Below are 55,923 nucleotides of genomic sequence, written 5' to 3'. Positions count from 1 at the left end.
GTCTCGCCGGAGTTCGACAGGGCGATCACTACGTCGTCGCGGGTGATCATGCCGAGATCGCCGTGGCTGGCCTCGCCCGGATGCACGAAGAACGCCGGCGTGCCGGTGGAGGCGAGGGTGGCCGCCAGCTTGCTGCCGATGTGGCCGGACTTGCCCATGCCGGTAACCACCACCCGCCCGCGACAGGCGAGGATGTGCCGGCAGGCCGCGAGGAAGGCGTCGTCGATGCGCGCGGTGAGGCCGCGCACCGCGTCGGCCTCATTTTCGAGGACGGCCAGTGCAAGCTTGCGGGTTGTGTCGGGGTTCAGATCCATGCCGGTGCCGTGATTGCGAGAGTCACAAGGTAGCCGCTGAAGGCCAGAAGGAGAAGGGCTCCGTGCCAGCGGGTGATGCGTCCCGGGCCGAAGCGGGCGGCCAGCAGCACCGCCACGGTCAGGGCCAGCATCACCGGATAGTCACGGGTCAGCACTGCGGGTTCCACCGCCAGCGGCGCGATCAGGGCGGGTACCGCCAGCACCGCCAGCAGGTTGAACAGATTGGAACCGACGACGTTGCCGAGGGCCATGCCGGTTTCGCGGCGCAGCGCGCTGGCCACGGTGGTGGCCAGTTCCGGCAGACTGGTGCCGATCGCGACCAGGGTCAGGCCGATCAGCAGTTCGCCGGCTCCCAGGGCGGTGGCGATCTCGACTGCCCCCCAGATCAGCGCCTGGCTGCTCGCCAGCAGCACCACCAGACCGCCGGCGAGCCACCCCAGGGCGGTCGGGAAACCGCCGGGCGTGGCCGCCGGCGGGGGCGGGGCCAGCCCGGGGTCGGACTCCGGGGGCGTGCCGGGGTGGCGGGCCGCGCGGATCATCCAGACCACGACCGCGATCAGGCCGGCCAGCATGATCACCCCTTCCGCCCGCGCCAGCCGGCCGTCCAGCAGCAGCAACAGCACACCGAGCGTGGCCAGCAGCAACAGTGGCAGTTCGCGTCGTACCAGCCCGTGACCGGCGATGATCGGGGCGATCAGGGCGGCCAGCCCGAGTACCAGTCCCAGGTTGGCGATGTTCGAGCCGATCGCGTTGCCCACCGCCAGCCCCGGTGCTCCCTGCAGGCTGGCCAGCAGCGAGACGATGATCTCCGGGGCCGAAGTGCCGAAGGCGACTACGGTAAGGCCGATCAGCACCGGCGAGACCCCGAGCCCGCGCGCCAGGCCGGCGGCGCCGAACACGAAGCGATCGGCACTGGCGGCGAGCAGCACGAGACCACCGACGACGGCGAGCAGCGGCAGCAGCATGCGCGGTCCGGTCGCCCCCTATCGATTGCCGACCCGCAGGCGCTCGAGGCACTCCGGGGTCGTGACCCGGGGTTGCCAGTCGAGTTCCCGGCGTGCGCGCGTGCAGTCCAGGACCAGCGGGCCGTCGAGCCCGCGCACCCAGCCCGGATCACCGGCCCGTGCGCTCAGGCGCCAGGCCAGCGGGTGCAGTCTGCGAATGAGGCCGGCGGGTACCGGCAGGGTCAGGCGCCGACCGTAACGGGCCATGGCACGCAGCGACCACACCGGTTCGGTGCCCAGGTTGAAGCAGCCCGGGGCGCGGCGGGTGACCGCGGCGGCGATTGCCCGCGCGGCGTCTTCTTCCCACAGGATCTGCACCGGCGCGTCGATCCCGGCCGGGTGAAGGCGGCTGCGGGCGATCCGCTGCAGCAGCGGGTGGGCATGCGGCCCGACTACCGCGGGCGGCCGCAGGACGGTGGAGACCAGATCGGGATAGTCGCGCCCCGTGGCCTCCAGGGCCTGTTCGGTGGCGACCTTGTCCTCGGCGTAGGGGAAGCGCGGGCGCAGCGGCTGGTCCTCGTCCAGGGGGGCGGGCGAGTCCGGCCACGGGCCGTAGACCGCGGCGCTGGAGAGGAACACTACATGGCGCACACCGGCCTGTGCGGCGGTCGCGAAGACCGACCGCGACAGTTCCACGTTCTGTCGGCGCACCCATTCGCGATCGTGGCGGCGGCGCCCGCCGTGGCCGCCCATCAGCTGGAAGGCCAGATGCACCAGGGTATCGGCACCGGTGAGGTCTTCGGGCGTCAGTTGCGTCAGATCCTTCTGGCGCAGGTCGTAGCGGTCCGCCGGCAGGGTGGCGGCGCCGGGAAAGTCCGCCGGTTCGCGATCCAGGGCAATGATCCGCTCGACCTCCGGGGTGTGCAGCAGTTCGGGCAGCAGGACCCGGCCGATACGACCCGCCGCACCGGTGACGGCAACGCGCATGCGGTTATCGGGCCGGATCGGGGCCATCGAGGAATTCCGGCATGACCTCTTCGGCGAAGCAGCGCATGGACTCCTCCGCCAGTTCGCGCGGCACGGCCCCGGCGCCGAAAGCCAGCAGCAGGTGATCCACGCCCGCCTCGCGCAGGGCCTCGATGCGCTCGCGGCATTCCTCGGGGGTGCCGACCAGCGTCATGCCCAGCATGTCGAGGATCTTCAGGTTGATCCCGGCCTTGACCAGGTGGCGGAAGCGGCCCAGCGAGCGGTAGTAGTCGTAGCCCTCGATCAGGCGTTCCAGCACCGGCAGGGTCTGCCGGAACATGTTGCGGTAGAACCATTCGAACGCGGGCTTGGCCTCACGCCGGGCGCGCTTGCCGTCCGGCAGGCACAGCACGCCGAGGGTCATGCCCACGCGCGGCGGGTGCGGGGTGTCGCCGCCGGCATGGGTCCAGCCCTCGCGGTACAGGCGGATGTCCTCGCGGATCATCTGCCACGGCTTGAACGGGCCGGCCAGCGCACCGATGCCCTGTTCCGCCGCCCAGGTGAACGACTCGGGACTGACCGCGGCGGTCCACAGCGGCGGGTGCGGGTCCTGCAGCGGTGCCGGCATCACCGGGACGTCGTCGAGGTGGTGGAAGGGCCCGTGCTGAGTGATGCGGCCGGTGGCGAAGGCCTGGCGCAGGGCATCCAGTCCGGCATCCACCCGGGCGCGGCCCTCGCTCATCTCGGCGCCGAATGTGGCATATTCCGGCGGCGAGAAGCCGCGGCCGATGCCCAGCTCCAGGCGGCCGCCGGAGAGCTGGTCGAGCATGCCGACGCGTTGCGCGACCCGCAGCGGGTGGTGATAGGGCAGGGGCACGACCCCCAGGCCCAGGCGCAGGTTCCGGGTGCGCTGGCTGGCTGCGGCGAGCACGAGATCCGGCGCGGTGGAATGCGAGAATTCCGGCATCAGGTGGTGTTCCACCAGCCACGCGGTGTTGAATCCGAGGGTGTCGGCGAGGTCCCACAGTGCAAGGGTGTCCTCGATCGCGCGGTGTTCGTCGATATCGAGGAATTCGGGGACCGAGATCTCGTGGAAGAGGTCGAAGTACATCGGGAAACTGTGCCGCGCCACCGGGGTGCTGGCAAGTCGCAACGGGGGGAATATGACGGCAGGAGATCCATCGGACGCGGCCACCGAAGGGATGCGCGTACAGGTTCAGCCGGCCGCGGTCGCCCGGCCGGGTACGCCGGCCTGGGACGGGTATTTCCCGGCCAGTCTGCCGCTGGACTGGCAACTGGCCTATCTCGGCCATTTCCGCTCGCGGGTGTTCGTGCCCGGGGTGCTGGGGGCCGACGGGGCGCTCTCCGCCCCGTTCGGGGACTGGGACGACGCGGTGCCGCCCAATCTGCGCGTCACCGTGAGCTGGCCGCCGGAGACCGAGGCCACGGCCGGAGTCGCCGGCCTGACGGGCCTGGCACGGGTCCTCGGAGAGCGCCTTGAGGGGGTGGCGTTCGAACCAGGGGTGGCCGTCGAGGCGGCGGTTGCCGGGCTGCGGGGTGCGGGCCTGGAGCGCCTGCAGGTGGCAGGGCCGGGCGAATCCGTGGGGTTGCCCGGGGTCGACGAAGCGGTGTGGTACCCGCAGCTCCATGCCGGAGAGGGGCCGGGGTTCTGGCGTCTGCGTCCTGCGGGCGAGCCGGATCCCGCCGACTGGCGCGTGCTGGTGGAGGCCGTGGCCGGATGCAGCCCCGCAGGGGCGCTGCCGGTGTTCCTCGAGGCCTCGCCGGGCGTGCTCGACGGTGTGCGCACCATCGCGAAACTGTTGGGGAAACACTGATCAATGTACACGGTGGTTTGACGCACCGTGCGGCCGGGGCCAGACTCCGGCGTCCATGCATGCGCCGCGCTGCGAGGGACGCCGCGTCCGCATCCCGGGAGACTCGAATGTGAGCCAGTCCGCATCCGCCGAAACGCCGCACATCGTGGTGGAGGACCTGCATTTCCGTCGTGGCCGGAAGCCCATCTTCGATGGTCTTTCGCTGGAGGTGCCGCGCGGGCGCGTGACGACCGTGATGGGCCCCAGCGGCAGCGGCAAGACCACGCTGCTGCGGCTGATCGGCGGCCAGCTGCGACCGGATGCGGGACGCATCCTGGTCGATGGCGAGGAGATCGGGCGGCTTTCCACACGCCGGCTGTACGCGGTGCGCAAGCGCATGGGGCTGCTGTTCCAGACCGGGGCCCTGCTGACCGATCTGTCGGTGTTCGAGAATGTGGCCTTCCCGCTCCGCGAACACACCGAGCTGCCCGAGGATATCCTGCGGACCCTGGTGCTGATGAAGCTGGAGGCGGTCGGTCTGCGCGCGGCGCGCGACATGGACCCGGCCGAGCTGTCCGGCGGCATGGCCCGGCGCGTGGCGCTGGCACGGGCACTGGCGCTGGATCCGGAACTGATCATGTACGACGAGCCGTTCACCGGCCTGGATCCCATCACCATGGGCCAGATCGTGACCCTGATCCGGCGCACCAACCACAGTCTCGGGCTCACCAGCGTGCTGGTGTCGCACGACGTGAATGAGGCCATGAGCATCTCCGATCACGTGGTGCTGATCGCCGAGGGGCGCGCGGTGGATGCCGGGCCGCCGGATGCGCTGCAGGCGCGGGCCTCCGACTGGTCCGCCCAGTTCCTGGAAGGCCGGCCGGATGGTCCGGTGCCGTTCCATTACCCCGGGGCCTCGTATCAGGACGATCTGCTGGACGCGGGAGGGCGCAACCATGATTGACGCGATCGCGTCGGTCGGGCGCTTCAGCCTGGATGCGCTGGCGGTGCTGGGGCGGGCCTCGATGTTCCTGCTGCGGATCTTCGCCGCGCTGGATGCCGTGGTGCGGCGCTTCGGCCTGACCGTGTGGCAGGTCTACTCGGTGGGTGTGCGCTCGGTGCTTATCGTGGTGGTTGCCGGGCTGTTCGTGGGCATGGTGCTGGCGTATCAGGGCTACATCACCCTGGTGGACTTCGGTGCCGCCGAGGCCCTGGGCGGCGTGGTCGCGCTGTCACTGGTGCGCGAGCTGGGCCCGGTGGTGACCGCGCTGTTGTTCGCCGGACGCGCCGGCTCCGCGCTGACCGCCGAACTCGGCCTGATGAAGACCACCGAGCAGCTCTCGGCGATGGAGATGATGGCGGTGAACCCCTACCGCCGGGTGTTTGCGCCGCGCTTCGTCGCCGGGTTCCTCTCCATGCCGCTGCTCGCCGCGATGTTCAGCGCGGTGGGCGTCATGGGCGGTTACATCGTCGGGGTGGGTCTGCTGGGCGTGGACAGCGGTGCGTACTTCTCGCAGATGCAGGCGGTGACCGACTGGAACGAGGACGTCATGTCGGGGGTCATCAAGAGCATCGTGTTCGGCTTCGTGGTCAGCTGGATCGCGGTGTTCCAGGGCATGGATGCCACGCCGACCTCGGAAGGCATCTCGCGCGCGACCACGCAGACCGTGGTGGTCTCCTCGCTGGCGGTACTGGGGCTCGATTTCATCCTGACCGGGCTGATGTTCGGCGGGAACTGAGGAGTGGAGAAGCAACCATGAAGATGCGTTTCGTCGAGCTGGCCGTCGGGGTGTTCGTGCTCCTGGGCGTGGCGGCGCTGTTCTATCTGGCGGTGCAGGTCAGCAACATTACCGATTACCGCGACGGCGACACCTACGAGGTGACCGCCTACTTCTCCAACGTGGGCGGGCTGAAGGTGCGCGCGCCGGTCAACATCTCCGGGGTGCGGGTCGGGCGCGTGGCCGACATCCGCTACGACCCCGAGGCCTTCGAGGCGAAGGTGACCCTGGCCATCCGTTCGGAACACGACTATTTGCCGGCGGACACCCAGGCGAGTATCCATACCGCAGGACTGCTGGGCGAACAGTACGTCGCGCTGGAGCCGGGTGGCGACTACGATACCCTGCAGGACGGTGACCGGATCCTGTTCACCCAGTCGGCCGTGGTCCTCGAGAACCTGATCGGCCGGTTCATGACCAACATGGGGGATGACTGAGTCATCCCGGCCACCCAATACCGAGGGAGTGTGCCATGCGTTTGTTGCCGAATTTCGTTCGTTCCCCGCGTACCGCGCCGGCATGGCTGGCCGCGACGGCCCTGCTGCTGGCGACGCTGGCCCCGGCCGCCCAGGCCGAAAGCCCGGCGCAGATGATGGAGCGCTCGGTGGACGAGGTTTACAAGGTCCTGCGCGAGAATGAAGATCGCGCGCAGGAGGAGCCCGAGTTCGTGATCGAGGTGCTGCGCGAGTACGTGCTGCCGCATGTCGACGTGGACGGGATGGCGCGGCTGGTGCTGGCGCGCCACTGGCGTGATGCGTCCGACGAGCAGCGTGAGCGTTTCACCGAGGCGTTCACGACCACCCTGCTGCAGGTCTACGGGGTGCAGCTGGCGGATCACCTGGACAAGGAGGTGCGCATCATCGAACGGCGCTCGCGCGAGGACGACCGCATGGCGGTGGTGGCCAGCGAGATCGTGATGGGCTCCGGGCAGTCCAATCTGCAGGTCAATTACCGCCTGCGCCCGGTCAACGGCGAATGGAAGGTGTTCGATGTGGAGGCCGAGGGGCTGTCCTTCGTCGGCAATTTCCGCAGCCGCTTCGGGGACGAGATCGCCAACAACGGGCTCGAGGAGCTGATCGCACGCCTGGAGGATGGTGACGAGGAGCTGATCGAGGAGGCGGTGGACGACGTGGCCGAGGAGACCGACGCCGCGGAGGACCGGTGAGCGACGCCCGGATTACCGCCGATGACGCGGGCCTGGTCCTGCGCGGTCATCTGACCTTCGTGACCGTGCCGGGGCTGGAGCGCCAGGTGCGCCCGTTGTGGCAGGGCCTGCCCGAACATGCCCGGGTGGCGCTGGGCGACACCGGGCGCATCGACAGTGCCGGTCTGGCATTTCTGGTGACTCTGTGGCGCCAGGCCCGGCACAGGGGGCATTTCCTGGTGTTCGAGCCGGTGCCCGCACGGCTGGAGCCCCTGCTGGAACTGTACGACCTGCGGGGCGTGATCAGCGAATCCGCGGCGAAGGCGGCGGATCCGCCCGGCTGCCACTGACTGGCCCGGGGCGGGGCGCCGCGCGCCGGCGACGCAGTTTCGTTATCATTGCGGGTTTTGCCGGTCCGCTCCTGGCCCGGCTTGCGAACCGGGCAATACATGGACAAGCTCATCATCACCGGCGGCGAGCCCCTGGACGGTCAGGTCTGGGTCTCCGGCGCCAAGAACGCGGTACTCCCCATCCTGTCGGCGACGCTGCTGGCCGACAGCCCCATGGTGATCGGCAACGTGCCGCACCTGCAGGACGTGACCACCACCATGGAGCTGCTGGGGCGCATGGGCGTGAGCCTCACGGTGAACGAGCGCATGCGCATCGAGGTGGATCCCACCACCCTGACCCAGTGTGTTGCGCCCTACGATCTGGTCAAGACGATGCGTGCGTCCATCCTGGTGCTGGGGCCGCTGCTGGCGCGCTTCGGCGAGGCCGAGGTGTCCCTGCCCGGCGGCTGCGCGATCGGCTCGCGGCCGGTGAATCTGCATCTGCGCGGGCTGGAGGCGCTGGGTGCCGAGATCGACGTCGATGGTGGCTACATCCATGCGCGGGCCGGACGCCTGCAGGGCGCGCGGGTGGTGTTCGACCAGGTCACCGTCACCGGCACCGAGAACCTGCTGATGGCGGCGACCCTGGCCGAGGGGGAGACGCTGATCGAAAACGCCGCCCGCGAGCCCGAGGTGGTGGACCTGGCGGACTGCCTCACCGCGATGGGGGCGAAAATCCGCGGTGCCGGGACCGACACCATCCGGGTCGAAGGCGTGGAACGCCTGCATGGCTGCGATTACGACGTGATGCCCGATCGCATCGAGACCGGGACCTTCCTGGTCGGGGCCGCCATGACCCGTGGGCATGTGCGCACCCGCAACACCCGGCCGTCGCTGCTCGACGCGGTACTGGCCAAGCTGGACGAGGCGGGCGCCCGGGTGGAGACCGGTTCGGACTGGATCGATCTGGACATGCGGGGGCGTCGCCCGCGGGCGGTGAATCTGCGGACTGCGCCGTTTCCCGCGTTCCCGACCGATATGCAGGCGCAGATGATGGCCATGAACACAGTGGCCGAGGGGACCGGTTCGGTGGTGGAGACGGTGTTCGAGAACCGCTTCATGCACGCGCTGGAACTGCAGCGTATGGGCGCCCGGATCACCATCGAGGGGAACACCGCGATCGTCGAGGGCGTGGAGCAGCTGGTCGGTGCGCCGGTGATGGCCACCGACCTGCGCGCCTCGGCCAGCCTGATCCTCGCCGGTCTGGTCGCCGAGGGGGAGACCGCCGTGGAGCGCATCTACCATATCGATCGCGGTTATGAATGCATCGAGGAAAAACTGAGCCAGATCGGCGCAACGATTCGCCGGGAGCCTGCCTGACATGATGGACGCCAATACCCTGACCATTGCCCTGTCCAAGGGGCGCATCCTCGAGGATACCCTGCCGCTGCTGGCACAGGCGGGGATCGAGCCGCTGGAGGATCCGGACAAGACGCGCAAGCTGATCCTCGACACCACGCGCGAGGACGTGAAGATCGTGGTGGTGCGGACCACCGACGTGCCGACCTACGTACAGCACGGTGCCGCCGCGGTGGGAGTGGCGGGAAAGGACGTGCTGATGGAGCACGGGGCCGCCGGGCTGTACGAGCCGCTCGACCTGGGCATCGCGCGCTGCCGCATGATGCTGGCCGGCCACCCGGGGCAGCAGCCGGACCCGGGCACGCGCCTGCGGATCGCGACCAAGTTCGTGAACATCGCGCGTAATTATTTCGCCAGCCAGGGACGCCAGGTGGAGATCGTCAAGCTCTACGGCTCGATGGAGCTGGCGCCGCTGGTGGGTCTGGCCGACTACATCGTGGATCTGGTGGATACCGGCAATACGCTGCGCGCCAACGGCCTGGAGCCGCTGGAGGAGATTGCCCCCATCAGTTCCCGGTTGATCGTGAATCAGGCAGCCATGAAGATGAGACATGGACTGATTCAAAATCTCATTGAGAACCTGCGCGAGGCCGTGACGCCCGCGACGACGTAACCGAGACTGCCATGACCGCCGATACCGACGACCTCAGGATCCGTGACATCCAGGAGGTGTCCGCTCCGGACACCGTGCGCGACGAACTGCCGATCACCGATGCGGCATCCGACACGGTGTACGAGGCCCGCCAGGCCTGCCATCGGATCCTGCATGGCGAGGACGACCGCCTGCAGGTGATCGTGGGCCCCTGCTCGATCCACGACGTGGATGCCGCGCTGGACTATGCCGACCGCCTCAAGCCCCTGCGCGACGAACTCTCCGATGCGCTGAACATCGTGATGCGGGTGTATTTCGAGAAACCGCGTACCACGGTGGGATGGAAGGGCCTGATCAACGATCCGGATCTGGACGGCAGCTTCCACATCAACAAGGGGCTGCGCGTGGCACGCGGGCTGCTGCGCGATCTGGCGGTCAAGGGCATGCCGGCGGCCACCGAGTACCTCGACCTGATCAGCCCGCAGTACATTGCCGACCTGGTCGCCTGGGGCGCGATCGGCGCCCGTACCACCGAGAGCCAGGTGCATCGCGAGCTGGCCTCCGGGTTGTCGTGCCCGGTGGGCTTCAAGAATTCCACCGACGGCAGTCTGCGGGTGGCGATCGACGCGATCCGTTCGGCGTCGCGGCCGCACCACTTCCTGTCGGTCACCAAGGCCGGGCGTTCGGCGATCTTCTCCACCGCCGGTAACGACGATTGCCACATCATCCTGCGCGGTGGCAGGCAGCCCAATTACGATGCCGAAAGCATCGACCAGGCGTGCCGGGAGCTGCAGATGGCCGAGCTGCCCGAACAGGTGATGGTGGACTGCAGCCACGCCAACTCGCGCAAGGACCCGGCGCAGCAGATGGAGGTCGCGCGGGTGCTGGGCGAGCAGATCGCCGGGGGGGATCGCCGGATCATCGGGGTGATGCTGGAAAGCCATCTCCTCGGCGGGCGCCAGGATATCCTCCCGGGGCAGCCGTTGAACTACGGCCAGAGCATCACCGACGCCTGCATGGGCTGGGATGACTCCGAGGCCACCTTGCGCGGGCTGGCGGAAGCCGTGCGCGCGCGCCGCAAGCACAACACCCCGGCCTGACGCCCGGGCACGAGGACACGCCATGCCTTCGATCAAGCGACTCGACACGCGGGACACCGGATTCGCAACCGAACTGGAGCGCCTGCTCGCCTGGGAGTCCGGCGAGGAGGCCGGGGTGCGCGACGCGGTGCGCGAGATCCTCGATGCGGTGAAGGCCGAGGGGGACGCCGCGGTGCTGCGCTATACCGAGCGCTTCGACCGCCTGGAGCGCGACTCGGTCGCCGGGCTGGAAGTCCCGCAGCAACGCCTGCAGGCGGCGCTGGAGGCGATACCCGCGGCGCAGCGCGAGGCGCTGGAGACCGCCGCCGAACGCATCGGCGAATACGCCCGACACCAGTCGATGCAGGACTGGCAGTTCACCGACGCCGACGGCACGGTGCTGGGGCAGCGGGTGACCCCGCTGGACTCGGTAGGCCTTTACGTGCCGGGCGGCAAGGCCGCCTATCCATCCTCGGTGCTGATGAATGCGGTGCCCGCCCGGGTGGCCGGTGTCGGCCAGCTGATCATGGTGGTGCCGGCGCCGGACGGCGAGCTGAACGACCTGGTCCTGGCAGCCGCGGCGGTCGCCGGTGTCGACCGGGTGTTCACCGTGGGCGGTGCCCAGGCGGTAGGGGCGCTGGCCTACGGGACCGCGACCATCCCGGCGGTGGACAAGATCGTCGGCCCCGGCAACATCTTTGTCGCCGCGGCCAAGCGCGAGGTCTTCGGTACCGTCGGGATCGACATGATCGCCGGTCCGTCGGAGATCCTGGTGGTCTGCGACGGCGAGACCGATCCCGAGTGGATCGCGGCCGACCTGTTCTCCCAGGCGGAGCACGACGAGCAGGCCCAGTCGATCCTGGTGTCCTGGGACCATGCCTTTCTCGATCGGGTGAACGAGGCCATGGACCGCCTGCTGGAGGAAATGCCGCGTGCCGACATCATTCGCACGAGTCTGCAGAATCGGGGCGCGTTGATCGCCGCGCGCGACCTCGACGATGCGGTTGCGGTGGCCAATCGGGTCGCCCCCGAACACCTGGAGCTCTCGCTGGCTGACCCGCAGGCGGCGCTGGACGCCGGGCTGCGGCACGCCGGCGCGGTGTTCATGGGCCGTCATACCTCCGAAGCCCTGGGCGACTACTGCGCCGGGCCCAACCACGTTCTGCCGACCTCGCGCACCGCGCGTTTCTCGTCACCGCTGGGGGTCTACGACTTCCAGAAACGCTCCAGCATCATCCAGTGTTCGCCCGAAGGCGCGGCGCGGCTGGGGCGCACCGCTGCGGAACTGGCCCATGGCGAGGGGCTGACCGCGCACGCACGTTCCGCGGAACTGCGGCGGGAATCGTGAGCGCGGGCCGCCACGACCGGCCGGAAGACCTGATGCGCCCGGAGGTTCTGGCGCAGCCGGCCTACGCGGTGGCGGATGCCACGGGGCTGCTCAAGCTGGACGCGATGGAAAATCCGTGGCCCTGGCCGGGCGAGCTGGAGGCCGCCTGGCTGGAAGCCCTGCGCGAGCCCGAGCTCAATCGCTACCCGGATGCCGCGGCGCGCGATCTGGCGGCGCGCGTGCGTGCGGTTGAGGCGGTGCCCGAGGGCGCCGGGCTGATGTTCGGCAACGGCTCCGACGAGCTGATCCAGATTCTGATCCAGGCAGTGGCCGGCAGCGGACGGCCGGTGATTGCGCCCGAGCCCGGATTCGTGATGTACGGCGTGCTGGCGCGCGCGCTGGGTGTGCCCTTCCGCGGCGTGTCCCTGCGGCCCGACTTTGCCCTCGACCTGGATGCCCTGCTGGCGGCGATCCGCGAGGAGCAGCCGGCGATCGTGTTCCTGGCCCATCCCAATAATCCGACCGGTCGTCTGGAAGACCCCGCGACGGTGCAGGCGGTGATCGAAGCCAATCCCGGCATCACCGTGGTGGACGAGGCCTACGCGCCGTTCGCCGGACACAGCTTCATGCCACAGGCCGGGGGTACCGCAGGCCTGCTGGTGATGCGGACGGTGTCCAAGCTCGGCCTGGCGGGTACCCGGCTGGGCTACCTGGCGGCGGAGTCTGCCTGGATCGACGCGCTGGACCGGCTGCGCCTGCCCTACAATATCAACACCCTGACTCAGCGCAGCGTCCGCTTTGCCCTGGATCATCGTGACGTACTGGACGGTCAGGCGCGCGCGATCGTGGCCGAGCGCGAGCGCCTGCTGCAGGCCCTGGAGGCGCTGGCCGGCGTCACCTCGGTGGTTCCGTCGCAGGCCAATTTTGTCCTCTTCCGGGTCGGGGAGGGGCAGGGTGCGGCGGTGTTCGCCGGGCTGCGCGAGCGGGGCGTGCTGATCAAGGACGTGGGCCGTGCGCATCCGTTGCTGGCCGACCACCTGCGGGTCACCGTGGGCCGTCCGGAAGACAACGACCGTTTTCTCGAGGCGCTGGAGGCCGCGCTGGCGCGGAGCTGAGACTGCGTTTTCCGGGGCGGCGTGCGCCTGGCGTCAGATGGGGCGCTGGGCGACTTCTGCTGCCAGGTCGTGGCGGTCGCCGGCGCGCTCGATGCGGATGTCCAGTGATTCGCCCGGCGCCGTGCGGGCGATGATGTCGAGGGCATCGCGCGGGGATTCCACCCGGTCACCGTTGAGGTGAGTAATCACGTCCCCGGGCTCGATGCCAGCTTCGGCCGCCGGTCCGTCGCGTAGCACACCGGCAACCAGTACCCCCAGGGCATCCTCGACACCGAACGAGCGGGCGAGGTCCGGGCTCAGGGACTGGACTTCGATCCCCAGCCAGCCGCGCGTTACATAGCCCTGTTCAATGATCTGGGTCATCACGTCACGGGCCAGATCCGCCGGGATCGCAAAGCCGATCCCGTGGGAGCCGCCGGAGCGGGAAAAGATCGCGGTGTTGATCCCCACCAGCTCGCCGTGCGCATTGATCAGCGCCCCGCCCGAATTGCCGGGATTGATGGCGGCATCGGTCTGGATGAAATCCTCGAAGGTGTTGATGCCCAGACGGTTGCGGCCGGTGGCCGACACGATGCCCTGGGTCACGGTCTGGCCCACCCCGAAGGGATTGCCGATGGCGAGGACCACATCGCCCACCCGCAGATCGCTGGACCGGCCGAGGGGGGCGACCGGCGGCTCCTCGGTCTCCACCCGCAGCACCGCCAGGTCGGTGTCCGGATCGATCCCGATGATCTCCGCGGGCAGCGCCCGATCATCGGGCAGGACCACCGCGATCGCCTCGGCTTCTTCGATCACGTGATGGTTGGTCAGTATGTGCCCCTGCCCGGTCATGATCACGCCCGAGCCCAGGCTGGACTCCTCGCGTTCGCCGGGCGGCGGGACCCGGCGGCCGAAGAATTCCTCCAGCAGCATGCCCGGGTCTGGCTCCACGGTGCGCGAGGCCATGATGTTCACCACGGCCGGGGCCGAGCGTTCCACGGCCGGCGCATAGGAAGCGGGCGCGGCTGTGGCATCCTCGGCCGGCGTTGCCACCCGGTCCACGGTCGTGCCGTCCTCGCCCGTACCGAGCCAGTCCGGGAAGAACACCGCGATCGCCACCGCGATCAGCACGCCGGTCGCCGCGGCTTGCAGGAAGAAGCGAGAAAAATTCACCATATGCGTGAGCTTAAGGAAACACGGGTCCATGTGCACGCCCGCCCGCGCGGATCATGTGATCCTGACACCCCCAGTCCCAACCCCTTGCCCGGGTCGTCGGCCCGGCCGGAACCGGAGTCCCTCCCATGCATCGTGACGAGCTGCTTGCGGGCCTCGACGCCAAACTCGAGCCTGCCCGGTTTACCGATTACTGTCCCAATGGCCTGCAGGTCGAGGGCCGCACCGAGGTGCGCCACGTGGTCAGTGCCGTGACCGCCTCCGCTGCCACCATCGAGGCCGCCGCCGAGCGCGGCGCCGATGTCCTGCTGGTGCATCACGGCTATTTCTGGAAAGGCGAGCCGCAGGTCATCACCGGCATGAAGCAGCGCCGGATCCGCCGTCTGCTGGAGAGCGGGATGAACCTCGTCGCCTACCATCTACCCCTGGACGCCCATCCGGAGGTAGGAAACAACGCCTCCCTGGCACGCGACCTGGGGCTGGTGGCCGACGGTACGCTGCGCGACGACGGCGTGGGCCTGGTCGGCGCGCCGGACGAGCCGCTCTCGGCCCCGGGGCTTGCCAGTCGCATCGCTACTGCCCTCGGGCGCGAGCCCCTGCTCGTCACCGCTGGCGAACACCCCGTCCGTCGCGTGGCCTGGTGCAGCGGGGGCGCCCAGTCGTTGCTGCCCCGCGCCGCCGAGCTGGGCGCCGATGCCTACATCAGCGGCGAGATCTCCGAGCAGACCACGCACGAGGCGCGCGAGCTGGGCGTGCACTACCTGGCCGCCGGCCACCACGCGACGGAGCGGGGCGGACCGCGGGCACTGGGTGAATGGTGCGCGCGGACGTTCGACCTGACCCACGAATTCCTCGATCTCGACAACCCGGCCTGATACCCTGCGCCGCGGGCCGCAGCCGTCTGCTGCCGGCGGGCGCCCCGGATCCTGCGACGCCGCGACGATCCGCGTCGTACTTGACCTTATTAGCGTGTTCGGGAATTCTATTACGATTTTCCTGCCCGCCCGTCGGGTCCGAACAAGAGAGCCAAAAGGCTCCTTCGAGCAGGCTGCGCCCGGCGGGTGCATCCTCGCATCACGCTTTCAACACGTTGTTTGGAGAGACAAACATGGCAAACCAAGGCGTAAATCGAGGCCGTCGCCGGTTCCTCGTCGCCGCGACTTCGGTCGTGGGCGGGGCCGGTGTGGCTGCAGTAGCCGCACCGATGCTGGCGTCCCTGCAGCCGAGTGCGCGCGCCCAGGCGGCCGGGGCTCCGGTCGAGGTCGCCCTCGGCGAGATCGAACCGGGCCAGCGCATCTCCGTCGAGTGGCGCGGCCAGCCCATCTGGGTGGTTCGGCGCACGGACGAGATGATCGAAGGGCTGTCCAGGATCACGGACCGTCTGCGCGACCCGAACTCCGAAGTCGAGGAGCAGCAGCCTCCTTACGCCCAGAACGAACACCGTTCGATCGATCCCGAGTTCCTCGTCGTGATCGGCATCTGTACCCATCTGGGCTGCTCGCCGAGCTATCGTCCGGAAATCGGTGATCCCGAGATGGGGGCCGCCTGGCAGGGCGGCTGGCTGTGCGGCTGCCACGGTTCCCGCTTCGACATGGCCGGACGCGTCTACTCCAACATGCCGGCGGCCACCAATCTCGTGATCCCGCCGTACAAGTACCTCACGGACGACGTGATCCTGGTGGGCGAAGACGACGAAGAAGGAGGGACCGTCTGATGGCCAGTAATCCGGACGAAAAGATCCAGGGCGGCTTCCTGGGCTGGGTGGATGCACGCTTCCCCCTGTCCCAGATGTGGAACGACCACCTGGCCAAGTATTACGCGCCGAAGAACTTCAACTTCTGGTATTTCTTCGGCTCGCTGGCCCTGCTGGTGCTGGTCATTCAGATCGTCACCGGCATCTTCCTGACCATGTTCTACAAGCCGGACGCGGAGCTCGCCTTCTCGTCCGTCGAGTACATTATGCGTGACGTGGAATGGGGCTGGCTCATCCGCTACATGCATTCCACCGGCGCCTCGATGTTCTTCGTCGTGGTCTATCTGCACATGTTCCGGGCGCTCCTGTACGGCTCCTACAAGAAGCCACGCGAGCTGATCTGGATCTTCGGCATGCTGATCTATGTCGTGCTGATGGCCGAGGCCTTCGCCGGCTATCTGCTGCCGTGGGGCCAGATGTCCTACTGGGGCGCGCAGGTGATCGTGAACCTGTTCCAGACCATCCCGTACATCGGGCCGGAACTGGTGACCTGGATCCGCGGTGACTTCCTGCTGTCCGACGCGACGCTGAACCGCTTCTTCGCGCTGCACGTGGTGGCCCTTCCGCTGGTGCTGATCCTGCTGGTGGCCGCGCACATCATCGCGCTGCACGAGGTGGGCTCGAACAATCCCGACGGCGTCGAGATCAAGGCCCACAAGGACGAGAACGGCATTCCGAAGGACGGCATCCCGTTCCACCCGTACTACACCGTGAAGGACATCGTCGGAGTGGGCGTGTTCCTGATCGTGTTCTTCGCGATCGTGTTCTTCGCCCCCGAGGGTGGCGGCTACTTCCTGAAGCCGGACAACTTCATCCCGTCCGATCCGCTGGTGACCCCCGACCTGATCCCGCCGGTCTGGTACTTCACGTCGATGTACTCGGTGCTGCGCTCCGTGCCGGATCCGTTCCTGGGCGTGGTGGCCATGGGGGCCGCGGTGGTGATCCTGTTCGTCATCCCGTGGCTGGACCGCAACCCCGTGAAGTCGATGCGCTATCGCTCGTTCGCGGCCAAGTTCAACCTGGCGGTGTTCGTGGTGGCGTTCGTGATCCTCGGCTGGCTGGGCCTGCAGCAGGCCACCACCGCGGTGAGCGACATGAGCCTGCGCTTCGCTCAGGTGTACTTCCTGTTCTTCTTCCTGCTGTGGTTCCTGTCGCGGGAGCGTTCGGCCGGCTTCAGCATCCTGGCATTCCTGGTGCTGGTCGCGATCTACACGTTCTACGACGTGGTCCGCTTCGATCCGGACGAAGCCTCCCTGATCATGTGGGGCTGGCTCATCCCGACCGTTTATCTGTTCGTGACCATGGTGGCCCCCGTGTTCGCACGTGGTCTGGGCCGTGACCGTGCCGTTCCGCAAAGGGTGACTTCGTGATGAAAAAGCTGATTGCTGCAACCTTCGTGGGCCTTGCGGCCCTGTTCATGGGGCCGGCGGGTACCGCCGGCGCCAGCGAGCTGATGTCGGCCAACGTGGACATCTCCAACCAGAACGCGCTGCAGCGGGGTGCCCGCCTGTTCGCGGACAACTGCATGGGATGCCACTCGACCAAGTACGAGCGTTACAACCGGGTCGGCAAGGGTATCGGCCTGACCGAAGAGCACATGGAAGAGCACTTCATCTTCGTCACCGACGAAGAGGGTGAGCCGGTAGGTGTCGGTTCGCTTATGGAGATCGCCATGGAAGACGACTATGCCGAAGAGGCCTTCGGTGTTGTCCCGCCGGATCTGACCCTGACCGCCCGCATCCACGGCGAGGACTGGCTGTATACCTTCCTCAAGTCGTTCTACCGCGACGAGTCCCGTCCGCTGGGCGCCAACAACACCATCTTCAGTAATGTCGGCATGCCGCATGTCCTGTGGCACAAGCAGGGCTGGCAGGAGCTGGTCGAGGACGAGGATGGCAACGAACGCCTGGAACTGGTCGAGAGCGGCAGCATGAGTCCGACCGAATACGATCGAGCGGTGCGCGACATCGTCACCTACCTGTCGTACATCGGCGAACCCGTGCAGCTGGAGCGCCAGCGGATCGGGGTCTTCGTGATGATCTTCCTCGCCTTCTTTACCGTGCTGGCGTACTTCTTGAAAAAGGAATACTGGAAGGACGTACACTAGGCGGGACGAGCCGTAGTCGGCGTGCCCCGGAGGACCGGGGTGCGCCGGCATCCTGTACCGTCGACCCGGCGGAACCCCATGCCGGGCTAGGGAGAATGCCATGGCGCTGGTCGCCAACCGCCGTTCCGTTATGACGCTGTTTTCTGCACACGACTGCGTGCGCTGTCACCGGGTGCGCATCATCCTCGCCGAGAAGGACATCGCGGTGGACGTGATCAATCTCGGGCCCGACGACATGCCCGAAGATCTCTCCGACCTGAACCCGTACAACGAGGTCCCCACCCTGGTGGACCGGGATCTGGCCCTGTACGGGACCCATGTCATCACCGAGTATCTCGACGAACGCTTCCCGCATCCGCCCCTGATGCCGGTGGATCCGGTCTCCCGCGCGGCCGCGCGTCTGGCGCTCTATCGCGTCGAGCGCGACTGGTACGAGGGACTGGACAACCTCGCGAAGGCTTCGGGTTCCGGGGTCAGCAAGGCCCGCAAGGTGCTCAAGGAGAGCTTCATCGCCTCCGGCGAGATCTTTGAACTCAAGCCGTACTTCCTGAGTGACGAGTTCAGTATCGTGGATGCGGCCATCGCCCCGGTCATCTGGCGGCTGCCGGCCGTGGGCATCGAACTGGAAAGCCTGCCGCAGGCGATCCAGGACTATGCCGAACGGGTGTGCCGGCGCGAATCCTTCTCCATCAGCCTCACCGAAGCCGAACGGGAGCTGCGTCTTTGACTTCTTCCCGCCCCTATCTGCTGCGTGCCCTGTGGGACTGGATCACCGACAACGGCATGACACCGCACCTGCTGGTGGATGCCACGGTGGACGGCACGGCCGTGCCGGACGCCTTCGTCGAGCAGGGCAAGATCACCCTGAATGTCGGCCCCACGGCCGTCCAGGGTCTGGAGCTGGGCGACGAGTACGTGTCGTTCTCGGCCCGGTTCGCCGGCAGTCCGATGGATGTCTTCGTGCCGCAGACCGCGGTGATGGCCATCTACGCGCGCGAGAACGGCCAGGGGATGATGTTCGGCAGCGAGCCCGGGCCGGATCCGGACCCCGGTCCCGGAGACGGGCCGCCGGATGACGGTGATGACACGGGTGATGGCGGCGAGGGTGGCGACGAGGCGCCCCGGCGCAAGGGCGGCCCGTCTCTGACCGTGGTCAAGTAAGGGCGGTCGTCAGGGCGCGGGCGGCGCCTTCCCCGGATTGAGAATCCCGTCCGGATCGAACACCGCCCGCACCCCTTCCATCAGCGTCAGTGCGGCCGGATCCAGTTCGCGATCCACGAACGGTCGTTTGACCAGTCCCACACCATGTTCCCCCGACAGGCTGCCGTCGAGCGACAGGACGAGGCGGAACGCTTCATCCAGACACACTTCGGCCCGGTGCATCTCTTCCGGGTCGTCCGGATTGACCAGCAGGTTCACGTGGATGTTGCCGTTGCCGGCGTGGCCGAAATTGACGATGCGGATGGCATGCCGCTCGGCCAGTTCCTCGAGGCCGCCGATGAGGGCGGGGATCCGCGATACCGGCACCACGACATCTTCGTTGATCTTCTTCGGGGCAATGGTCCGCAGCGCCGGTGACAGGGCCTTGCGTACCTGCCAGAGACGGTCCATCGCCTCCGGTGTGTCGGCGACATCCACGCTCAGGGCCCCTTCGGCGGCCGTCCGGCGGATCCCGTCGATCCGGGTCTCGATGATCTCGGCAGGACCGTCGGACTCGATCATCAGGATGGCTCCGGCGGCTTCCGGCAGTTCCACCCCGCCATAACCGCGGATCATCCCGATAGCCGAGCGATCCATGAACTCCAGCGCCGAAGGCGACTCCGCGCGCGCCATCAGTCTTGCGACTGCCCGGGCCGCCGCATCGATGGTCGGGTAGACCGCCTGCAGCAGGCGGGTGCACTCCGGACGGGGTGTCAGCTTGAGGGTCGCCTGGGTGATGATCCCCAGAGTTCCCTCCGAGCCGATCAGCAGGCGGGTGAGGTCGTAGCCGACCACGCCCTTGGTGGTGCGTACGCCGGTGCGAAAGTGCTCCCCGGTGCCTGCGACGGCCTCCAGACCCAGCGTATTGTCGCGCGGTGTACCGTACTTCACCGCGTGCGGCCCGGCCGAGTTGTAGGCAAGATTCCCTCCCAGGGTGCAATACGCGGCACTGGTCGGATCGGGGGGCCAGAAGAACCCGTGTTCGCCTGCCGCGGCCTGAATCTCGGCGTTGGTGACCCCGGGTTCGGCAATCAGCCACCGATTCGCGGGATCCACATCCACGATGCGGTTCATGCGCTCCAGTGACAGCACCAGTCCGCCGCGGTCGGGAACCGCCGCGCCGGTTGTGCCCGTGCCCCGGCCGCGCGCCACCAGCGGCACCCGGAGGCGCCGGCACAGGCGTACAAGTTCGACGACGGTCTGACTGTCGCGGGCGAACGCCACGGCTTCGGGCGCGGCGTGCAGGCGCGAATTGTCGGCGCCATAGGCCCAGCAGTCCGCCGGGTCCAGCAGGCGGTCCTCCGGCGGCAGCAGACGTTCGATCTCGCGCGCCAGATCGCTCATGAGTCGTCCGCCCGGATCGCGTCCACGATCCATTCCACCCCGCCATCACCGTCCAGCGCCACCACGTCGAAGCGCGCCGGGCCGTTCCAGTCTTCCTCCAGCATCCAGGTTTCCGCCATGCGCACCAGCTTGCGGCGCTTGCGCCGGTCGACGCTCTCCAGTCCGCCTCCGTAATCCTGATTGCTGCGCATGCGGACCTCGACGAAGACCACGGTGTCCCCCTCACGCAGAACCAGGTCCAGCTCGCCCCAGGGCCGCCGGACATTGCTGGCCACCAGGCGCAGCCCGCGATCCTGGAGATAGCGCGCGGCGCGTTGTTCGGCCTGCTGGCCGGATTCTCCCGGACGGAACATCAGTCCGAGGGAGTCGCGGCGTCCAGCCGCCGGGGTTCACCACGAACGAACCGCGCCCAGGCCGGCGTCCGCTGCCAGTCACCGGTCAACGGGTTGAGTTGCCACTCGCCGGCGGTACCGACGAGCGTCGTATGCGGGGCCGCGTAGCTAGTGTCGGCGCGTACGGCCAGGCGCCGGGCGTCCATGCCCAGGGCATAGAAGCGCGGCAGCCCGGATTGTTCCCGCAGCGGCTCGGCTCCGGTGTTCCCGAGCGCGGCGATTTCACTGAACAGACCCGGTGCATCCGGGAACGCGATCCCGTTGAGATCGCGGTCGCGCGAGGCGTCGGGGCGGCTCGGATAGACATGTGGCGTGGACATCATCGGCAGGCGCGACGCCTGGTGGAAGTGCAGATGCGGTGCGATGCGGCGTACGTCGGCAGCGCTGCCCGCGACGAAGATGTAACCGACATCGGCGCGAATCTGCGGGTCGCCTTCAAGACCGAGTCCGAGGCGCCGGGACACCGACGCAATGCGCTCGCGACTGCGATCAATCCCGACGTGGGCGGCGATGCGGTCGTTGAGGTCCCCGGCACGGGTGTCTACTCGCGCCACCTCCCGTGGGGGTGCCCCGTGTTCCTCGGCGGCCAGTGACCATGCGGATGCCAGGCGATCACCGAAGGCCCCCTCGGCGATGATGCCGAGGCCGGCGCCCCAGCCGGTGCGAGCCGCGCGGTCGGCAACGGCGCGGGCGTCGGCCTCGGGATCCAGCGCCAGTGTGGTTATGCCGCGCGGCAGGGCGTTGGCGGTGCGGTTGAGGAGCACCCCGGGCCGATGTTCCTCGAGGTCGGCGACCGCGGCGACGGCATCGCGCTGCAGCGGGCCGATAATGTGATCGGCACCTTCGAGTACTGCATCCCGGTAAAGCGCAACGGCCTGGCGTGGATCGCCCCGGGTGTCGCGCACCCGGAGCTGCCCCTGGCCGTCGGCATAATGTGCCCGGGTGATGCCGTCGAGAACCGCCTCTCCCAGGCCGGCCAGATTGCCCGACAATGGCAGCAGGACCACCGTATCTCCGGCCGGATCCGCGCTGGCGGGTGACGCGGCGAGCAGTTCCGGGAGATGGCTGTTCGCGGGATGCCGGGGGAAGGCTTGCTGCCAGCGTCGGGCGAACGTTTCCGCCGCAGCGGCATCGTCCGCCCGGCCCAGTCCCCGGAACAGATCGTGCCAGCCATCGGCCCCGACGATGTTCTCGCGCCCGAGTCGTTCCCGCTGGGTCGGGCGCAGGGCGGCCATCAGGCCCCAGATCCGCTCATGGTTGGCGGTCTGCAGATCGGGTTCCAGGGTCAGCAGCGAATCCAGCCGAAATCGCACATTCAGGGCCTGATACCATTGCTGTTCCCATTCCAGCAGCCGGGCATGCAGCTCCATGCCGCGCCGATGGAATTCCGGGGTGCGTGTCGGATCATCCGGATCGTCGGCCCCCAGGCGCTCGGCCGCGAGGTCGGCCTCCCCGCGGTGCCAGGCCAGCCAGCCGCCGCGCACGCGGTCGGCAAGCGGGCGCGGTTCCGCGTCGGGCAAGCGGTTCCAGGCCGCCTCCGCGCGTTCCAGCAGCGGTTCCGGGACCGGGTCCAGCGCCAGCACCGCGTCGATTGCGGCCCGCAATTCCTCCGGCTCGGCCTGCTCGTCCGGCAACGCCTCGATCCGCTCGAGCCGATGCTCGGCCAGCGGCTCGGGGGCCAGCTCGATCTCGGCCGGGATTTCGGGGTCCGGGTCCGGTGTCGCCGCGGGATCCGGTTGCGGCGCAGCGCAGGCGGCCATCAGGCCGGCCGCCAGCAGTACCATGAGCGGGCGCGTCAGGCCCGGGCCCGGCACGGAGCGGTGTAACGGGCGGAGGGGGAGCGGGAGTCGGTTCACGGCAGACATCGGATTGGCGATAAGGAGTCAGTATTGGAAGCGCGCGAAACAGTGTCAACGCAGGGCGGAACCCTGTGGGTGGTGGCCACCCCGATCGGCAACCGGGCCGATCTGGGGCAGCGCGCCCGGGATGTATTGTCGCATGTCTCGCGCATCGCGGCGGAGGATACGCGTCACAGCCGCGCGCTGCTGGCGCCGCTGGGCATCGACACGCCGCTGGTCAGTCTGCACGAACACAACGAAGAACAGCGCGTCGCGGGCCTGCTCGCGCAGCTGGCCGCGGGCGAAGATGTGGCGCTGATCTCGGATGCGGGCACCCCGCTGGTGTCGGATCCCGGGTTCCGCCTGGTCCGCGGGGCCCGCGAAGCCGGCCATGCCCTGCGCGCGGTGCCCGGCCCGAGCGCCCCCCTGGCCGCGCTGGCGGTCTCGGGGATGCCGAGCGACCGGTTCTGTTTTGACGGTTTCCTGCCGCACGCCGCCGGCGCGCGCGAAAGACGCCTGGCCGAACTGCTGGCGCGTCCGCAGACCGGCATCGTGTTCGAGTCCGCGCATCGCATCCTTGCGGCGGCCCGGGAGCTGGCGGCGCAGGCCCCGGACCGCTCCGTGTTCCTGGGGCGCGAGCTGACCAAGCAATACGAGGAACATTATTACGGTCCGGCCGGCCGCCTGCCCGAATGGCTGGAGGCGGATGCCTGGCGTACGCGCGGCGAATTCGTGCTGGTGCTGGCCCCGGCGCCGGCCGTCGACGAAGACGGCGACGCGCTGTCGGGTGAACAGGAACGGCTGCTGGCCGGCCTGGTCGCCGAGCTTCCGGTCAAGCGGGCCGCGCGCCTGCTGGCGGACGCCACCGGGCTGCCGCGCAATCGGCTCTACGCCCGCGCGCTGGAACTGCAGCAGGCGGACCGCGAAGAGGGCGATGATCCCGCCTGACTGCCCCGGATATCCTTGCATCCGGAGCAGGGCGCGGGTAAAAGGGAGGCGGGAGTCGGCCGGGCGGTCGCTGCGTCCGTGTGGCGTGGAGGAAAGTCCGGGCTCCGCAGGGCAGGACGCCAGGTAACACCTGGGCGGCGCGAGCCGACGGAAAGTGCAGCAGAAAACATACCGCCGATGGCCCGGCTCGTCCGGGCACAGGCAAGGGTGAAATGGTGCGGTAAGAGCGCACCGCACGGCTGGTAACAGTCCGTGGCACGGTAAACCCCGTCCGGAGCAAGGCCAAATAGGGGTGCATGGTGTGGCCCGCATCGCACCCGGGTAGGCTGCTTGAGGCGTCCGGTGACGGACGTCCCAGATGAATGATCGTTCTCGACAGAACCCGGCTTACAGGCCGGCTCCCACTTTTCCCCACCATTGTCCCCGCGTCTCTCGCGTGCCCCGGCCGGGCGCTCGCGAAATGATCAAGTGATTTCTCAAGAGTTCGAGCCAGGCATCTGGTTTTGAACGTATCTTTCCCCGTTCCTGTATCTCTTGTGCAGAGACTCATAAGTCTCTGTGATGCAAGGCTTATTTTTCTCTGGCAAGCCCGTTTTTCCTTGACCCTCAACAGGGGTGTACCTATAGTGGATTGAAGTGGGAAAAAGTGGGAGAAGGTGGGAATCCACCGTACACGGCCATGTTCCGAGGCGTCAGTCAGCTCAATCTGGATGCGAAGGGGCGCCTCGCCATGCCGGCGCGCTATCGCGACGAGCTTGTGGCGTCCTGTGATGGCCAGCTGGTGGTGACCGTTCATCCCGATCGCTGTCTCCTGATGTACCCGCGGCCCGAATGGGAACGGGTCGAGCAGAACCTGATGTCGCGCCCCAATCTCAAGCCAGCCGTAGTCCGGCTGCAGCGGCTTCTGGTCGGTCATGCCTCCGACTGCGAGCTCGACGGCAACGGTCGTCTGCTGTTGCCGCAGCCGCTGCGCAAGTTCGCCGGCATGGACAAGCAGGTCGCCCTGCTGGGGCAGGGCAAGAAGTTCGAGATCTGGGACCAGGCTACGTGGGATCAGCGCTGCGAGGAGATGTTCGATGAAGGCATCGATGCAAATGAACTCGAGTCGATCTCGCTGTGATGCAGGAACAGCGACAGGCCCATGTCCCGGTCATGCTGGACGCCGTGCTCGAGGGGCTGGCGGTGCGCGCTGATGGTTTTTACGTGGACGGTACTTTCGGACGGGGCGGGCACAGCCGCGCCTTGCTTGACCGTCTGGGGCCGGACGGTCGCCTGTTGGCGATGGACCGGGATCCCGAGGCGGCCGAGGCCGCCTCTTCGTTTCTGGGGGACCCGCGTTTCGCGTTCGAGCCCGCGCCGTTCTCGTCCATGGCCGAGGTGCTGCGGCAGCGTTACCCCGATCGCCGGCCGGATGGCGTGTTCCTCGATCTCGGGGTGTCATCGCCGCAGCTGGACGATGCCGCGCGCGGTTTCAGTTTCCAGCATGACGGCCCGCTGGACATGCGCATGGACCCGTCGTCCGGCGAAAGTGCGGCCGACTGGCTGGCGCGCGCCGAGGAAAAGGAGATCGCGGACGTGATCTACCAGTACGGCGAGGAGCGTTTCTCGCGGCGCATCGCCCGCGCGATCGTGCGCGCTCGTGCCGACGCCCCGATCACCCGCACCGCGCAGCTGGCGGAACTGGTGCGTGGCGCGGCCCCCCGGCGCGAACCCGGCAAGCACCCCGCGACCCGCACCTTCCAGGCCCTGCGCATTCACGTGAACGCCGAGCTGCGCGAGCTGGAGACGTGGCTGGAAACCATTCCCGAGGTCCTGCCGGCCGGGGCGCGCCTGGTGGTGATCGCGTTTCATTCGCTGGAAGATCGCATGGTCAAGCGGGCCTTCCGCGGGGACCGTGACGATGCGCCCCGCCTCCCGCGCGGGCTGCCGGTCATCCCGGAGGCGGCACCGCGTCCGTTGCGCCCGCTGGGGAAGCCGGTGCGGGCGGATGCCGGGGAACAGCAACGCAATCCGCGGGCACGTTCGGCCGTGCTGCGCGTGGCGGAGCGCAACTGATGGTCTGGCGCGGGCTCGCGATCGTCGCGCTGTCGGTGGGCGCGTTTGCGTCGGCGATTGGCGTGGTGGTGGCGCGCCACGAGGCGCGTCAGGCGTTCGTTGAGCAGCAGGCGGTGCTGGCCGAGCGCGACCGGCTCAACCTGGAATGGACCCGGCTGCAGATCGAGCAGTCCACCTGGGCGACGCCCGGGCGTATCGAGCGTCATGCGCGCGAGGAACTTGGCATGTCGCGCCCCGATGCGGATCGCCTCGTGGTGATCGGGAGGGACGCATGGGTGCGCTGAAACGCGAAATCTCAATGGGTCGGCTACGGACGCTGGTCGTCCTGCTGGTCCTGGTGCTGATCGCGCTGGTACTGCGCGCCGCCGATCTGCAGATGTTCAAGAGCGAGTTCCTGTCCGCCCAGGGGGAGGCGCGTCAGGTGCGCACGCTGACCGAGACCGCCCACCGCGGTGCGATCACCGATCGCCATGGCGAACCGCTGGCGATCTCCGCACCGGTGCAGACCGTGTGGGCGCATCCGGGGGCGCTGCTGGAGGCGCGCGAGCGCTGGGGCGAGCTGGCCGCGGCCCTGGACATGGACCGCGAGATCCTGGCGGAGCGGATCGAGAGCCGCGCCGACCGCGAGTTCGTCTATCTGCGTCGGCACATGCTGCCGGCGCGGGCCGAAGCCGTGGCCGCCCTGCGCGTGCCCGGAGTGTCCCTGACGCGCGAGTTCCGCCGTTACTATCCGCATGGTGAGGCGGTAGCGCATGTGCTGGGCTACACCGACATCGACGACCAGGGCCAGGAAGGGGTCGAGCTCGCGTTCGACTACTGGCTCTCGGGGCAGCCGGGCGCCAAACGGGTGTTGCGCGACCGGCATGGTCGCACCATCCGCGACGTTGCCAGCATCCGTCCGGCGCGTGAAGGCAATCCCCTGCAGCTGACGCTGGACGCGCGGCTGCAGTTCCTGGCCTACCGCGAACTCAAGGCTGCGGTGCAGCGTCACGATGCGCGCGGCGGATCGGCCGTGCTGCTGGATGCGCGCAGCGGCGACATCCTCGCAATGGTCAATCAGCCCGGTTTCAACCCCAACAATCGCAGTTCGATCCGCTCCGACCGCGCTCGCAACCGGGCGGTCGTGGACGCGTTCGAACCCGGCTCGGTCATCAAGCCGTTTACCGTCGCGGCGGCCCTGGATGCCGATGCGGTCGACCCACACGTGACCCTGGACACCGCGCCTGGCACGATGCAGGTGGGGCGTCTGACGGTCCGCGATCTGCGCGACTACGGCACCATCGACCTGACTACGCTGATCGCGCGGTCCTCCAACGTGGGCGCAACGCGTCTCGCCCTGGACACCGAGCCGGCCGATTTCTGGCAGACGCTGCACCGCGCCGGTTTCGGACAGGCAACCGGCCTGCATTTTCCGGGCGAGGCGCGTGGCACCCTGCGCGACTTCACCGCCTGGCGCGAGGTCGAGCAGGCCACGCTCGGTTACGGTTACGGGCTCGCGGTCACGCCGCTGCAGCTGGCTGCCGGCTATACGGCCTTTGCCAATGACGGGCGTCGCCTGCCGGTGCGCCTGGTCGAGACCGCGGATGATGCCCGCGAGCCGCAACGGGTGATGACCGCGGACACCGCCGGACGCCTGCGCGCGATGATGGAACACACCGTGGGCAGCGAGGGCACCGCGCGCCAGGCCGTGATCGACGGATATCGGGTCGCCGGCAAGACCGGCACCGCGCGCAAGGCGGTGCGCGGCGGTTATGCCGAGGACCGTTACTACTCCAGTTTCGTCGGTCTGGTCCCGGCATCCGAGCCACGGTTCGTCATGGCGGTGGTCGTGGACGAACCCGCCGACGTGCATTACGGCGGGGCGGTGGCGGCGCCGGTGTTCCGCGAGGTCACCGCCTCGGCCCTGCGCATGTACAACGTGCGTCCGGACGCGATGCCCGAGATCCCGATGCAGCTCGCCACCGGCGAGGAGGCGCAGCCATGACCGCCGCGGCGACCGATCCACGGGTGGCCGGGGTGGATCTGCACGCGCAGTTTCCCGAGGCCCTGGATGGCCACGGCCCGCTGGTCGTGACCGACCTTGTGCAGGACAGCCGCGCGGTGACCCCGGGCGCCGGGTTCGTGGCCCTCCGGGGAACCCGCGAGCACGGTCTGGCCCACGCCGAGGATGCCGCGGCGCGCGGCGCCGGCGTGATCCTGTGGGACGAGGCCGATGCGGGCCCCTCCGCCGCCTCGCCTGGCGCGCCCTGCGTCCATGTTCCGGGGCTGCGTGCTCTGCTGCCAGCCATGGCGCAGCGGGTATTCGGTGCCTGGCCGGAGGCCGCGCCGATCGTCGCGGTGACCGGCACCGATGGCAAGACCTCGGTGACACATCTGATCGCAGCGGCACTCGAACGTCTGGGTACCCCGGCCGGCCTGGTCGGCACCCTGGGCGTCGGGCGTCCGGGGCAGCTGCACCCGGCCGGGCACACGACCCCGGGCGTGCTCGAGCTCCACCGGCATCTGGCCGGGCTGGCGCGCGAAGGCTGCGAAGCCGCGGCGCTGGAGGCCTCTTCGCACGGGCTCGTCCAGGGGCGTCTGGACGGGGTCCCGGTGCGCGTCGCGGTGCTGACCCGCCTGGGCACGGATCATCTGGACTTCCATGGCAGCCAGGCCGCATATGCCGAGGCCAAGGCCACGCTGTTCGACCGCCCGGGACTGTGCACGCGGGTGATCAACGCCGATGACGAGCTTGGTCACGAGCTCCTGCGCCGTCCGGTGCCCGAGGGCATCACCGACGTCACCTGGGGGCTGGAGTCTTCCGCAGCGATGGCGCGCGCCGAGGCCATCCAGGCCGGCCCGGAGGGACTGCACTTCGTCCTCGTTGCCGACGGGCGGCGCGTGCCGGTGCGGTCGCGGCTGTACGGACGGTTTCAGGTCGAGAACCTGCTGGCCACTCTGGCCGCCCTGCATGCCCTCGGACATGCCTGGGAGGCCGCCGCGGACGCGGTGGCCGAGCTGCCCGGGGTCCCCGGCCGCATGGAGCGCCACGATCTGCCGGGCGGAGCCCAGCTGGTGGTCGATTACGCCCACACCGCGCAGGCCCTGGAGGCCGCATTGAGTGCGTTGCGTCCGCACGTGCGTGGCCGCCTCTTTGTGGTCTTCGGCTGCGGCGGCGATCGCGACCGGGGCAAGCGTCCGGCGATGGGGCGCGTGGCCATGCGTGCCGCGGACCGGGTGATCGTGACCGATGACAATCCGCGCCACGAGGATGCGGCGGCCATCCGCCAGGCGGTGCTGCAGGGCTGTGACGATCCCGCGCGCTGCAGCGAGATGGGCGATCGCGAAGCCGCGGTGCGTACCGCGGTCGCCGATGCCGGGCCGGGCGACATCGTGCTGCTGGCGGGCAAGGGGCACGAAACCACCCAGCAGATCGGTGACCGGTTTCATCCATTCAGTGATCGCGAGCTGGCCGCCCGGCTGGCGCGCGAGGGGATTTCCGGGGAGGGGGAGCGATGATCCGGATGACGGCCGGAGAACTGGCGACCGCCGTGGGCGGGCGCCTGCAGGGGGACGCCGGGGCGGCATTCACCGGCGTGTTCAGCGACACGCGTAACCCGCGTGAAGGCGGGCTGTTCGTCGCCCTGCGCGGTCCGAACTTTGATGCCCATGACCATCTGCACGCCGACTTGCCGGCACCGGTGCTGCTGGTCCGCCGCGCCCGCGAAGACCTGCCGCAGGCCCAGGTGGTGGTGCCCGACACCGGCGAGGCCCTGGGGCGGCTGGCCGCGACCTGGCGCAGGCGGTGCCGCGCGCGGGTGATCGCGCTGACCGGCTCCAACGGCAAGACCACCACCCGCGAGATGCTGCGCTCGATCCTCGCGCGCATGGGGCGGGTGCATGCCACCGAAGGCAACCTGAACAACCAGATCGGGACACCGCTGACCCTGCTGGCGATGCCGGAGGATACCGATTTCGCGGTGATCGAACTGGGCGCCAACCACGCCGGCGAGATCGGCCGCATGGCCGCATGGACTCAGCCGCACGTCGCCATGATCACCAACGCCGGTCATGCGCACCTCGAAGGCTTCGGCAGCCTGGAAGGCGTGGCGCACGCCAAGGCCGAGATCTACTCGGGTCTGCCGGCCCAGGGCGGGACCGCGGTGGTGAATCTGGACGACCCGTTCGCCGACTACTGGCTGTCGCTCAACGAGCACCATCATCTGCAGCGCTTCTCCCTCGAGGGGGGCGGCGAGGTCGAGGGCGTGTGGGTCGCCCCGGATCGCCTGCGCCTCACGATCCTCGGTGCCAGCCGCGAGATCCGCCTTGCCGGTCCCGGCCGCCATGCCGCGGCGAATGCCGTGGCGGCCGCTGCCGCCGCCAATGCCGCGGGCGCCGCGATCGACATCATCGCGCAGGGACTGAGCGACTGGCGCCCGGTCGCCGGCCGCCTGCAGGCACTGCAGCACGCAGGCGGTGCCCGCATCTGGGACGACAGCTACAACGCCAACCCCGATTCTCTGCGGGCCGGTCTGGAGGTGCTGGCGGCGGTGCCCGGTCGGCGCATCCTGGTGCTGGGGGAAATGGGCGAGCTGGGCGGCGATGCAGCGGCCCTGCACGCGGCCACCGGGCGGGAGGCCCGAGCAATGGGGATCGATTTCTGCCTGGCGCTCGGCGAGCTGGGCCGCGAAACCGCCGATGCCTTCGGCGAGCAGGGCGAGTGGTTCCCCGATCATGCCGCACTGGTCGCGCGTCTGCAGGGGTTGCTGGACGAGCGAACCACCGTGCTGGTCAAGGGTTCGCGCAGCCAGCACATGGAATCCATCGTGGAGGCGCTGGACGCGCAGCCCCTGAACCCGGAGGCGGCGGATGCTGTTCGCACTGACTGAATATCTCGCCCAGTTCCATACCGGGTTCACGGTCTTCCAGTACCTGACCCTGCGCGCCATCCTCGGGGTGGTCACGGCGCTGGCGATCGCGCTCCTGATCGGTCCCTCGGTGATTCGCCGTCTGACCCTGGGCAAGGTGGGCCAGAACATCCGCGAGGACGGCCCCGAATCGCACCTGAGCAAGGCCGGCACGCCCACCATGGGCGGTGCGCTGATCCTGGTGGCCGTGGCGGTGGCCACCCTGCTGTGGAGCGACCTGACGAATCGTTTCGTCTGGATCGTGCTGCTGACCACGCTGGCCTTCGGCGCCGTCGGCGGCTGGGATGACTACCTCAAGCTGCGTTACGGCAACAGCCAGGGGCTGTCGGCGAAATCCAAGCTGCTGTGGCAGACCCTGTTCGCCCTGGTGGCCGCCGGGGTGATCATGCTCACGGCCCAGGATCCGGTGGAAACCACCTTTTATCTGCCGGTGTTCAAGGACATCGAATTCAGTCTGGGCTGGCTGTTCATCCCGCTGGTGTGGCTGGTGGTGGTGGGCTCGTCCAATGCGGTCAACCTGACCGACGGGCTCGACGGGCTGGCCATCATGCCGGCGGTGCTGGTGGCCGGTGCGCTGGGCATCTTCGCCTATGCCGCGGGCCATGCGGTGTTCGCCGACTATCTCGGCATTCCCGCGGTCCCCGGGGTTGGCGAGGTGGGCATCTTCGCCGCCTCGCTGGTGGGGGCGGGGCTCGGGTTCCTGTGGTTCAACACCTATCCCGCGCAGGTGTTCATGGGCGATGTCGGGGCCCTCGCCCTGGGCGCGGCGCTGGGGATGATGGCGATCTTGACCCGCCAGGAGATCGTGCTGCTGATCATGGGCGGCGTGTTCGTGCTGGAGACCGTCTCGGTCATGCTGCAGGTCGCCTCGTTCAAGCTGACCGGACGGCGGATGTTCCGCATGGCGCCGCTGCATCACCACTTCGAACTCAAGGGCTGGCCGGAGCCGCGCGTGATCGTGCGTTTCTGGATCCTGACCGTGGTGTTCGTCCTCATCGGTCTGGCGACCCTGAAGGTGCGCTGATGGAACGGCTGCGAAGCGACAACCTGATCGTCGGGCTGGGCGCCACCGGGCAGTCGGTGGCGCGTTACCTGCTCGCGCGCGGGATGTCGTTTGCGGTTACCGATACCCGTCGCGAGCCGCCGGCCTGTGACGATCCCGAACTGGCGCGGATCCTGAACGAGCGTTGGGTCGGCCCGCTGGACGGCCTGGATGCGAGCGGGGTGCGTCGCCTGATCGTCTCGCCCGGGGTGGCCCTGGAACACCCGGTGATCGCCGCCGCAAGTGAGGCCGGCGCCGAAGTCACCGGGGATATCGACCTGTTCGCCCGCGAGGCCGGAGCCCCGGTGATCGCGATCACCGGTTCCAACGGCAAGAGCACGGTGACCGCGCTGGTCGGCGAGCTGCTGGATGCGGCCGGCTACGCGATGGCGATGGGGGGCAACTACGGGACCCCGGCGCTGGACCTGCTGGAACGCGACCCGGAGGTGTTCGTGCTGGAGCTGTCCAGCTTCCAGCTGGAACGGTGTCACGAGCTTGCGCCCGCTGCTGCCGTAGTGCTCAACCTGTCGCCGGATCACCTCGATCGCCATCCGGACATGGCCGCCTACCTGCGCGCCAAGCAGCGGGTGTTCCGCGGCGCGCGGCGCGGACTGCTCAATCGTGACGACCCGATGGTGGCGGAGCTGACCACCCCGCCGGGCATGGCGCGCGAGACCTTCGGTCTGGGCGCGCCGGCGGCGGACGCCGACTGGGGCGTGTGTGTCGGCGGCCACGGGGAGGGACCGCAACTGTGTCGCGGCGGCCGGACCCTGCTGGAGACCGCGCGCCTGCGCATGCGCGGCCAGCACAACTGGGCCAACGCCCTGGCCGCACTGGGCCTGGTCTGGCCGTGGCTGGACTCGGCGGGGCGCCGGGCGCGGGCCCTGGCGGCGCTGGCCGATTTCCCGGGGCTGCCGCATCGCTCGCAGTGGATCGCCTCGGTCGACGGCGTGGACTGGATCAACGATTCCAAGGGCACCAACCTCGGTGCCACCCTGGCCGCACTGCGCGGCACGCCCGGGCCGCTGGTCCTGATCGCGGGCGGGCAGGCCAAGGGGCAGGATTTTGCCCCGCTGGCCGACCAGCTGGCCGGCAAGGTGCGCGGCGCGGTGCTGCTGGGCGAGGACGCGCCGTTGATCGCGCGTGCCCTCGCCCCGGTGGTGCCGGTGCAGCGGGTCGACGACATGGATGCGGCGGTGGCGCATGCCGCGGAATGGGCGCAGCCGGGAGACACCGTGCTGCTGTCGCCCGCCTGCGCCAGCCTGGACATGTATCCGGACTATCGCGCCCGGGGTGACGACTTCGCCCGGGCCGTGCGGGAGCTGGCCGCATGAGCGCCCCGGTCAGCCAGCCGACTTCGCCCATGGTCCGGCGCCTGCAGCAGGAGGTGGACCTGCCGCTGCTGGCGCTGACCGCGGCGCTGGTCGCGCTGGGGCTGGTGATGGTCGCTTCGGCCTCCATGGAGATGGGCGCGCGTGATTTCGGCAACGCCTGGCACTTCCTCCAGCGCCAGGTGCTGTTTGCCGCGCTGGGTACGATGGCCGCGGTGGCGGCATGGAACGTGCCGCTGGCGCGCTGGGAACGCGCCGGCCCATGGCTGCTGGCGCTGTTCCTGCTGATCCTGGTGGTGGTCCTGCTGCCCGGCGTCGGACGCACGGTCAACGGGGCAACCCGCTGGATCCCGATCGGAGCGTTCAACCTGCAGGTGGCCGAGCTGGCCAAGCTGCTGGTGGTGATGTACCTGGCGGGCTACATCGTGCGTCATTATTCCACCCTGCGCCTGCAGCTGGCCGGGTTCGTGCGTCCCCTGGTGGTGCTGGGGGCGGGTACCGTCCTGCTGTTGCTGCAGCCGGATTTCGGCGGGGCCGCGATCATGCTGGCGATCGGCATGGGCATGCTGTTCCTCGCCGGCGCCCGCCTGTCGCAGTTCCTCGCGCTGGGGGGCACGATCGCGGCGGGCATGGCGGTCGCCGCGGTCGCGGCCCCTTACCGCGTGGCGCGCCTGACGGCGTTCCTGGACCCGTGGCAGGACCCGTTCGCGAGCGGTTTTCAGCTGACCCAGTCGCTGATCGCGATCGGCTCCGGCGGGGTCACCGGCTCGGGCCTGGGCGGCTCGGTGCAGAAGCTGTTCTACCTGCCGGAGGCGCACAACGATTTCCTGTTCGCGGTGTTCGCCGAGGAGTTCGGTTTCTTCGGTGTGCTGGTGCTGATCGCACTGTTCGCAGGGCTGGTCTGGCGCTGCCTGCGCATCGGCCTGGAGGCCCAGCGCAGCGGTCATGCCTTCGGTGCCCATCTGAGCTTCGGCGTGGCGATCTGGCTGGGCCTGCAGGCGGCCCTGAACATGGGCGTGAACATGGGGCTGCTGCCGACCAAGGGGATGACGCTGCCGTTTTTGTCCTACGGCGGCAGTTCGCTGATCGTCAGTATGATTGCGGTCGGTCTGGTGCTGCGGGTGGCCCGCGAGGCGCGGACCCCGGCGCCGGCCCCGGTGCCTCGCCGGCGTTCGCGCGCCGCCCGGCAGAGCGGAGGTGCGGCATGACGGCCCCGCGCGTGCTGATCATGGCCGGCGGTACCGGCGGCCATGTCTTCCCCGGGCTGGCGGTGGCCGAGGCCCTGCGCGAGCGCGGGGTCGAGGTGGTCTGGCTGGGGACTCGTGCGGGCGTGGAGGCGCGCCTGGTGCCGCAGGCCGGGATTGACCTGCATACCCTCCCGATCACGGGCCTGCGTGGCAAGGGGCTGCTCGGGCTGGCCTTCGCCCCCTGGCGCCTGGGGCTGTCGTTGTGGGCGGCCCTGTTGCTGCTCCGGCGCATTCGCCCGCATGCGGTGATCGGTTTCGGCGGGTTTGCCGCGGGACCCGGCGGGCTGATGGCCGCGGCCCTGGGACGCCCCCTGGTGATTCACGAACAGAATGCGGTGGCCGGCCTGACCAATCGCTGGCTGGCGAAGGTCGCCGACCGCGTGTTCGCCGGTTTCGACGGTGCGTTCCCGCCCGGGGTGCGCGCCACGCGGGTTGGCAATCCCGTGCGCTCCGCGATCGCGGCCCTGCCCGCCCCGGGCGAGCGCTACGCCGCACGCAGTGGGCCGCTCAATGTGCTGGTCCTGGGGGGCAGCCTGGGCGCGCGTTCGCTGAATCACGCGGTGCCCGCCGCGCTCGGCCTGCTGCCGTCGGAGCAGCGCCCGCAGGTCCTGCACCAGGCCGGCTCACGCACCCTGGAAGAAGCCCGCGCGGCGTATGCCGACGCCGGGGTGGAAGCCACGGTCACCGAGTTTATCGCGGACATGGAGGCGGCCTGGGCCGAGGCGGATCTGGTGATCTGTCGCGCCGGAGCGCTGACCGTAGCCGAAGTGGCGGCCGCCGGTGTGGCCGCGGTGTTCGTGCCGTATCCGCATGCGGTGGACGATCACCAGTATGCGAATGCCGAGGCCCTGGTGGACGCCGGGGCGGCCTGGCGTTTCCGCGATGCCGAGCTGGAGCCGCAGGCGCTGGCGAAGCTGCTGGGCTCGCTGGACCGCGAGACCCTGCGCGACCGTGCCGAACGCGCGCGGGCGCTGGCCTGCCCCGACAGTGCCGCGCGCCTCGCCGATGTCTGTGTGGAACTGGCGGGGCCGGGCCCCGCGGGGGAGGGATCATGAGCCACGCGCGCCTGCCGGAACATGCGATGCGCCGCATCCGCCGGATCCACTGCGTGGGGATCGGCGGCTCCGGGATGAGCGGCATCGCGGAGGTGCTGCATCAGCTGGGTTACCGGGTCTCCGGTTCGGACCTGGGCCGCTCGCCGATGATCGACCGCCTGGTGGAGATGGGCGTGCGCGTGGTCGGCGAGCACCGGCCGGAGAACGTGGCCGAGGCCGACGTGCTGGTGGTGTCTTCGGCCATCGATCCGTCCAATCCCGAGGTCGCCGCGGCGCGCGAGCGCGGTATCCCGATCGTGCGGCGTGCCGAGATGCTGGCGGAACTGATGCGTTTCCGCTTCGGGATTGCGGTCGCCGGGACCCATGGCAAGACCACCACGACCAGTCTGGTGGCCAGCGTGCTGGCGGAGGCGGGCATGGATCCGACCTTCGTGATCGGCGGGCGGCTCAATTCCACCGCCAGCCACTCGAGCCTGGGCGCCGGTGACTACCTGGTGGCCGAGGCCGACGAGAGCGATGCCTCGTTCCTGCATCTGCAGCCGCTGCTCGCGATCGTGACCAACATCGATGCCGATCACCTGGGGACCTATGGCAATGATTTTCGCCAGCTGCACGAGACCTTTCTCGAGTTCCTGCACCACCTGCCCTTCTACGGGCTGGCGATCCTGTGCGCCGATGACCCGCAGGTGCGCGAGCTGATGCCGGAGCTGGAACGCCCGCGGCTGACCTACGCGATCGATGCCGAGGCCGACGTGCGTGCCCTCGATGTGCGCCAGGAAGGCGTGCAGACGCATTTCCGCCTGCAACTGCCGGAGGCCGGTGAGCCGTTCCCGGTCACCCTGAATCTCCCGGGGCGGCACAACGTGCTCAATGCCCTGGCCGCGGCCGCCGTGGCCTGGGAGCTGGAGGCCCCGCGCGAGGCGATCGCCACGGCGCTCGAACGCTTCCAGGGCATCGGGCGGCGGTTCCAGGTCCACGAGTGGGCGGGGCCGGCCGGGCCGGTGACGCTGGTCGACGATTACGGTCATCACCCGCGCGAGATCGCCGCGACTCAGGCCGCGGCGCGGGATGCCTGGCCCGGTCGCCGGCGGATCACCGTGTTTCAGCCGCATCGCTACACCCGCACCCGCGACCTGTTCGAGGACTTCGTGGAGGCGCTGTCGGAGACCGACGTGCTGATCCTGCTGGAGGTGTATGCCGCGGGCGAGGCGCCGATCGCGAGCGCAGACGGGCGCAGCCTGGCGCGGGCCATCCGTCTGCGCGGCCAGGTCGAGCCGATTTTCGTGGAACAGGCCGCGGACGTGGCCGGCGTGCTGGAGGGGCTGCTGCAGGCGGATGACGTGATCATCGCTCAGGGGGCGGGCGACATCGGTCGCCTGGCGGCCCTGCTGCCGCAAGAGCTAACCGGAGGTGGCGCATGACACCGCTGGACCCTGCCCTGGCCGCGGCGCGTCATCTGCACGAGCTGCAGCCACGCGGCGAACTGCAGGCGCGGGCACCGCTGGCGCCGCTGACCTCATGGCGTGCCGGCGGGCACGCCGACTGGCTGTTCCGCCCGGCGGACCGCGAGGATCTCGCGAACCTGCTGGCGCAGGTCGCCCGCCTCGCGCCGGACCTTCCGATCACCTTTCTTGGCCTCGGCAGCAACGTCCTGGTGCGCGACGGCGGCATTGCCGGGCTGGTGGTGCATCTGCAGGGCGTTCTGGCCGAGCGGGAACGCCTGGACGGCGACCGGGTGTTCCTGGGCGGCGGGCTGGCCTGTGCCCAGGCTGCGCGCTTCTGTGCCCGTGAGGGTCTGGTGGGGGCGGAGTTCCTCGCCGGCATCCCCGGCACCGTGGGCGGCGCCCTGCAGATGAACGCCGGGGCCTGGGGCGGCGAGACCTGGTCCCTGGTGGAATCGGTGGAGGTGGTCGATCGTGCAGGCCGGCTGGAAACCCGCCGCCCGGATGCGTTCCGGGTCGGTTACCGCCGGGTCCAGGGGCTCGATCCGCGCGAGCGTCTGTGGTTCACCGGGGCGACTCTGCGTCTGAGCCCGGGCGACCCGGAGGCCGGTACCCGGCGCATCCGCGAACTGCTGCGCGAACGCTCCGCGAAACAGCCGCTGGGTCAGCCGTCGTGCGGTTCGGTGTTCCGCAATCCGGAAGGCGATCACGCCGCACGCCTGATCGAGGCGGCCGGACTCAAGGGCCTGCGCGCCGGCGCGGCCGAGGTCTCGCCGGTGCATGCCAATTTCATCACCCACGACGGTACGGCGCGGGCGGAAGACATCGAGCGCCTGATCGACACCGTGCGCAATACGGTGGAGCAGCGGTTCGGCGTCCGCCTGGAGCCGGAGGTACGCATCCTGGGCCGGTTCATCGACCCGGGCGACGACAGCGAGGGAACGGCATGAATCGTAACGACGCAGAGCCCCGCGACTATGGCCGGGTGGCGGTATTGATGGGCGGCTGGTCCGGAGAGCGCGAGGTCTCGCTGGCCAGCGGCAACGCCGTGCTGGCGGCCCTGCGACGTCAGGGCGTGGATGCGCATCCGGTCGATCTCACGCGGGCGCACATGGGGCATCTGCACCTCCCCCTGGAGGGGTTCGACCGGGTCTTCATCGCGCTGCATGGAGAGTGTGGCGAGGACGGGGCCCTGCAGGGCTGCCTGGACCTGGCCGGCATGCCTTACACCGGCACCGGCGTGCTGGGTTCCGCCCTGGGGATGGACAAGCTGGCCTGCAAGCGACTGTGGACCGGGAGCAACCTGCCCAGTGCGCCCTACCGGTTGCTGAACCCGGGGTTCGACCCGGATGCGGTGGCCGAGGCGCTGGGGCTGCCCCTGATCGTGAAGCCGGCCCGCGGGGGCTCGAGCCTGGGCATTACCCGGGTGGATCGGGCGGCCGATCTCCCGGCCGCCTGGGAGGCGGCGCGCAGCCAGCCCGGGCAGATCTTCGCCGAACAGTGGATCGAGGGCCACGAATACACCGTGGCCATCCTCGACAACCAGCCGCTTCCGGTGGTCGAGATCCGTGCCGACGGCGGGTTCTACGACTACCACGCGAAATACGAGTCGGACCGCACCGGGTATGTCTGCCCGCCGCCGCTGGATGAAAGCTCGTTGCTGGAATTGCAGTCACTGGCGCTGGGTGCGTTTGCCGCGCTGGAGGCCTGTGGCTGGGGACGGGTCGACATCCTGCAGGACGAGCACGGCGACAACCATCTGATCGAGATCAACACCGTGCCCGGCATGACGGATCACAGCCTGGTGCCCAAGGCGGCGGCCGAGGCGGGGATCGATTTCGACACCCTGTGCCTGCGCATCCTGGACTCCAGTTTCCAGTGCGGAGGGCTGCGATGAATCGCCGGCGCACCCCGCCGGCAGCGCGCTTCGCGCGGCTGCGCAGCGTGTCCGGTCCGGCCCTGCGTCTGCTGGCCGGAATGGCGCTGGCCGCGGCGATCGTGCTGGTCCTGCTGGCGACGACCCGGTTCGAGCCGGACGCGCTGGTGCCGGTGGAGAGCATCGAGATCGCCGGCGAGCCCCGCTACGCCGACGTGGAGCGGGTGCGTGAACTCGCACGTCGCCACGCGCCGGGGTTCATTACCGCCGATCTGGCGGCACTGGAACGTTCTCTGGTCGCCGAGCCCTGGATCGATCGCGTGCAGCTGCGCCGGCAATGGCCGGGGACGCTGGTGGTCGAGGTGCGCGAACCGGTACCGGTGGCGCGCTGGGGCGAGGAGCAGCTGGTCGACCGGCATGGCCGGGTGTTCGGGCCGGTGGATCAGGCCGAGTGGGACTACCTGCCCGCGCTGGAGGGGCAGGACGGGCGCCAGGTGGTGCTGATGCGCCGTTACCTCGAGGTGTCGGCACGTCTGGCGGATGCCGGCCTGGAGGTGGCCGGCGTGGCCGAGGGTCGTCGGCATGACTGGACCATCCGTCTGGAGTCCGGGGGGCGGATCCTGATGGGGCGGGACGCCGAGGCGGCCCGCCTGAATGCTCTGGTACGGGCGGCCGACGTCGTGCGCGAGCGCCGTGACGCGCCGGTGGAACGCTGGGACCTGCGCTATCCGCACGGCATGGCGGTGGCCTGGGCCGAAGAAGACGGGGACGCCGCCGGCGATCCCGGGACACAGTGAAAGGACGCGGGGAGATGATGGCAAAGAAGGCGGAATCGGGTCTGATCGTCGGGCTGGATGTCGGGACCTCGAAGATCGAGGCCATCGTCGGCGAACTGAAGGACGACGGCGAGATCGAGATCATCGGCATCGGCTCGTCGCCCTCGCGCGGCCTGAAGAAGGGCGTGGTGGTCAACATCGAGTCCACCGTGCAGTCGATCCAGCGCGCGGTGGAGGAGGCCGAGCTGATGGCCGGCTGCGAGATCCACTCGGTGTACACCGGTATCGCCGGGAGTCACGTGAAGAGCTACAACTCGACCGGCGTGGTGGCCATCAAGGACGGCGAGGTGGGGCCGGGCGACGTCGAGCGGGTCATCGACGCCGCGCGGGCCATCGCGATCCCCGCCGACCAGCGCATCCTCCACGTGCTCCCGCAGGAATACATCATCGACGAGCAGGAGGGCATCCGCGAACCGGTGGGGATGTCCGGCGTGCGCCTGGAGGCGAAGGTCCATCTGGTTACCGGCGCGGTGTCGGCGGCGCAGAACATCGTGAAGTGCGTGGAGCGCTGCGGCCTGCGGGTGGACGACATCATCCTCGAACAGCTGGCGTCGTCGTATTCGGTGCTGACCGAGGACGAGAAGGACCTGGGGGTCTGCCTGGTCGATGTCGGGGGCGGCACCACCGACATCGCGGTGTTCTCCCACGGCGCGATCGCGCACACCGCGGTGCTGCCGATCGCCGGTGACCAGGTGACCAACGACATCGCGGTCGCGCTGCGCACGCCCACGCAGTACGCCGAGGAACTGAAGATGAAATACGCCTGCGCGCTGCGCTCGCTGGCCGACCCCGGGGAGTCCATCGAGGTCCCGGGGGTGGGCGACCGCGAGGCGCGCCGGCTCTCGCGGCAGACCCTGGCGTCGGTGGTGGAACCGCGTTACGAGGAGCTTCTGCAACTGGTGCAGGCCGAACTGCGCCGTTCCGGGACCGAGGAAATGATCGCCGCCGGGGTGGTGCTGACCGGCGGGTCGTCGCGGATGGAAGGTGGGGTGGACCTGGCCGAGGAGGTCTTCCACATGCCCGTTCGCCTGGGTGTTCCGCAGCACGTGACCGGGCTGCTGGACGTGGTGCGCAACCCGGTGCATGCCACCGGGGTGGGCCTGCTGCTGTATGCCCGCGAGTCACGGGCCCTGCAGGAGGCCCGCCCGGTGGAATCCGGGTTCCAGGGGATCTGGGCGCGCATGAAGCGCTGGTTTACCGGCCAGTTCTAGGCCGGACCGAAGGGCCGGACCGCTCTCCGGCTACCGAGAAGGAAGGACATGTACACACGAAACAAGAGGACGCAATCATGACGTTCGAACTGATGGATACCTTTAGCCAGAGCGCCACGATCAAGGTCGTGGGCGTGGGTGGCGGCGGCGGCAACGCCGTACAGCACATGGTTCATTCGCAGCTGGATGGCGTGGATTTTATCTGCGCCAATACCGATGCCCAGGCGCTCAAGAGTCTGGATTCCAAGACCCTGCTGCAGCTGGGCGGGGACATCACCAAGGGCCTGGGCGCCGGGGCCGATCCGTCGGTGGGCCGCGAGGCCGCACTGGAGGATCGCGAGCGGGTGCAGGACCTGCTGCACGGCGCGGACATGGTGTTCATCACCGCCGGCATGGGCGGCGGCACGGGCACCGGCGCGGCCCCGGTGGTGGCACAGATCGCCAAGGAGATGGGCATCCTGACCGTGGCCGTGGTGACCAAGCCGTTCCCGTTCGAGGGCAAGAAGCGCATGCAGGTCGCAATGTCCGGGATCAAGGCGCTGACCGAGCAGGTGGACTCCCTGATCACCATCCCCAACGAGAAGCTGCTCACGGTGATGGGCAAGAACACCACCCTGCTGGATGCCTTCAAGGCCGCCAACGACGTGCTGTTCGGCGCGGTGCAGGGCATCGCCGAGCTGATCACCCGTCCGGGCCTGATCAACGTCGACTTCGCCGACGTACGCAACGTGATGCGCGAGATGGGCATGGCGATGATGGGGACCGGCACCGGTTCCGGCGAAGACCGTGCGCGCCAGGCCGCCGAGGCCGCGATTGCCAGCCCGCTGCTGGAGGACATCGACATCTCCGGGGCGCGCGGCATCCTGGTCAACGTGACCGGGGGCATGGATGTCGGTATCGGCGAATTCGAGGAAGTCGGCGAAGCGGTGAAGGCGCTGGCCTCCGAGGACGCCACCGTGGTGGTGGGTACCGTCATCGATCCCGAGATGAGCGACGAGATGCGGGTCACGCTGGTGGCCACCGGCCTGGGCGCGCAGACCGAGCAGCCCGAACGCCCGCAGGTGCGCGTGGTGGATGCCCAGCCGCAGCAGGCGGCGGCCGGTTCCGACGTGGATTTCGATCGCCCTACGCACCAGCGTCAGCGCCGGAGCCAGGACGAGGTCGCGACGGATTACGGCAGCGGTAACCAGCAGTCGAACATCGATGTGCTCGACATCCCGGCTTTCCTGCGCAAGCAGGCGGATTGAGGGGCTTGACATGCAGGAGGAGCGGAATCCTGCAATAATGGAGCATTCGTTGTGTGCATGAACGGAGCCCGGGAGGGCCCGGGCTCCCCTCCATGCGCTCTCGCAGAAGAGGCAGTGCGTTGATCAGGCAAAGAACGCTCAAGAACAGCATCCGGGCGACCGGAGTGGGGCTCCATACGGGCGAGAAGGTCGTCCTTACGTTGCGTCCGGCCCCCCCTGATACCGGAATCGTGTTTCACCGCGATGACCTCGACCCGCCGGTGGAAATCCCGGCGCGGGCCGAGAACGTCGGGGACACGCGGCTGTCGACGACCCTGGTCAAGGGCGATGCGCGGGTCTCCACCGTGGAACATCTGCTGTCGGCGGTAGCCGGTCTGGGCATCGACAATCTCTTCGTCGACGTGAGCGCGGCGGAGGTCCCGATCATGGACGGCAGCGCCGGACCGTTCGTGTTTCTGCTGCAGTCCGCGGGTCTCAAGGAGCAGGATGCTCCCAAGGAATTCATCCGGGTGAAGCGCAGCGTGGAGGTTCGCGACGGCGACAAATGGGTGCGCTTCGATCCCTATGAAGGGTTCAAGGTCGGTTTCTGCATCGACTTTGAACACCCCATGTTCACCGACGGGAGCCAGCGCGCCGAGCTGGATTTCTCGTCTACCTCATTCGTGAAGGAAGTCTCGCGCGCCCGGACATTCGGGTTCATGCGCGACATCGAGGCCCTGCGGGCGAACCAGCTGGCACTGGGTGGCAGCCTCGACAACGCCGTGGTGCTGGACGATTTCAGGATCCTCAACGAAACCGGACTGCGCTACGACAACGAACTGGTCAAGCACAAGATCCTCGACGTGGTCGGCGATCTCTACCTGCTGGGCCACAGCCTGATCGGGGCCTTCACCGGGCACAAGTCCGGCCATGCCCTGAACAATCAGCTCATCCGTCAGCTGGCCGCGGATCGGACGGCCTGGGAAAAGGTCACCTTCGAGGATCCCTCCGAGCCGCTGCCGATCTCGTTCGGGCAGCTGGAGCCGGGCGCCACCGGCTGAGGGACGTCACCCCTTGTCGTTCCCCGTATCGCGGGGACGGGCGCGGGCCAGCCGCCGCAGTGCTCCCGCCAGCCGGGGATCGTCGACCTCGCCGGCCGTCTGTTCCAGGGTTTGGCGGGCGCTGTCCGGGATCGGCGGACGGCTGCGCACCGGATCCGGTTCGGTCGAGCGGGCCGCACCGCCCAGGGCGACCCGCACGCGCTCCACTTCGGGGTAGCCGGCCGCCTGCAGGGTCTTGAGGATCTCGCGCTGCTGGAAGCGCATCTCGGTGCACAGGGCGCGGTCGCGGCAGACTGCCACCAGGGTGGTGTCGTGGCGCACCAGCTGGAGTCGCCCACTGGCGACGTGCGTTCCGACCAGCCCGGCCAGTGCCCGTTCCAGTGCCCGGTCCGGGGTGACGTGGCTCTGCCACGCGGCGCGGATGTATCGGCCGATGCGGGGCGGCGTCATGGCTGACATGGCGCCTCCCGGTCGGGTCTTGCAGGAATCAACGGAGGTTGCATGGACCTGATGCTACTACGAGCCGGCGGTGTCTGTACCCGGATCCCGCTGTGGCTGGTGGTTCCGGTGCTGCTGGGGGTGCTGGCCGCGGTCGTGACCGCCGGCTATCAGCTGGGCCAGCAGCAGCGTGACGTGGTCGAAATCCCCGTGCTCCCGACCGTGGGCTCGCCCGATCTCGAACTCGCGGAACGCGAGCTCGCGCGCGAGGGGGTGGAGTCGCTGGCGTCCCGTCTGGTCGAGCTGGAAAACCGCCAGGCGCGCCTGGACCTGCGCATGTCCGGTCTGGGCGACGCCCTGGATCTGGACCCGGAGGCGCTGGAACCGGAGACCGGCGGTCGCGGGGGGGCGTCGCCGCCGGACACCGCGGCCGCGGTGGACCGTCGCATCGCCGCGCTGGATCACCTGCTGGGGCAGCGCGACACGACTGTCGCGCGCCTGGACGAGGCGGTGCGCGGCGATGCCCGGGACGAGCGGATGCGCCCCGGCGTGCGGCCGGTGGAATCCGAGGCCTGGGTCAGCTCGGCCTTTGGATACCGCGACGATCCGTTCACCGGCGAGCGGCGTTTTCATTCCGGCATGGACTACGCCGGACGCGAGGGCTCCGAGATCCGGGCGGCCGCGGACGGGATCGTGGTGCGGGCGGACACCAACGGTGGGTTCGGGCGCAGCGTCGACATCGTTCATGCCGACGGGTTGCTGACCCGTTACGCGCATAATGCGGAGTTGCTGGTCGATCCCGGGGAACGGGTGGAAGCAGGCCAGCCCATCGCCCGTATGGGCAGTACCGGACGGACGACGGATACCCACCTCCATTTCGAAGTTCACGGTCCCGGCGGGCCGGAAAATCCGGCCGACTACGTCCATCGCTGAGCGTGACCTCCGCGGATCGTTTATCCTAGGTCGGTTTCAGCCAATCTTCCGGATCCCCATGAAGCAGCTCGTACGCAAGTTCTTCGGCAGTCGCAACGACCGCATCATCAAGCGCTACGCGAAAAAGGCCGAGCGCATCAATGCCCTGGCCCCGGCCATCGACGATCTGCCGCAGGAAGAACTGCGGCACAAGACCGATGAATTCCGCCGACGGCTGCAGTCGGGCGAGGACCTGGATGCGCTGCTGCCCGAAGCCTTCGCGGTCTGCCGAGCGATGAGCGACCGCGTACTGGGCCTGCGCCACTTCGATGTCCAGCTGATGGGCGGGATGGTCCTGCACGACGGACGGATCGCGGAAATGCGCACCGGCGAGGGCAAGACCCTGGTCGCGACCCTGACGGCCTATCTCAATGCGCTGCCGGGTGATGGCGTGCACGTGGTGACCGTGAACGACTATCTCGCCCGCCGCGATGCGGCCTGGATGGGACGGCTCTACCAGGCCCTGGGGTTGACGGTCGGCGTCATCAACTCCTCCGGCGGACAGTCGGGCGGTGCTTCCTCGTTCGTGTTCGACCCCGACCATGTGGCGGGTGAGGACGGCATGGACGGCCTGCGGCCGGTCACCCGTACCGAGGCGTACGCGGCTGACATCACCTATGGCACGAACAACGAGTTCGGTTTCGACTATCTGCGCGACAACATGGCCTTCTCGGCCGAGCAGCGCGTGCAGCGGGGCCTGAACTACGCGCTGGTCGACGAGGTGGACTCGATCCTGATCGACGAGGCGCGCACGCCCCTGATCATTTCCGGCCCGTCCGGCTCGGACTCCGAGCTGTACGAGCGCATGAACGCGATCCCGCCGCAGCTGACACGTCAGGAAGACGAAGAGAGCGAAGGCGACTACTTCGTTGACGAGAAGGCCAAACAGGTCTTCCTCAGCGAGGACGGCCACGAGAAGGCCGAGGCCCTGCTGCGCGAGGCCGGCCTGCTGGAGGAGCACCAGTCGCTGTACGACGCCGGCGCGATCGCGGTCCTGCACCATCTGAACGCGGCGCTGCGCGCGCATGCCCTGTTCCATCGGGATGTCGACTATCTGGTGCGCGACAACCAGGTCCAGATCATCGACGAATTCACCGGCCGCATCATGACCGGTCGGCGCTGGTCCGAGGGGCTGCATCAGGCGATCGAGGCCAAGGAGGGCGTGCCGATCCAGCGCGAGAACCAGACGCTCGCCTCGATCACCTTCCAGAACTATTTCCGCCAGTACGACAAGCTGGCGGGCATGACCGGCACCGCGGATACCGAAGCCTACGAGTTCCAGACCATCTACGGCCTGGAGGTTGTGGTGGTTCCCGGGAACAAGCCGCTGATCCGCGAGGACATGCAGGACCTGGTGTACCTGACCCAGGACGAGAAGTACGACGCGATCGCGAAGGAGATCCAATGGTGCGTCGAGCGCGGCCAGCCGGTGCTGGTCGGCACGGCCTCGGTGGACAGCTCCGAGCGGCTGGCGAAGTCGCTCAAGGAGAAGGGCATCGAATTCGAGGTGCTCAACGCCAAGCAGCACGAGCGGGAGGCGCACATCATTGCCCAGGCCGGGCAGCCCGGCGCAGTGACCCTGGCCACTAACATGGCCGGTCGCGGTACCGACATCGTTCTGGGCGGCAGCCTGGATGCCGAGCTGGCCGAGGTGGATCCGGAGGACACCGAGCAGCGCGAGCGGATTCGCGAGGCATGGCAGAAGCGTCACGACGAGGTCCTGGCCTCCGGCGGCCTGCACATCATCGGCTCCGAACGGCACGAGTCGCGGCGCATCGACAACCAGCTGCGCGGACGCTCCGGGCGCCAGGGGGATCCGGGCTCCAGCCGTTTCTTCCTGTCGCTGGAGGATAACCTGATGCGGGTGTTCGCCTCCGAGCGCGTCAAGTCGCTGATGAGCCGCCTGGGGATGAAGGAAGGCGAGGCGATCGAAAACGCATGGGTCTCGCGGGCGATCGAGAACGCCCAGCGCAAGGTCGAGGCGCACAACTTCGACATCCGCAAGCAGTTGCTGGAATACGACGACGTCGCCAACGACCAGCGCCAGGTCATCTACGAGCAGCGCGCGGAACTGCTGACCACCGAAGACATCAGCGACACCATTGATGCCCTCGTGGCCGACGTGATGAATGCGCAGATCAGCGAATACATCCCGCCCGGCAGCATCGAGGATATCTGGGATCCGGAAGGGCTGGAGCAGGCGCTGCGCAACGAATTCGGCCTGGAACTGCCGGTCAAGCAGTGGCTGGATGACGAGGACGACCTGCACGAGGAACCCCTGCGCGAGCGCATCATCGAGCGGGCGCGCGAGACCCTCAACGGCAAGCGCGAACAGCTGGGCGATGCCACCATGAACCGCCTGCAACGAGACGTGATGCTGCAGGTGCTGGATTCGCAGTGGAAGGAACACCTGGCGGCGATGGACTATCTGCGCCAGGGGATCGGCCTGCGCGGGTATGCCAACCGCAATCCCAAGCAGGAATACAAGAAAGAAGCGTTCGCAATGTTCCAGTCGCTGCTGGAGCGCATCAAGCACGACGTGATCAAGATGCTGCTGCGTATCCAGCTGCGTTCCGCCGAGGACGCCGAACAGCTGCAGCCGGAACGCCAGGCACCGGATACCGGGGCCATGAATTTCCGCCACGAGAATCCCGACAGTCCTCTGGCCGCGGACGAGGACGACGGGGGCGCCGCGGACGAGGGCGCACGCAAGGTCGCCGGTGGTGACGAGACGTACCGGCGGGAGGAGCCCAAGCTCGGACGCAACGAGCCCTGCTGGTGCGGTTCCGGCAAGAAATACAAGCACTGCCACGGCCGGCTCTGATGGCCGTGGGACTGCAGGAACCGTCGGCGCCACCGGGCGTGCCGGGCATCCGTCTGGCAGCCGGCGCGGCCGGCATCCGTTATGCGGGTCGGGATGACCTGGTGCTGATGGACGGTGGCGAACACGCAGTGGTCGCCGCGTTGTACACAACCAGTGCCTTTCGCGCTGCGCCGGTGGAAGTCGCCCGACGGCATCAGGCGGAGGGGCGTCCGCGCTGGCTTCTGATCAATGCCGGGAACGCCAACGCGGGTACCGGTGAGCCCGGGCTGCGTGCGGCCGAGGCGAGCTGCACGGCCCTGGCCCGGCTGGCCGGCTGCGAGGCCTCGGCGGTGCTGCCGTTTTCCACCGGGGTGATCGGCGAGCCGTTTCCGCTGGAGCGGCTGGAGGCGGCCCTGCCGGGGCTCTACGACGGACTCGTGGAGGATGGCGAAAGCTGGCTGCGGGCGGCGCGGGCGATCATGACCACTGACACGGTGACGAAAGTCGCGAGCCGCGACGCCCGTCTGTCCGAAGGGCGCGTGCGACTGACAGGCATGGCGAAGGGATCGGGGATGATCCATCCCGACATGGCGACGATGCTGGGTTTTGTCGGCACGGACCTGGCCACCGATGCGGACGAGCTGGACGCGCTGCTGCGCGAGGCGAACCGTGACAGTTTCAACGCCATTACCGTGGATGGCGATACCTCGACCAATGACGCGCTGGTCTGCATGGCCAGCGGGGCCAGCGGTGTCCGTCTGGTCGGCGATGCCGACCGCACCGCGTTCGCGCAGGCGCTGGGGTCACTGTGTCTGGAACTGGCGACCGCGATCGTGCGCGACGGGGAAGGGGCGACCAAGTTCGTGACCGTGGAGGTGACGGGCGGATGCGAGCGGGCGGAAGCCGAGCGCGTTGCCGAGACGGTCGCGTTGTCCCCTCTGGTGAAGACTGCGCTGTACGCCAGCGACCCGAACTGGGGGCGCATCCTCGCGGCCGTGGGACGGGCCGGCGTCAGCGATCTCCGGATCGAGGGGGTCACGGTCGACATCAACGGTCTGGCGATCGTGCGCGGTGGCGGCCGCGCGCCCGGATACCGTGAGGAAGACGGCCAGGCCGCCTTCGCGGCCGACGAGATCACCATCGCCATCGACCTCGGACGGGGCGATGCGCGGGCGCGCAAGTACACCTGCGATTTCTCCCACGAGTACGTGCGCATCAATGCCGAATACCGCTCCTGAGGCGGCACCGCTCGATGTGGCGCTGGGCGTGATCGAGGACGGGGCCGGCCGGGTCCTGGTCGGTCAACGCGGGGCCGGGCAGCATCAGCCGGACCGCCTCGAATTCCCCGGCGGCAAGCTGGAGGCGGACGAGTCCCCGGCCGCGGGCCTGGTGCGCGAGATCCGGGAGGAGACCGCGCTGGAGGTGGCCCATGCCATCCCCTGCCTGCGGCTGGAGCATGACTACGGCGACCGCCGCGTGCGGCTGCACGTGTTCCGGGTGCCGGACTGGAGCGGCGAGGTCCGGGAGTGCGAAGGCTGCGCCCTGCGCTGGCGCGAGGCGACCGCGCTGGATCCGGCGGATTTCCCGGCCGCCAACGGCCCGATTCTGCGCCTGTTGCAGCTCCCCGATTTCCTTCTGGTGACGCCCGACCCGGCCGGGTCCGACGGCATCGCCGCCGTGGTGGACCGTGTGGCGGCCCGCCTCCGGCACGGGGATGTGGGGCTGTTGCAGGTCCGTGCGCCGGGGCTGGCTCGGGACGACTATCTCCGCTTTGCCCATGACCTGGTGACGGTCGCGCAGTCGCTGGGTACCGAAGTGCTCCTGAACGCGCCGCTGGACTGGCTGGACGAGCTACCGCCGGCCGGGGTGCATCTGCCGGAGCGGCGCTGGCGGGCGCTGTCCCGGCGCCCCGCGGTGGCCGGCCGGATCAGCGTGTCCGCGCACGATGTCACGGGTCTCCGGGAGGCGGGGAGGCTGGCGCCCGATCTGGCCGTGGTCGGACCGGTCCGGCCGACGCGGACGCACCCGGGGGCGACGCCGCTGGGCTGGGACGGTCTGGCACGTCTGACCGCGGCGAGTCCGGTGCCGGTCTACGCCCTGGGGGGGCTGGACGCGGGCAGCCTCGCGCCGGCCCGCGCCGCCGGCGCCTGCGGGATCGCAGCCATCCGTGGTCTGCTCGGAGAGCCGCCGGGCGGCCGGGAGTGACGTCACGGGCGGTGCCGCCCTGGGCTGCCTACAGGGCGCAGCAGCAAAGGCCGAATGTGACATCCTCGCGCACCGGATTCGGGCGCGAGCGGAAATCGCCGGGATCCATGAAGCGCACGGTAAAGCGCTGACGCCCGCCCGAGATCTCGGGGTAGATGCCCAGCTGCGGGTCCACGCTGACCCGAATCATCTGCCAGGCGTGCTGGCTGTCCAGGGGCTGTTCCAGGAATCCCTCCTCGGCGGTGACGCTGCGGTCGTTGCCGGATCCGCGGATATAGCGCAGCACGTGCTGCGTGGCCTCGGTCACGCTCTCCAGCGGCCGGAACCACTCCAGCAGCAGCTCGGTGCGTGCGTCCACGGGCTGTGACAGCCAGTGGTGGTAGATCGGGAGATCGAAGTCGAAGGCGCCCCCGGGCAGGGCCATCCTCTGGCGCACACTGTTGAAGAATTCGTTCTCGCGGACCGCCCCGTCCAGGGCTCCGGCCTGTTCTTCCAGTGCGGAATGCAGGCGTCGCTGGTCGTCCATCGTGCTTCGGAAACGGCTGGCGTCGATCCCGGGCTGGTCGGCCAGCCGCTGCAGATTGGCGGTCTGGCGTTCGATCTCTCCCATCAGTTCGCGCTTGATGTCGACGCGCGTGACCAGCGCATAGATGTCGACCAGAGAGACCAGGGCCTCGTGATGGTCGTAAGGTTGCCCTGCCTGCAGGGCGTCACCGAAACGTTGCGTAAGCGCCTCCAGCCGGAGCAGGAGGCGGATCCGTTCGTGAAGGGGCTGTTCGAAGATCAGCGGACGGGTCACGGCGGCGCCATTGGATTGAAGATCCTGCAGTATCGAACATTGGGGGGCATGGTTTCTACCCGTCGGAAGTGAGGGAGCGCAATTCGCGGTCGATGGTCAGCACCTGTTCACGAAGCCGGGCATCGTCCACGAAGTCCCGGTTGTCGATCCAGGCATCGGCCCGGCGGCGGCGTTCGTCGGCACTGAGCTGACGTTCCATGATGGCGGCGACCTCCTCCCGGGTCCGGTCGTCGCGCCGGGTGACTCGTTCGATTTGCTCCTCGGGCGTGCATTCGACGGTGATTACCCGCACGAAATCGTCCTCCCAGCCGGCCTCGAACAGCAGCGGGACCATGATCAGGGCATACGGGGCGTCCGTGTCGTATTGCTCGAGTCGGGAATGGATCTCCCGATGGACCCGCGGGTGAACGATGGCTTCCAGCGCTTCGCGCTCGGCCGGGTCGGCAAACACGCGCGCGGCCAGCGCACGTCGATCGAGGTGGCCGCGCGGATCGAGCACCCCGGGGCCGAAGTGTTCAACGATGGCCCCGTGCAGGGGGTGGCCGGGTTCCTGCAGTTCGCGGGTGACGCGGTCGGCATCCAGAACCGGTACCCCCAGTTCCGCGAACAATGCCGCCACCCGGGTTTTCCCGGATCCGATTCCGCCGGTCAGGCCCGCCCGTTCCATACCTCCGATTATAGGCCGTGCGGGAAATAGATGCGCAGCAAGGCGTCGCCCGTGATCAGCGTCAGCCAGCCGGCGGCGGCGAGGTACGGGCCGAAAGGAATGGGGATGTTGCGGTCCCGCCCGCGCAAGGCGATCAGCGCGATCCCGACCGCTGCGCCCACCAGTGACGCGAGCAGCAGGATGACGGGCAGGGCCTGCCAGCCCAGCCACGCCCCGAGGGCAGCCAGCAGCTTGAAATCGCCATAACCCATCCCTTCCTTCCCGGTGAGCAGGCGGAAGCCGTGGAAGATCAGCCACAGGAGCAGGTAACCCGCCATGGCCCCGAACACCGCGGACTGCAGATCGGTGAACAGCCCGAAGCTGTTGACCAGCAGGCCGAGCCACAGCAGCGGGAGCGTCAGCTGGTCCGGCAGCAGGGTGGTGCGGGCGTCGATTCCCCCGGCCGCGACCAGGACGGACGTCAGGATCAGGGCCATGCCGGCTTCGATGCCCGCGCCGAAATACCAGACGGTGACTGCGAACAGGATCCCGGTGAGTAGTTCCACCGCCGGATATTCCCAGCTGATGCGCACACCACAGCCGGGACAGCGGCCACGCAGGAACACAAAGCTGAGCAGCGGGATGTTCTCGATCGCGCGGATGGCGCGCTGGCAGTTCGGACAGCGTGAGCGGGGGCGGACCAGGTCGAAACGTTCTGCGGTGGCATCCGCTGCGGGTTCCTCGCCATGCAGCACGTAGCGGGCCTCGGCCTGCCACTCCCGTTCGAGCATCACCGGCAGCCGCGCGATGACGACGTTGATGAAGCTGCCGATCATGAGCCCGAGTACGGCGGCGACCACGATCGCGATCGTCGTGTTGGCCAGCAGGTCGCTCATGGCCGGCGGCTGCGGATGGCCTTCACAGAACCTGCCCCATGTGGAAGATCGGCAGGTACATGGCGATCACCAGGCCGCCGACCAGCACGCCCAGCACGACCATGATCAGCGGCTCGAGCAGGCTGGACAGGCTGTCCACCGCGTTGTCGACTTCTTCTTCGTAGAAGTCGGCGACCTTGCCCAGCATGGTGTCCAGCGAGCCGGATTCCTCGCCGATCGCGACCATCTGCACCACCATGTTGGGGAACACGGCGGTATTGCGCATCGACCATTGCAGCTGGCCGCCGGCCGCGGTCTCATCGCGCATGCGCTCGGTCGCTTCGCGATACACGGCGTTGCCCGTGGCGCCGGAGACCGAATTGAGGGCGTCCACCAAAGGCACGCCGGCGGCGAACATGGTGGACAGTGTGCGGGCGAAACGCGCCACCGCGGCCTTGCGCAGGATGGGCCCGAACGCCGGAGCGCGCAGGATCGCGATGTCGAGGAAGCGATCGAATTTCGGGAGACGCTGGCGTGCCTGGACAAAGAGGAAACCGGCCAGAACGGCCCCGCCCAGCAGGGCCCACCACCAGGCCTGTACGAACTCCGACATGTTGATGACCATGCGGGTGAACACCGGGAGGTCCGCGCCGAAGCCCTGGAACAGGGATTCGAACTGCGGCACCACGTAGATCAGCAGGATCGCCGTTACCACGATGGCCACCACGATGACCGCCGCCGGATAGAACAGGGCCTTGCGGATCTTGGCCTTGAGGGCCTCCGTCTTTTCCTTGTAGGTGGCGATCTTGTCGAGCAGCGTCTCCAGGGTTCCGGACTGCTCGCCCGACTCGACCAGATTCACCACGAGGTCGTCGAAGTGCTTCGGGTGCTTGGACAGGGCGGTGGCGAAGGTGTCGCCGCCCTCGACGTCGGTCTTGATCTGCATGATCAGATCGCGCATCGAGGCCTTTTCGTTGCCCCGTCCCACGATTTCGAACGCCTGCACCAGCGGCACGCCCGACTGCAGCATGGTGGTCATCTGCCGCAGGAAATACGCGATGTCGGCGGGGATGATCTTCTTCTGCCCGCCACCCAGAAGGGGTTTCGGCTTCTTCTTGATCTTCAGAACGTTGACACCGTTCTTGCGCAGTTCGGCGCGCGCGGAGGTCTCGTTTTCCGCGGGCACTTCGCCCTTGACGCGGTCGCCGTTCTTGTTGAGGCCTTCCCAAGTATAGATCGTGCCGGAATCGGCCATTCCCTGTCCCCCTTAGCCGCTAGTCGATGGTCACGCGGTTGACTTCTTCCAGGCTGGTCAGCCCTTCGATGACCTTGTGCAGGCCCGCCCGCCGCAGGTCCTTGATGCCTTCTTTTTCGGCCTGGCGGGCGAGTTCGGTGCTGTTGCCATTTTCAAGGATGATCCGTTCAAGTTCCTCCGAGATCGGCATAACCTGGTAGATCCCGAGCCGGCCCTTGTAGCCATTGGTGCACTGATCGCAGCCCACCGGCCGGTACACCGTAAAGCCCTGTTCGAGCTCCTCGTCGGTAAAGCCCTCGTCGCGCAGCGTTTCCTCCGGCAGATCCTCGGGTGCCTTGCAGTTGGGGCACAGACGGCGCGCCAGTCGCTGCGCGATGATCAGCAGGATGGACGAGGCGATGTTGTACGGCGGCACCCCCATGTTGGCCAGGCGCGTCAGGGTTTGCGGCGCATCGTTGGTGTGCAGGGTGGAGAGTACCAGATGCCCGGTCTGAGCGGCCTTGATGGCGATCTCGGCGGTTTCCAGGTCGCGGATCTCGCCGACCATGATCACGTCGGGGTCCTGGCGCAGGAAGGCGCGCAGTGCGCTGGCGAACGTCAGTCCGACCTTGGGGTTGATGTTGACCTGGTTCACCCCGGGCATGTTGATTTCGGACGGGTCTTCCGCAGTGGAGATGTTGCGGTCCGACGTGTTGAGGATGCCCAGACCGGTGTAGAGGGAGACGGTCTTGCCGGAGCCGGTCGGTCCGGTCACCAGGATCATCCCGTACGGGCGCCCGAGGGCCTCCAGGTACTGCGCCTTCTGCTCCTCCTCGTAACCGAGCTGATCGATGCCCATCGAGGCCGAGCTCGGGTCGAGGATGCGCAGTACGATTTTTTCGCCGCACAGCGTGGGCAGGGAGCTGACACGGAAGTCGATCGCGCGGGTGCGTGAGAGCTTCAGCTTGATGCGCCCGTCCTGCGGGATGCGGCGTTCGGCGATATCCATGCGCGACATGACCTTGACGCGGGCCAGGATGCGGGGAGCCAGCGAGTTCGGCGGGTGAGCCACCTCATGCAGCACGCCGTCAATGCGAAAACGAACCCGGAAATCCTTCTCGAAAGGTTCCAGGTGGATGTCCGATGCCTTACGGTTGATCGCGTCCATCAGCAGCTTGTTGACGAACCGAACTACCGGGGCGTCATCAACGGCATCACCTTCATCCGAGGCACTCTCGGTATCGGAATCGGCTTCGACATTCAGACTGTCGAGCTCGTCATCGCCGAGATCTTCCATCAACTGGGACGAGGCATTCAGTGCGTCGTCGATGGCCTTGTCCAGTTTCTTCGGTTCGACCAGCACCGCATCGACGGGCATCCCGGTGGCGAATTTGAATTCGTCGGTGGCCACCAGGTTGGTGGGATCGGATACCGCGATGAACAACCGATTCCCGCGTTGCATCAGAGGCAGGGCATGATGCTTCTGGATCAGCTTCTCGTTCAGGTGGTCGCGCGGAATGACTTCCTCGTCAAAGGCGGCCATGTCCAGTACCGGAAGCCCGAACTCCTCCGCCGCCGCTTCGACGAGTCGTGGTTCCGGCACGTCGCCCTTGTCGGCCAGCAGCGCCATGAGTGGGGTCTGTTGGGTCCGCGCCTGTTCGACCAGCTGTTGGGCGATGTCCTGTGCAATCAGCCCGTTGTCGACGAGGCGTTTTGCCAGCCCCGGCAGGCGGGGGGTCGTGTTGCTGTTGGCCATGGGTGTTCGCAGACGTTATTGGGGATGATCCACACTGTACGTGGCGCGGTCCGGAATGGAAACGCATGCCGAGCTGGCGCTGCGGTTGTTCCTCACATTGGCCCGATATTAGAGCGGTTATTCGGCGGATTACAAGGATGGGAACAAGGTTTTTCGCTGTCCGCGCCCTCGATGCGGGCCCGTCGACGGTTCTGCGAACGGCGTCTCGGGCGGGGTTGACTTGCCTCGATTCGTCTCTCAGAATGCACGGCTTGGTTCAGGAGGGATACCCAAGCGGCCAACGGGGGCAGACTGTAAATCTGCTGGCACAGCCTTCGGAGGTTCGAATCCTCCTCCCTCCACCACCCAGTTTCATGCCAGCGACCCGAGCGGGCGATGGCGAGAAAGCCAGGTTCTGCGGGTGTAGTTCAATGGTAGAACCTCAGCCTTCCAAGCTGATGATGTGGGTTCGATTCCCATCACCCGCTCCAGATTCTGGCTTGCAGGTCAGGCTCATGTAGCTCAGCAGGTAGAGCACTTCCTTGGTAAGGAAGAGGTCACCGGTTCGAGTCCGGTCATGAGCTCCATTTTTGGTACGTAGCAACGTCAGTGCTGCCGTCGTAGCGACAGCGTCACGATCCGGGGAAGCGAGATATGTCCAAGGAAAAGTTCGAACGCAAGAAGCCGCACGTGAATGTGGGGACGATTGGTCATGTGGACCACGGGAAGACGACGCTGACGGCGGCGTTGACGGTGGTTCAGGCGAAGAAGTACGGCAGCGATGCGCGTGCCTTTGACCAGATTGACAACGCGCCGGAAGAGAAGCAGCGCGGGATCACGATTGCGACGGCGCACGTGGAGTACGAGTCGGACACGCGCCACTATGCGCACGTGGACTGCCCGGGGCACGCGGACTATGTGAAGAACATGATCACCGGTGCTGCGCAGATGGATGGTGCGATCCTGGTGGTTTCGGCGGCGGACGGCCCGATGCCGCAGACGCGGGAGCACATCCTGCTGTCGCGCCAGGTGGGCGTGCCGCACATCGTGGTGTTCCTGAACAAGGCGGACATGGTGGACGATCCGGAGCTCCTGGAGCTGGTGGAGATGGAGGTCCGCGATCTGCTGTCGAGCTATGATTTTCCGGGTGACGACACGCCGGTGGTCACCGGTTCTGCGCTGAAGGCGCTGGAAGGCGACGAAAGCGAGATGGGCGCCCAGGCGATCCACAAGCTGGTTGACGAGATGGACCGCTTCATCCCCGAGCCGGAGCGCGCGGTGGACGGTGCGTTCCTGATGCCGGTGGAAGACGTGTTCTCGATTTCCGGTCGCGGCACCGTGGTCACCGGTCGCGTCGAGCGCGGTGTGGTCA

At 68.3% G+C, this 55,923-nt stretch carries 54 protein-coding genes, 3 tRNA genes and 1 other RNA gene (1 of these 58 only partly in view); 44 read left to right on the top strand and 14 right to left on the bottom strand.

Translation table 11 applies throughout. From position 1 onward, the window contains the following. The 4 genes in view from G020_RS0100285 to G020_RS0100270 are tightly spaced (at most 18 nt apart) and all read right to left on the bottom strand, a layout consistent with a single transcriptional unit that may run on beyond the window. Positions 1–314, bottom strand: the start of a protein-coding gene (locus G020_RS0100285; RefSeq protein ID WP_024328198.1) for a KpsF/GutQ family sugar-phosphate isomerase. 664 nt of this gene lie to the left of the window's left edge; the window shows 314 of its 978 coding nt (coding positions 1–314); it begins with the start codon at positions 312–314; the stop codon falls past the left edge of the window. Continuing rightward, complete coding sequence (locus G020_RS0100280) at positions 305–1,279, bottom strand: calcium/sodium antiporter (RefSeq protein ID WP_024328197.1); 975 nt, start codon at positions 1,277–1,279, stop codon at positions 305–307. The genes G020_RS0100285 and G020_RS0100280 overlap by 10 nt, the downstream gene beginning before the upstream one ends. An 18-nt stretch (positions 1,280–1,297) precedes the next feature. Next, positions 1,298–2,245 carry an NAD-dependent epimerase/dehydratase family protein gene (locus tag G020_RS0100275; protein ID WP_024328196.1) on the bottom strand — a complete coding sequence of 316 codons (948 nt, stop codon included), beginning with the start codon at positions 2,243–2,245 and terminating at the stop codon, positions 1,298–1,300. 4 nt (positions 2,246–2,249) lie between these two features. Continuing rightward, positions 2,250–3,335: an LLM class flavin-dependent oxidoreductase gene (locus tag G020_RS0100270; RefSeq protein WP_024328195.1), complete on the bottom strand. Its 1,086-nt coding sequence runs from the start codon at positions 3,333–3,335 to the stop codon at positions 2,250–2,252. A gap of 52 nt (positions 3,336–3,387) precedes the next feature. Here G020_RS0100270 and G020_RS0100265 point away from each other — a divergent pair, with 52 nt between their 5' ends. The 11 genes from G020_RS0100265 to hisC all read left to right on the top strand — a co-directional run bounded on the left by G020_RS0100265 (position 3,388) and on the right by hisC (position 12,821). Continuing rightward, entirely contained in the window at positions 3,388–4,059 is a 672-nt protein-coding gene (locus G020_RS0100265) for a hypothetical protein (protein WP_231363021.1), read from the top strand. Between the two features lie 55 nt (positions 4,060–4,114). After that, a complete protein-coding gene (locus tag G020_RS0100260; RefSeq protein WP_369774015.1) occupies positions 4,115–5,002 on the top strand; it encodes an ABC transporter ATP-binding protein in 888 nt (295 codons plus the stop codon). Then, positions 4,995–5,777 carry a lipid asymmetry maintenance ABC transporter permease subunit MlaE gene (gene mlaE / locus G020_RS0100255; RefSeq protein WP_018947401.1) on the top strand — a complete coding sequence of 261 codons (783 nt, stop codon included), beginning with the start codon at positions 4,995–4,997 and terminating at the stop codon, positions 5,775–5,777. The genes G020_RS0100260 and mlaE overlap by 8 nt, the downstream gene beginning before the upstream one ends. 17 nt (positions 5,778–5,794) lie before the next feature. Continuing rightward, positions 5,795–6,253: an outer membrane lipid asymmetry maintenance protein MlaD gene (mlaD, locus tag G020_RS0100250; RefSeq protein WP_018947400.1), complete on the top strand. Its 459-nt coding sequence runs from the start codon at positions 5,795–5,797 to the stop codon at positions 6,251–6,253. A 35-nt stretch (positions 6,254–6,288) separates the two neighbouring features. After that, positions 6,289–6,981 (top strand): phospholipid-binding protein MlaC, encoded by a 693-nt coding sequence (locus G020_RS0100245; RefSeq protein WP_024328193.1) that lies wholly within the window; start codon positions 6,289–6,291, stop codon positions 6,979–6,981. After that, positions 6,978–7,310, top strand: a complete 333-nt coding sequence (locus G020_RS0100240) for a lipid asymmetry maintenance protein MlaB (protein WP_018947398.1) — start codon at positions 6,978–6,980, stop codon at positions 7,308–7,310. Before G020_RS0100245 ends, G020_RS0100240 begins: the two co-directional genes overlap by 4 nt. Before the next feature lie 99 nt (positions 7,311–7,409). Beyond that, positions 7,410–8,669, top strand: coding sequence for a UDP-N-acetylglucosamine 1-carboxyvinyltransferase (gene murA / locus G020_RS0100235; protein WP_018947397.1), 1,260 nt, complete (start codon positions 7,410–7,412; stop codon positions 8,667–8,669). 1 nt (position 8,670) lies between these two features. After that, positions 8,671–9,321 carry an ATP phosphoribosyltransferase gene (gene hisG, locus G020_RS0100230; protein ID WP_018947396.1) on the top strand — a complete coding sequence of 217 codons (651 nt, stop codon included), beginning with the start codon at positions 8,671–8,673 and terminating at the stop codon, positions 9,319–9,321. 11 nt (positions 9,322–9,332) lie between these two features. Beyond that, positions 9,333–10,400, top strand: a complete 1,068-nt coding sequence (locus G020_RS0100225; RefSeq protein WP_018947395.1) for a 3-deoxy-7-phosphoheptulonate synthase — start codon at positions 9,333–9,335, stop codon at positions 10,398–10,400. A 22-nt stretch (positions 10,401–10,422) separates the two neighbouring features. Next, on the top strand, positions 10,423–11,727 hold the full coding sequence (hisD, locus tag G020_RS0100220; protein ID WP_018947394.1) for a histidinol dehydrogenase: 1,305 nt from the start codon (positions 10,423–10,425) through the stop codon (positions 11,725–11,727). Positions 11,728–11,759: 32 nt separating this feature from the next. Beyond that, the gene (gene hisC / locus G020_RS0100215; protein ID WP_051130305.1) at positions 11,760–12,821 is read left to right on the top strand and encodes a histidinol-phosphate transaminase; all 1,062 of its coding nucleotides are present in this window, start codon (positions 11,760–11,762) and stop codon (positions 12,819–12,821) included. 33 nt (positions 12,822–12,854) lie between these two features. On the opposite strand, the gene G020_RS0100210 is transcribed toward hisC, so the two are convergent. Then, positions 12,855–13,976: a trypsin-like peptidase domain-containing protein gene (locus G020_RS0100210; protein WP_024328191.1), complete on the bottom strand. Its 1,122-nt coding sequence runs from the start codon at positions 13,974–13,976 to the stop codon at positions 12,855–12,857. Between the two features lie 125 nt (positions 13,977–14,101). On the opposite strand from G020_RS0100210, the gene G020_RS0100205 reads away from it, so the two are divergent. From G020_RS0100205 to G020_RS0100180, 6 genes are all read left to right on the top strand, one after another. After that, positions 14,102–14,848 (top strand): Nif3-like dinuclear metal center hexameric protein, encoded by a 747-nt coding sequence (locus G020_RS0100205; RefSeq protein WP_018947391.1) that lies wholly within the window; start codon positions 14,102–14,104, stop codon positions 14,846–14,848. 233 nt (positions 14,849–15,081) lie between these two features. Then, entirely contained in the window at positions 15,082–15,687 is a 606-nt protein-coding gene (gene petA / locus G020_RS0100200; protein ID WP_024328190.1) for a ubiquinol-cytochrome c reductase iron-sulfur subunit, read from the top strand. Next, a complete protein-coding gene (locus G020_RS0100195) occupies positions 15,687–17,096 on the top strand; it encodes a cytochrome bc complex cytochrome b subunit (RefSeq protein ID WP_018869857.1) in 1,410 nt (469 codons plus the stop codon). The genes petA and G020_RS0100195 overlap by 1 nt, the downstream gene beginning before the upstream one ends. After that, the gene (locus tag G020_RS0100190) at positions 17,096–17,833 is read left to right on the top strand and encodes a cytochrome c1 (protein ID WP_018869858.1); all 738 of its coding nucleotides are present in this window, start codon (positions 17,096–17,098) and stop codon (positions 17,831–17,833) included. Before G020_RS0100195 ends, G020_RS0100190 begins: the two co-directional genes overlap by 1 nt. Before the next feature lie 100 nt (positions 17,834–17,933). Then, positions 17,934–18,560 (top strand): glutathione S-transferase N-terminal domain-containing protein, encoded by a 627-nt coding sequence (locus tag G020_RS0100185; protein WP_018947387.1) that lies wholly within the window; start codon positions 17,934–17,936, stop codon positions 18,558–18,560. Then, positions 18,557–18,994: a ClpXP protease specificity-enhancing factor gene (locus G020_RS0100180; RefSeq protein ID WP_018947386.1), complete on the top strand. Its 438-nt coding sequence runs from the start codon at positions 18,557–18,559 to the stop codon at positions 18,992–18,994. The genes G020_RS0100185 and G020_RS0100180 overlap by 4 nt, the downstream gene beginning before the upstream one ends. 9 nt (positions 18,995–19,003) lie before the next feature. Here G020_RS0100180 and G020_RS0100175 read toward each other — a convergent pair whose 3' ends face one another. From G020_RS0100175 to G020_RS0100165, 3 genes are read right to left on the bottom strand one after another with little or no spacing between them, the layout of a single operon-like run. Next, positions 19,004–20,377: an FAD-binding oxidoreductase gene (locus G020_RS0100175; RefSeq protein WP_024328189.1), complete on the bottom strand. Its 1,374-nt coding sequence runs from the start codon at positions 20,375–20,377 to the stop codon at positions 19,004–19,006. Further along, positions 20,374–20,730 carry a YraN family protein gene (locus G020_RS0100170; RefSeq protein ID WP_018947384.1) on the bottom strand — a complete coding sequence of 119 codons (357 nt, stop codon included), beginning with the start codon at positions 20,728–20,730 and terminating at the stop codon, positions 20,374–20,376. Before G020_RS0100170 ends, G020_RS0100175 begins: the two co-directional genes overlap by 4 nt. After that, the gene (locus tag G020_RS0100165) at positions 20,730–22,553 is read right to left on the bottom strand and encodes a penicillin-binding protein activator (protein WP_024328188.1); all 1,824 of its coding nucleotides are present in this window, start codon (positions 22,551–22,553) and stop codon (positions 20,730–20,732) included. Before G020_RS0100165 ends, G020_RS0100170 begins: the two co-directional genes overlap by 1 nt. 105 nt (positions 22,554–22,658) lie before the next feature. On the opposite strand from G020_RS0100165, the gene rsmI reads away from it, so the two are divergent. The 19 genes from rsmI (at position 22,659) to lpxC (ending at position 42,844) form a co-directional block, all read left to right on the top strand. Beyond that, a complete protein-coding gene (gene rsmI / locus G020_RS0100160) occupies positions 22,659–23,555 on the top strand; it encodes a 16S rRNA (cytidine(1402)-2'-O)-methyltransferase (RefSeq protein ID WP_018947382.1) in 897 nt (298 codons plus the stop codon). Between the two features lie 51 nt (positions 23,556–23,606). Next, positions 23,607–23,961: RNase P RNA component class A (rnpB, locus tag G020_RS14745), an RNA gene on the top strand. A 273-nt stretch (positions 23,962–24,234) separates the two neighbouring features. Next, complete coding sequence (gene mraZ, locus G020_RS0100155) at positions 24,235–24,675, top strand: division/cell wall cluster transcriptional repressor MraZ (RefSeq protein ID WP_018947381.1); 441 nt, start codon at positions 24,235–24,237, stop codon at positions 24,673–24,675. Next, a complete protein-coding gene (gene rsmH, locus G020_RS0100150) occupies positions 24,675–25,610 on the top strand; it encodes a 16S rRNA (cytosine(1402)-N(4))-methyltransferase RsmH (protein WP_024328187.1) in 936 nt (311 codons plus the stop codon). Before mraZ ends, rsmH begins: the two co-directional genes overlap by 1 nt. After that, positions 25,610–25,894 (top strand): cell division protein FtsL, encoded by a 285-nt coding sequence (gene ftsL, locus G020_RS0100145; RefSeq protein WP_018947379.1) that lies wholly within the window; start codon positions 25,610–25,612, stop codon positions 25,892–25,894. Before rsmH ends, ftsL begins: the two co-directional genes overlap by 1 nt. Continuing rightward, entirely contained in the window at positions 25,882–27,594 is a 1,713-nt protein-coding gene (locus G020_RS0100140) for a penicillin-binding protein 2 (protein ID WP_018947378.1), read from the top strand. The genes ftsL and G020_RS0100140 overlap by 13 nt, the downstream gene beginning before the upstream one ends. Next, positions 27,591–29,108: a UDP-N-acetylmuramoyl-L-alanyl-D-glutamate--2,6-diaminopimelate ligase gene (locus G020_RS0100135; RefSeq protein ID WP_024328186.1), complete on the top strand. Its 1,518-nt coding sequence runs from the start codon at positions 27,591–27,593 to the stop codon at positions 29,106–29,108. Before G020_RS0100140 ends, G020_RS0100135 begins: the two co-directional genes overlap by 4 nt. Then, positions 29,105–30,478: a UDP-N-acetylmuramoyl-tripeptide--D-alanyl-D-alanine ligase gene (gene murF, locus G020_RS0100130; RefSeq protein ID WP_024328185.1), complete on the top strand. Its 1,374-nt coding sequence runs from the start codon at positions 29,105–29,107 to the stop codon at positions 30,476–30,478. The genes G020_RS0100135 and murF overlap by 4 nt, the downstream gene beginning before the upstream one ends. Beyond that, positions 30,459–31,541: a phospho-N-acetylmuramoyl-pentapeptide-transferase gene (gene mraY, locus G020_RS0100125; RefSeq protein WP_024328184.1), complete on the top strand. Its 1,083-nt coding sequence runs from the start codon at positions 30,459–30,461 to the stop codon at positions 31,539–31,541. Before murF ends, mraY begins: the two co-directional genes overlap by 20 nt. Further along, positions 31,541–32,893, top strand: coding sequence for a UDP-N-acetylmuramoyl-L-alanine--D-glutamate ligase (gene murD, locus G020_RS0100120; RefSeq protein WP_024328183.1), 1,353 nt, complete (start codon positions 31,541–31,543; stop codon positions 32,891–32,893). The genes mraY and murD overlap by 1 nt, the downstream gene beginning before the upstream one ends. Next, entirely contained in the window at positions 32,890–34,098 is a 1,209-nt protein-coding gene (gene ftsW, locus G020_RS0100115) for a putative lipid II flippase FtsW (protein ID WP_029681154.1), read from the top strand. The genes murD and ftsW overlap by 4 nt, the downstream gene beginning before the upstream one ends. Then, complete coding sequence (murG, locus tag G020_RS0100110; RefSeq protein ID WP_018947372.1) at positions 34,095–35,192, top strand: undecaprenyldiphospho-muramoylpentapeptide beta-N-acetylglucosaminyltransferase; 1,098 nt, start codon at positions 34,095–34,097, stop codon at positions 35,190–35,192. Before ftsW ends, murG begins: the two co-directional genes overlap by 4 nt. Next, positions 35,189–36,613: a UDP-N-acetylmuramate--L-alanine ligase gene (gene murC, locus G020_RS0100105; RefSeq protein WP_024328181.1), complete on the top strand. Its 1,425-nt coding sequence runs from the start codon at positions 35,189–35,191 to the stop codon at positions 36,611–36,613. The genes murG and murC overlap by 4 nt, the downstream gene beginning before the upstream one ends. After that, the gene (gene murB, locus G020_RS0100100; protein ID WP_024328180.1) at positions 36,610–37,584 is read left to right on the top strand and encodes a UDP-N-acetylmuramate dehydrogenase; all 975 of its coding nucleotides are present in this window, start codon (positions 36,610–36,612) and stop codon (positions 37,582–37,584) included. Before murC ends, murB begins: the two co-directional genes overlap by 4 nt. Then, positions 37,581–38,531, top strand: a complete 951-nt coding sequence (locus G020_RS0100095) for a D-alanine--D-alanine ligase (protein ID WP_024328179.1) — start codon at positions 37,581–37,583, stop codon at positions 38,529–38,531. The genes murB and G020_RS0100095 overlap by 4 nt, the downstream gene beginning before the upstream one ends. Further along, positions 38,528–39,307 (top strand): cell division protein FtsQ/DivIB, encoded by a 780-nt coding sequence (locus tag G020_RS0100090; RefSeq protein ID WP_051130304.1) that lies wholly within the window; start codon positions 38,528–38,530, stop codon positions 39,305–39,307. The genes G020_RS0100095 and G020_RS0100090 overlap by 4 nt, the downstream gene beginning before the upstream one ends. Positions 39,308–39,321: 14 nt before the next feature. Then, the gene (ftsA, locus tag G020_RS0100085) at positions 39,322–40,557 is read left to right on the top strand and encodes a cell division protein FtsA (RefSeq protein WP_018869879.1); all 1,236 of its coding nucleotides are present in this window, start codon (positions 39,322–39,324) and stop codon (positions 40,555–40,557) included. Positions 40,558–40,634: 77 nt separating this feature from the next. After that, positions 40,635–41,804: a cell division protein FtsZ gene (gene ftsZ / locus G020_RS0100080; protein ID WP_018947368.1), complete on the top strand. Its 1,170-nt coding sequence runs from the start codon at positions 40,635–40,637 to the stop codon at positions 41,802–41,804. Positions 41,805–41,923: 119 nt separating this feature from the next. Next, positions 41,924–42,844, top strand: coding sequence for a UDP-3-O-acyl-N-acetylglucosamine deacetylase (lpxC, locus tag G020_RS0100075; protein ID WP_081647362.1), 921 nt, complete (start codon positions 41,924–41,926; stop codon positions 42,842–42,844). Between the two features lie 6 nt (positions 42,845–42,850). Here lpxC and G020_RS0100070 read toward each other — a convergent pair whose 3' ends face one another. Continuing rightward, positions 42,851–43,294, bottom strand: a complete 444-nt coding sequence (locus G020_RS0100070) for a DciA family protein (RefSeq protein WP_024328176.1) — start codon at positions 43,292–43,294, stop codon at positions 42,851–42,853. Positions 43,295–43,345: 51 nt separating this feature from the next. Here G020_RS0100070 and G020_RS0100065 point away from each other — a divergent pair, with 51 nt between their 5' ends. From G020_RS0100065 to G020_RS0100050, 4 genes are read left to right on the top strand one after another with little or no spacing between them, the layout of a single operon-like run. After that, the gene (locus tag G020_RS0100065) at positions 43,346–44,215 is read left to right on the top strand and encodes a M23 family metallopeptidase (protein WP_024328175.1); all 870 of its coding nucleotides are present in this window, start codon (positions 43,346–43,348) and stop codon (positions 44,213–44,215) included. Positions 44,216–44,273: 58 nt separating this feature from the next. Beyond that, the gene (gene secA / locus G020_RS0100060) at positions 44,274–47,078 is read left to right on the top strand and encodes a preprotein translocase subunit SecA (RefSeq protein ID WP_024328174.1); all 2,805 of its coding nucleotides are present in this window, start codon (positions 44,274–44,276) and stop codon (positions 47,076–47,078) included. Next, positions 47,078–48,295 (top strand): bifunctional glutamate N-acetyltransferase/amino-acid acetyltransferase ArgJ, encoded by a 1,218-nt coding sequence (gene argJ / locus G020_RS0100055; protein ID WP_024328173.1) that lies wholly within the window; start codon positions 47,078–47,080, stop codon positions 48,293–48,295. The genes secA and argJ overlap by 1 nt, the downstream gene beginning before the upstream one ends. After that, on the top strand, positions 48,276–49,262 hold the full coding sequence (locus tag G020_RS0100050) for a Nudix family hydrolase (RefSeq protein WP_024328172.1): 987 nt from the start codon (positions 48,276–48,278) through the stop codon (positions 49,260–49,262). The genes argJ and G020_RS0100050 overlap by 20 nt, the downstream gene beginning before the upstream one ends. A gap of 28 nt (positions 49,263–49,290) precedes the next feature. Here G020_RS0100050 and zapD read toward each other — a convergent pair whose 3' ends face one another. Genes zapD through pilB form a run of 5 tightly spaced genes read right to left on the bottom strand, consistent with a single transcriptional unit; the run spans position 49,291 to position 54,572 of the window. Beyond that, positions 49,291–50,061: a cell division protein ZapD gene (gene zapD / locus G020_RS0100045; RefSeq protein ID WP_024328171.1), complete on the bottom strand. Its 771-nt coding sequence runs from the start codon at positions 50,059–50,061 to the stop codon at positions 49,291–49,293. A 55-nt stretch (positions 50,062–50,116) separates the two neighbouring features. Beyond that, complete coding sequence (gene coaE / locus G020_RS0100040) at positions 50,117–50,728, bottom strand: dephospho-CoA kinase (RefSeq protein WP_024328170.1); 612 nt, start codon at positions 50,726–50,728, stop codon at positions 50,117–50,119. A gap of 8 nt (positions 50,729–50,736) precedes the next feature. Further along, a complete protein-coding gene (locus tag G020_RS0100035) occupies positions 50,737–51,603 on the bottom strand; it encodes an A24 family peptidase (RefSeq protein ID WP_024328169.1) in 867 nt (288 codons plus the stop codon). Positions 51,604–51,625: 22 nt separating this feature from the next. Further along, positions 51,626–52,837 (bottom strand): type II secretion system F family protein, encoded by a 1,212-nt coding sequence (locus G020_RS0100030; protein ID WP_018869890.1) that lies wholly within the window; start codon positions 52,835–52,837, stop codon positions 51,626–51,628. Between the two features lie 19 nt (positions 52,838–52,856). Beyond that, positions 52,857–54,572, bottom strand: a complete 1,716-nt coding sequence (gene pilB, locus G020_RS0100025) for a type IV-A pilus assembly ATPase PilB (protein ID WP_024328168.1) — start codon at positions 54,570–54,572, stop codon at positions 52,857–52,859. 259 nt (positions 54,573–54,831) lie between these two features. Here pilB and G020_RS0100020 point away from each other — a divergent pair. From G020_RS0100020 to G020_RS0100005, 4 genes are all read left to right on the top strand, one after another. Continuing rightward, a tRNA-Tyr gene (locus G020_RS0100020) sits at positions 54,832–54,916 on the top strand. Between the two features lie 52 nt (positions 54,917–54,968). Beyond that, positions 54,969–55,042 (top strand) — tRNA-Gly (locus G020_RS0100015). 20 nt (positions 55,043–55,062) lie between these two features. After that, a tRNA-Thr gene (locus tag G020_RS0100010) sits at positions 55,063–55,138 on the top strand. Positions 55,139–55,205: 67 nt separating this feature from the next. Beyond that, on the top strand, positions 55,206–55,923 hold a 718-nt coding region (locus G020_RS0100005), incomplete at its 3' end, for an elongation factor Tu (protein ID WP_024328167.1).

It is taken from the genome of Thioalkalivibrio sp. ALR17-21 (assembly GCF_000420185.1).
Classification (GTDB): Bacteria; Pseudomonadota; Gammaproteobacteria; order Ectothiorhodospirales; family Ectothiorhodospiraceae; genus Thioalkalivibrio; species Thioalkalivibrio halophilus.
Note: the sequence above shows the minus strand (reverse complement) of the source record. Positions and strands in the feature narration are given on the sequence as shown.

Coding starts and splice junctions, on each gene's coding strand:
- G020_RS0100280 (WP_024328197.1), bottom strand. CDS start 1,279: ATGCTGCTGCCGCTGCTCGCCGTCGTCGGTGGTCTCGTGCTGCTCGCC.
- G020_RS0100275 (WP_024328196.1), bottom strand. CDS start 2,245: ATGCGCGTTGCCGTCACCGGTGCGGCGGGTCGTATCGGCCGGGTCCTG.
- G020_RS0100270 (WP_024328195.1), bottom strand. CDS start 3,335: ATGTACTTCGACCTCTTCCACGAGATCTCGGTCCCCGAATTCCTCGAT.
- G020_RS0100265 (WP_231363021.1), top strand. CDS start 3,388: ATGACGGCAGGAGATCCATCGGACGCGGCCACCGAAGGGATGCGCGTA.
- G020_RS0100260 (WP_369774015.1), top strand. CDS start 4,115: ATGCATGCGCCGCGCTGCGAGGGACGCCGCGTCCGCATCCCGGGAGAC.
- mlaE (WP_018947401.1), top strand. CDS start 4,995: ATGATTGACGCGATCGCGTCGGTCGGGCGCTTCAGCCTGGATGCGCTG.
- mlaD (WP_018947400.1), top strand. CDS start 5,795: ATGAAGATGCGTTTCGTCGAGCTGGCCGTCGGGGTGTTCGTGCTCCTG.
- G020_RS0100245 (WP_024328193.1), top strand. CDS start 6,289: ATGCGTTTGTTGCCGAATTTCGTTCGTTCCCCGCGTACCGCGCCGGCA.
- murA (WP_018947397.1), top strand. CDS start 7,410: ATGGACAAGCTCATCATCACCGGCGGCGAGCCCCTGGACGGTCAGGTC.
- hisG (WP_018947396.1), top strand. CDS start 8,671: ATGATGGACGCCAATACCCTGACCATTGCCCTGTCCAAGGGGCGCATC.
- G020_RS0100225 (WP_018947395.1), top strand. CDS start 9,333: ATGACCGCCGATACCGACGACCTCAGGATCCGTGACATCCAGGAGGTG.
- hisD (WP_018947394.1), top strand. CDS start 10,423: ATGCCTTCGATCAAGCGACTCGACACGCGGGACACCGGATTCGCAACC.
- hisC (WP_051130305.1), top strand. CDS start 11,760: ATGCGCCCGGAGGTTCTGGCGCAGCCGGCCTACGCGGTGGCGGATGCC.
- G020_RS0100210 (WP_024328191.1), bottom strand. CDS start 13,976: ATGGTGAATTTTTCTCGCTTCTTCCTGCAAGCCGCGGCGACCGGCGTG.
- G020_RS0100205 (WP_018947391.1), top strand. CDS start 14,102: ATGCATCGTGACGAGCTGCTTGCGGGCCTCGACGCCAAACTCGAGCCT.
- petA (WP_024328190.1), top strand. CDS start 15,082: ATGGCAAACCAAGGCGTAAATCGAGGCCGTCGCCGGTTCCTCGTCGCC.
- G020_RS0100195 (WP_018869857.1), top strand. CDS start 15,687: ATGGCCAGTAATCCGGACGAAAAGATCCAGGGCGGCTTCCTGGGCTGG.
- G020_RS0100190 (WP_018869858.1), top strand. CDS start 17,096: ATGAAAAAGCTGATTGCTGCAACCTTCGTGGGCCTTGCGGCCCTGTTC.
- G020_RS0100185 (WP_018947387.1), top strand. CDS start 17,934: ATGGCGCTGGTCGCCAACCGCCGTTCCGTTATGACGCTGTTTTCTGCA.
- G020_RS0100175 (WP_024328189.1), bottom strand. CDS start 20,377: ATGAGCGATCTGGCGCGCGAGATCGAACGTCTGCTGCCGCCGGAGGAC.
- G020_RS0100170 (WP_018947384.1), bottom strand. CDS start 20,730: ATGTTCCGTCCGGGAGAATCCGGCCAGCAGGCCGAACAACGCGCCGCG.
- G020_RS0100165 (WP_024328188.1), bottom strand. CDS start 22,553: ATGGTACTGCTGGCGGCCGGCCTGATGGCCGCCTGCGCTGCGCCGCAA.
- mraZ (WP_018947381.1), top strand. CDS start 24,235: ATGTTCCGAGGCGTCAGTCAGCTCAATCTGGATGCGAAGGGGCGCCTC.
- rsmH (WP_024328187.1), top strand. CDS start 24,675: ATGCAGGAACAGCGACAGGCCCATGTCCCGGTCATGCTGGACGCCGTG.
- ftsL (WP_018947379.1), top strand. CDS start 25,610: ATGGTCTGGCGCGGGCTCGCGATCGTCGCGCTGTCGGTGGGCGCGTTT.
- G020_RS0100140 (WP_018947378.1), top strand. CDS start 25,882: ATGGGTGCGCTGAAACGCGAAATCTCAATGGGTCGGCTACGGACGCTG.
- G020_RS0100135 (WP_024328186.1), top strand. CDS start 27,591: ATGACCGCCGCGGCGACCGATCCACGGGTGGCCGGGGTGGATCTGCAC.
- murF (WP_024328185.1), top strand. CDS start 29,105: ATGATCCGGATGACGGCCGGAGAACTGGCGACCGCCGTGGGCGGGCGC.
- mraY (WP_024328184.1), top strand. CDS start 30,459: ATGCTGTTCGCACTGACTGAATATCTCGCCCAGTTCCATACCGGGTTC.
- murD (WP_024328183.1), top strand. CDS start 31,541: ATGGAACGGCTGCGAAGCGACAACCTGATCGTCGGGCTGGGCGCCACC.
- ftsW (WP_029681154.1), top strand. CDS start 32,890: ATGAGCGCCCCGGTCAGCCAGCCGACTTCGCCCATGGTCCGGCGCCTG.
- murG (WP_018947372.1), top strand. CDS start 34,095: ATGACGGCCCCGCGCGTGCTGATCATGGCCGGCGGTACCGGCGGCCAT.
- murC (WP_024328181.1), top strand. CDS start 35,189: ATGAGCCACGCGCGCCTGCCGGAACATGCGATGCGCCGCATCCGCCGG.
- murB (WP_024328180.1), top strand. CDS start 36,610: ATGACACCGCTGGACCCTGCCCTGGCCGCGGCGCGTCATCTGCACGAG.
- G020_RS0100095 (WP_024328179.1), top strand. CDS start 37,581: ATGAATCGTAACGACGCAGAGCCCCGCGACTATGGCCGGGTGGCGGTA.
- G020_RS0100090 (WP_051130304.1), top strand. CDS start 38,528: ATGAATCGCCGGCGCACCCCGCCGGCAGCGCGCTTCGCGCGGCTGCGC.
- ftsA (WP_018869879.1), top strand. CDS start 39,322: ATGATGGCAAAGAAGGCGGAATCGGGTCTGATCGTCGGGCTGGATGTC.
- ftsZ (WP_018947368.1), top strand. CDS start 40,635: ATGACGTTCGAACTGATGGATACCTTTAGCCAGAGCGCCACGATCAAG.
- G020_RS0100070 (WP_024328176.1), bottom strand. CDS start 43,294: ATGACGCCGCCCCGCATCGGCCGATACATCCGCGCCGCGTGGCAGAGC.
- G020_RS0100065 (WP_024328175.1), top strand. CDS start 43,346: ATGGACCTGATGCTACTACGAGCCGGCGGTGTCTGTACCCGGATCCCG.
- secA (WP_024328174.1), top strand. CDS start 44,274: ATGAAGCAGCTCGTACGCAAGTTCTTCGGCAGTCGCAACGACCGCATC.
- argJ (WP_024328173.1), top strand. CDS start 47,078: ATGGCCGTGGGACTGCAGGAACCGTCGGCGCCACCGGGCGTGCCGGGC.
- G020_RS0100050 (WP_024328172.1), top strand. CDS start 48,276: ATGCCGAATACCGCTCCTGAGGCGGCACCGCTCGATGTGGCGCTGGGC.
- coaE (WP_024328170.1), bottom strand. CDS start 50,728: ATGGAACGGGCGGGCCTGACCGGCGGAATCGGATCCGGGAAAACCCGG.
- G020_RS0100035 (WP_024328169.1), bottom strand. CDS start 51,603: ATGAGCGACCTGCTGGCCAACACGACGATCGCGATCGTGGTCGCCGCC.
- G020_RS0100030 (WP_018869890.1), bottom strand. CDS start 52,837: ATGGCCGATTCCGGCACGATCTATACTTGGGAAGGCCTCAACAAGAAC.
- pilB (WP_024328168.1), bottom strand. CDS start 54,572: ATGGCCAACAGCAACACGACCCCCCGCCTGCCGGGGCTGGCAAAACGC.